Here is a 57,671-nt window from a genome sequence, read left to right as displayed (position 1 = left end):
GTTTCGTGCCTGAAACCTGAATGATTGGTCAGCTCAAGCATTAGACCAATGGGGGAGAAAGCAGCACAAAGACGTCAGTTGGTAACAAATGGCAACAAAATGATCTCGCTTGCGCGACTAAATGATTATCTTTCTACCTTATGTAAAAAAGGCAGTCATTTATAATCCCAGCCACCCCGCTGACCACAATATCCATGGTGGCAATGAATCCATGGTGACTATGACGGCAGGCCTCACCGGTAGCCAGCACTGCGGTGGCACGCAACAACCGACCTTTCAGACACAATCCAAGGTAGTCGTAACGTGAAACAGTCTTTATGGAAAAACATCGGCGTCCAGGTAGTCATCGCCATGATCCTGGGTGCAGGTGTCGGGGCGTACATGGGCGAAGACGCCTCGATGTTCGCGCCACTGGGTGAGCTGTTCATTCACCTGATCAAGATGCTGGTCGTGCCGCTGATCGCGGTCTCCATCGTGTCGGGAGCCGCCAATCTGGGCGACAGCCCTTCTGCCGGCAAGATCGGTATCTCCACCTTCGCCTTCTTCATGCTGACCTCTGCCGTGGCCGTGATGCTGGCGCTGGTGATGGGGCATGTCTTCCAGCCGGGCAGCGGAGTGGACCTGGAAAGCGCCAAGGGCATGTTCTCCAATGCCTACGCTGACAAGGGCAGCGTGCCGGGCGTGATGGACACCATTCTGGGCATGGTGCCGACCAATATCTTCGGTGCACTTACCGATGCCAATATCCTGCAGATTCTGGTGTTCTGCCTGTTCCTCGGCATTGGCCTGTCCAAGACCGGTGAGCGTGGCAAGCCGCTGATCGAAGGCCTGAACACTGTCATCGAAGCCTTCGTGTGGATGATCAACGTGGTGATGCTGATCGCGCCGATCGGCGTCTTCGGCCTGATGGCGGACGCCGTCGGCACCTTCGGCTTCGATGTACTGACGCTGGTGATGAAGCTGTTCCTCGTCTACATGGGCGCCATCCTCATCTACGGCTTCGTGTTCTACCCGCTGGTGGTCAAGTTCGGCTCTGACGTGCCGCTGGGTCGCTTCATGTCCGCGATGAAGAAGCCGCAGGCCGTCGCGCTGTCCACGGCGTCCTCCATGGCGACCCTGCCGGTCAACATGGAAGTCTGCGAGAAGGAGCTGGGCCTCAAGAACGCCACCTCTGCCTTCGTGCTGCCGCTGGGCGCGACCATCAACATGAGCGGCAATGCCATCTATTACGGGCTGGTGGCGATGTTCTTCGCCCAGGTCTTCAATGTCGACCTCGGCTTCTCCGCCTACGCCGCCATCGTGTTCACCGCGACTCTGGGTGCCATCGGTCAGGCCGGTGTGCCGGGGCCGTCGTTCCTGGTGGTCGCTGTGCTGCTGGCTGCCGGTATTCCCATCGAAGGCCTGCCGTTGCTGTTCGCGCTGGATCGTATCTTCGACATGACGCGCACCGCGCTCAACATCACCGGTGACGCTGCCTGCGCCGCCGTGGTGGACTGCTTCGCACGTGCCGACGATGCGGCTGCGGCCTCTCAGGCCAGTGCTCAGGCCGGCTCACAGACCGCTGAGCCTGCCAGCACTCGCTGAGTCCGCGACTTTGAACGCGAAACGCCCCCGCAACCTGCCTGGTTGCGGGGGCGTTTTCATTGCGGCGTGCACCGCGGCGCGAGACGGCGACTCAGGGAGTCGGCTGGGTACGGATCAACGCTTCCTTGGCGGTGATGACGCCATTGTTGTCGGCGTAGAGATAGTCGCCCGGCACGATGGTGACGCCGGCGAAGGTGACCGGGATATCGCGCTGGCCTTCGCCGCGCTTGATGCTGGGGCGTGGGTAGCAGCCCAATGCCTGCACGCCGAGATTGGTGGCGTGGATCTCATCCACATCGCGGATGCAGCCATACATGATCACGCCGGCCCAGCCGCTCTTGGCGGCCTGCTCGGCGAGCATGTCGCCCAGCATGGCGCAGCGCATCGAGCCGCCGGCATCGACGACCAGGACGCGGCCTGCGCCGGGTTCCGCGACGGCTTCCTTGACCAGCGAGTTGTCCTCGAAGCACTTGATGGTCACGACTTCGCCGCCGAAGGACTCGACGCCGCCGTAGTTGATGAACAGTGGCTCGAGCACCTGCACGTCGGGGAACTCATCGCAGAGGTCGGGGGTGGAGATGGGATGCGTCATGTCGGATTCCTTGTGCTGGGCGGCCGGGGCAGGCCGCTTGAGGGACGGAGCGCTTTGATTGCTGCAATGCCACAACTCCGAGAATGCCCGATACGCCAAGGCTTTGCATCTCTGCGAAGGGCTAAGCGGGCCTCGGGCACTCGCAAGCGGGGGGAGCGGGAAGGTCACGAGGACATGTTGCCGGCTTGCGACGTCACAAGTAGTCAAAACGCCACTCTTGAAACACTGTTCTATATCTACCACGATGCTCCTGCAACCCATGACAGGCGCGGTCTTGCCGTCAGTACCTGGCCGGCAGCTGCCTGTGCCGCCCATTGGATCAAGGAGCAATACATGAGCAAGTCACGTCTTCTGGCCGCCCCGTTGGCTACCGTTTCCTTCGCCGCTCTCGCTCTGGCGCTCAGTGGTCATGCTCAGGCGGCTGGCAATGCCAGCGAAGGGCTCTACATCGGTGCCGGTACCGGCTTCTCCAGCCTTGAGAACGATGATTCCGATGAGGCCGGTGACTTCATCGAATCCGGCAGCGATGACTTCGATGTGGATGATGACGACAACGTCTACAAGGCCTTCGTGGGCTATCAGTACAATCCGTACTTCGCCACTGAGGCCTTCTACACCGACCTGGGGACTGTCCAGCTCAAGGGCAATGACTTCAGCAATACCGATCTCGAGTCCAAGGCCTACGGTGTCAACGTGGTGGGTATCCTGCCCCTCGGGCAGTACTTCTCGCTGTTCGCCAAGGCGGGGATGGCCAAGTGGGAAACCGATGTCGATGGCAATCTGGGCAATTCCAGCGTCGATCTGAAGGACAACGACGGCTTTGATCCGGTCTATGGTGCCGGTGCACAGGTCAATCTGGACCCGTTCCTGATTCGTGCCGAGTACGAGCGCTATGACTTCGACAGCGATTATCAGGTGGATGCCTTCACCGCCTCGGTCGGCTACAAGTTCTGAGGCAGGGCGTTTGCACCCACCGAGCTTGTCGCAGGCATGAAAAAACGGGCCGTCCCTTGAGGGGCGGCCCGTTTCGTTGTCTGGCATGACGCCAGTTGGCATGACGCCAGTGCTGCTGTCAGAGGGGAGTCATGCAGTGGCGCATGACTCCCCGCCTGTTCAGGCTTCCTGGGTGACCGGAATCACGTTGGAAGCGGCGTTCTGGAACTCTTCGATCTCATGGAAGTTCAGGTAGCGATAGATCTCGCCCGCCATGGCATCGAATTCGCCCATGTAGCCCTGATATTCCTCGACGGTCGGCAGACGACCGACCACGGCCGCGATGGCTGCAAGCTCGGCAGACGCCAGGAAGACGTTGGCGCCGTCGCCCAGACGGTTCGGGAAGTTACGCGTGGAGGTGGACACCACGGTGGACTTGGCGGCCACACGTGCCTGGTTACCCATGCACAGTGAGCAGCCCGGCATTTCCATGCGCGCGCCGGCACGGCCGTAGATGCCGTAGTAGCCTTCCTCGGTCAGCTGGTGCTGGTCCATCTTGGTCGGCGGTGCCAGCCACAGCTTGGTCTTCAGGCTACCGGCCGGCTGCTTCTCGAGCAGCTTGCCTGCGGCGCGGAAGTGACCGATGTTGGTCATGCACGAGCCGATGAAGACTTCGTCGATCTTCTGACCGGCGACGTCGGACAGCAGACGGGCATCGTCGGGGTCGTTCGGCGCGCACAGCACCGGCTGATCGATCTCGCCGAGGTCGATCTCGATGATCTCGGCGTATTCGGCGTCCTTGTCGGCACGCATCTGGCTCGGGTTGGCCAGCCACTCTTCCATGCCGGCGATACGACGCTCGATGGTACGGGCATCGCCGTAACCGTTGGCGATCATCCACTTGAGCAGGGTGATGTTGGACTTCAGGTACTCGGTCACGCTCTCGTCGGACAGCGTGATGGTACAACCGGCGGCGGAACGCTCGGCAGAGGCGTCGGACAGCTCGAATGCCTGTTCGGCCGTCAGATCTTCCAGACCTTCGATTTCCAGAATGCGGCCAGAGAAGGCGTTCTTCTTGTTGGCCTTGTCGACGGTCAGCAGGCCCTGCTTGATGGCGTACAGCGGGATGGCGTGGACCAGGTCACGCAGGGTGATGCCCGGATGACGTTCGCCCTTGAAGCGCACCAGGATGGATTCCGGCATGTCCAACGGCATCACGCCAGTGGCGGCGGCGAAGGCCACCAGGCCAGAACCCGCCGGGAAGGAGATGCCCATCGGGAAGCGGGTGTGGGAATCACCACCGGTGCCGACGGTGTCCGGCAGCAGCATGCGGTTCAGCCACGAGTGGATGATGCCGTCGCCCGGACGCAGGGAAACGCCGCCGCGGTTCATGATGAAGTCGGGCAGGGTGTGGTGGGTCTCGACGTCGACCGGCTTCGGGTAGGCAGCGGTGTGGCAGAAGGACTGCATCACCAGGTCGGCCTGGAAACCGAGACATGCCAGATCCTTCAGCTCGTCGCGGGTCATCGGGCCAGTGGTGTCCTGGGAGCCGACGGTGGTCATCTTCGGCTCGCAGTACATGCCCGGACGCACGCCTTCCAGGTTGCAGGCCTTGCCGACCATCTTCTGTGCGAGGGTGAAGCCCTTGCCGGTGTCCTTCGGCTGCTCCGGCAGGCGGAAGACGTCAGACGCCTCCAGACCCAGCTCGGTACGCGCCTTGTCGGTCAGACCGCGACCGATGATCAGCGGGATACGGCCGCCAGCACGCACTTCGTCCAGCAGGACCTGAGTCTTGAGGGAGAAGGTGGAGATGACTTCGTCGGTGTCGTGACGGCAGACCTTGCCTTCGTACGGGTAGATGTCGATGACATCGCCCATGGCCATCTTCTCGACGTCCATCTCGATGGGCAGGGCGCCGGCATCTTCCATGGTGTTGAAGAAGATCGGGGCGATCTTGTTGCCGATGCAGAAACCGCCGGCGCGCTTGTTGGGCACGAACGGGATGTCGTCGCCGAAGAACCACAGCACGGAGTTGGTGGCGGACTTGCGTGAGGAACCGGTGCCGACCACGTCACCGACGTAGGCGACCGGGAAGCCCTTGGCCTTCACTTCCTCGATCTGGGCCAGCGGGCCGACGACGCCATCTTCCTGCGGGTTGATGCCTTCACGCGGGTTCTTGAGCATCGCGTTGGCGTGCAGCGGGATGTCCGGACGTGACCAGGCGTCAGGCGCCGGAGACAGGTCATCGGTGTTGGTCTCGCCCGGCACCTTGAAGACGGCCAGCGAGATCTTCTCGGCCAGCGCCGGCTTGGACAGGAACCATTCGGCGTCGGCCCAGGACTGCAGCACGGCCTGGGCGACGGCGTTGCCGGCCTTGGCGCGGTCAGCGACATCGTGGAAGGCGTCGAACATCAGCAGGGTGTGCTTGAGCTGTTCGCCGGCTTCCTTGGCCAGGCTTTCGTCGTCCAGCAGCTCGACCAGCGTGGCGATGTTGTAGCCGCCCTGCATGGTGCCGAGCAGCTTGACGGCATGTGTCTTGTCGATCAGCGGAGAAGCGGCTTCGCCACGTACGATGGCGGTCAGGAAGCCAGCCTTGACGTAAGCGGCTTCATCAACGCCCGGGGGAATGCGATTGGTGAACAGATCGAGGATGAACTCTTCTTCACCGGCCTGCGGATTCTTGAGCAGTTCGACCAGCTCTGCGGTCTGCTCGGCAGTCAGCGGCTTTGCCGGGATGCCCTGCTGGGCGCGTTCTTCAACCTGTTGACGGTAGGCTTCAAGCACGTGGGAGACCCTCATCTGTAATCGTGTCGAAATGCGCGGGCCAGTCGTCTTGAAGACGCAGGGCGGGGCACCTCGAGGCTTCTTGCGGGTAATTCAAGCGTCTTATTGCGAGCGAATCAGGCGCTACGGGGCGAATGCGAGTCTACTCAACTTTGTCGACAATGTTAAGGAGCGCCCAGTGGCGGGGGCTGAGACTTTGGTCGCCTATTGCGGCATAACATTCTGATATTTCATCTGATTGTCAGGAAATCACGCTGAGCAAACACTATGCGGCAACCCTGATGACGCGCTGATGACGCCCAGCGCGGTGCTGACGCGAGGTCCTTTGGGCACCGACGGCGCGATGCTGTCGGCTCTCAGGTACGCACGGTATGATGGGGGTTACCCCGAATCACATTTTCCGCCTCCCCCGAGGGCAACATGAGCCGTATTCTTTCTCCTTGCGTAGGTGTCTGCTCCACTACGGTCGGCGATAGCGTCTGTCGCGGCTGCCAGCGTCATGATCATGAGATCCTGGCCTGGTTCGGCTATGACAGTGACCAGCGCGCCGAGCGCATGCTGGCACTGGACGAGCTGCGCAGTCAGGTCGCCGCCCGCTGGCTGCGCGTCGCCGATGACGCCATGCTGGCCGAGCAGCTGACCCGCCATCGCATCCGTTTCCGTGCCGATCAGTCGGCGCTGTCACGCGCCGTTGAGCTGCTGCGCGTCGGGCGCACCCGCATCAAGGACCTGTCGGCATATGGCATTGCACCACTGGCCCATGCGCGAGAACTTGAGCCCGAACAGCTTTTTGCCCATATAAACGATGAAATCATGGTGGAAGCGGCAAAGCGTGCCGATAATGATATGAACTCCGTCGTTGAGGTGTCTCCTGTCAGTCAGCAGCAGACGCAAGCGAGCGAGACAAAAGACTGACGTGACAATGAATTCAATGACCGACGTGACCGAGCGCAATGTGATTGCGCCTGAGCAGAGCAAGCAGCATGATGATGTTCATGCTGGCCAGTATGGCGAGAGTGAGGCTGGGGCGCGCGTGATCGCAGCGTCCCAGGGGCCAAGCGATGAAGATACCGATGCCTTGCTGCCGGCGTCGCTGCTGGCCTTCCTGCCCTGCAGGACGCCCCTGAGCTGGGTCGAGGCGGCGCTCGAGAATCCGGAGCTGTTGCTGATCGACCATGCGCAGTGCGAGAAGAAAGCCGCCTCCACCGCCATGAGCCTGATGTACCGCTACGTGAACCGGCCACTGCTGTTGACCAAGATGTCACAGCTGGCGCGCGAAGAGCTGCTGCACTTCGAGCAGGTGGTCGGGCTGATGGAGAAGCGGGGCATCGTCTATCGGCATATCAAGGCCTCGCGCTATGCCGAAGCCCTGCGCCAGCAGGTCAGGGACGAAGACCCGCAACGCCTGGTGGACATCCTGCTGATCGGCGCCTTGATAGAGGCAAGGTCGTGTGAGCGCTTCGCGCGCCTCATCCCGTATCTGGAACCAGAGCTTGCAAAGTTCTATCGCACTTTGGTTAAGTCAGAAGGACGTCACTATGAGGATTACCTCATGTTGGCAGAGCAATACACCAATGAACCACTGGAACCCCGTCTCGCGGTGCTACGTGAAGTGGAACGAGAGCTGATCGAAACCCCCGACGCTGTCTTCCGCTTCCACAGTGGTCAGCCGAGCGCACGACGGGCAGCGCGCGCCTCGGCCAGGGTGGGTCGGGACGCGATGGATCAAGGCACGAGAGACTAAGGCAAGGATCAAGGACAGGGGATCACCGGCGCCGTGGCAGGGCTGGCGTTTCGTTCGCGACTTTGAAATGGATGACACATGACGCAGGAAACATCTGGTCAAGCTCAACTGGCACTGCTGGGACATTTCCAGCTGACGTTGGGTGATGACACGCTGACTCAGTTCAGCTACGACAAGGTCAAGGCGCTACTTCTGCATCTGCTGCTGCATGATCAGGCCGTCTCCCGTGCCGGGTTGGCGGAGTTGCTATGGCCGGATCAGGGGCTGTCCTCCGGACGGACCAACCTTCGCCACGCCTTGCACTGTCTGCGTCAGAGTCTCGGCGAAGAGGCCGACAACCTGTTGACGGTGTCGCGCCAGACCATCGCGCTCTCGCTGCCGGAGCACTGGGAGCTTGATCTCGACGAGCTCAATGGCCTGCTGCTGGCACCGCCCTCCGTCGCCACCCTGGGGGAGATTCTCACCCTGTATCGTGGCGACCTGGTCGAGGAGCTCTCCTTGACCCAGTGCCCGGACTTCCAGCGCTGGATGATCAAGGTGCGTGGCGAGTGGCGTCAGCGCGTCATCCAGTTCGCCGAGCGGGTGTTGGCCACGGATGAGCCGCTGCCCGATGACGTGCTGCGCACGCTGGTCAGCCGCTTCTCCGGTTACGGCCCCTTCCATGAGCGCCTCGTGCGTCAGCTGGCCGAAGGCGGCCAGTCGGCCGCGGCTCATGAGCAGTTCAATGCCTTCCTGCAGCAGCTGGCGCTCTCCGGCCAGCAGCCGGACCCCGGCTTCCTGCAACTGGCGCGCTACTGGTCCGACGGCAAGAGCGAGACCATGAGTGCCATGACGCCGCAGGGCGCCATCTCACGGACCCTGTCGCTGGACAGCGCGCCGCTGCGTGAAGAGGAAATCGATCACCGTCAGCTGTCGGTCATGGCCATTCGCCTGAGCGTCAAGGACAGTCATCGTGACCGCGTCTGGGCGCGTGCCTGCCTGACGCTGCAGATCGAGCTGTTGCGCTGGCTGGAGCAGCAGTGTCATCACCTGGGCGGCTTCTGGCTGCCGGGTGCCACGGGTGGCGTGGGCCTGGCATGCTTCGGCACCCACGGCCCGGCGCATCAGCTCGCCGAGCTGGTCGCGCTCTATGAGCACTGCAGCAAGGCGATCCCCGATGAGATCGCCAAGCTGTGGGACGGTGAAGGCAAACCGCCGGCCTTCTCGCTGTCGGCGGGCCTGCACTCCGGTCAGGTCATCTATCTGCCGGAGCGTCAGCTGGCCGACCCGCTGGGTCAGGTCACGCAATATTCCCTCGAGTTGATGACCGCCGCCGAAGGCAGCGAGCTGGTGATCTCCCAGGAAGCCAGTCAGCACATGCCGCCGGCACTGGACCTGCAGCCTCGCTTGACCTCGCGCCTGTTGGCCGCTGACGGTCGCGTGCGTCTGCGTGCGCTGGTGCTGGGCAGCAGTGTCGCCACCCGCGAATCCTCATTGCCGACCTTGATCGGTCGCGAGGGCGAGCTGCGTCGTCTGCGCGATGCGCTGGCCCGCGCCAGCATCGGCCTGCGCCAGAGCGTGCTGGTCAGTGGCAACTCCGGCATGGGCAAGTCGGCCCTGATGGTCAATTTCCGTCAGCTGGAGCAGAGCCAGGATGTCGGGCTGTGCTGGATGCCGACCACGCGTCTCTCGCAGCTGGAGCCCTACAGTGTCGTGACGGCGCTGATTCGCTGGCGTCTGGACGGCAATATAGATCGCGAAAGCGTCGAGCAGCTGTTCGAGTCTTCCGAGGCGTTGCAGGGTATCAGCGAGGAAGTGCGTCGCTCCTTCCATGCGGTGCTCGGCACGGCGGAAGATACTGCCGAAGACGAAGTGCTGATCCAGTCCAGCGAGACGGTCGAACGTGTCGTGCGCGTGCTGCATCTGGTGATCGAGAAGTCAGCCAGCCTGCGTCCGCTGGTGATGATGATCGATGACCTGCAGTGGCTCGACGAGCCGTCGCTCAAGGTGCTGGCTGGCCTGCAGGCGCGTCTGCCGATCAATATCGGCTTCATGCTGGCCGCGAGCCACAACGGCCGCGACAGCTTGGCGGTCAAGCTCAACTGGGACCAGCACATCGCGTTGGGTCGCCTCGACCCGATGCAGGTCTCGCGCCTGCTGTCGCATCTCTCGCGTCGCTATCGCCTGCACCTGAGTCCGCGCATGCGCAGTCAGCTCATCGAGCGCTGCGATGGCGTGCCGCTCTACCTGCAGGAAATCTGCCGTCGTCTCGACATGGACCGCCGCGAAGGGCGTCCGGTGCAGCTCGACGAGTTGCCCAAGGGCCTGATCGGTCTGCTCTCCAGTCGTATCGATCAGCTGGAAGAGGGGCGTGATGTCGCCCACGCCGCCGCGGTATTGGGGCGTGTCTTCAAGCTGAGCTTCGTGCGCCAGAGCTGTGAGTTCGAGGAGGGTCGCCTCAAGCGCGCCATCGAGAACATGCAGCGCCTGGAGATCATCGAGGCCTGCAGCAGCGACAGTGAATTCGACTACCAGTTTACCCATCAGCTGATCCAGGAAGCGGCCTACCTGTCGTGTCCGCGGGATGTGCGGCGCCGGATTCACCATCAGGTGGTCGCGCTGATCGAGGACAAGTATCCCGCCTGGATCAGTCGTCACCCCGGCTACTTCGCCGTTCACCTGCGCAAGTCGCAGAACTTCAGCCGTGCCGCGCGTTACTTCGAGCTCTCGGCGCGCGAAGCGCTCAAGATCAGCGCCAACCGCACCGCGCTCAAGATGGCGGACAACGGCCTGGCCTGTCTCAAGCATGTCGATGGACAGGAAGAGCGCGAAGTCAGCCTGCTGACGGTACGTGGCCAGTCCGGCTTCGCGCTGGAAGGCCATGGCTCACGCATCGCCCACGAGAGCTTCGTGCAGGCACGCAACCTGCTCAGCAGCCCTGCGCTGGTCGAGGACGACGAGCCGGACCTTGAGCAGGCCTTCATCGTCAAATGGGGCCTGTGGGTCGGCTGCAGCGAGCGTCATGCCCACGCCGATGCCTTCGCGTTGGCCTCGGGCCTCAGCGAGCTGGCGGAAGAGCTTTCCGATGATCGCTATCGTCGCCTGGCCGATTATGCGCGTGCCCACTGCGAGTTCTGGGCCGGCCGCGTGCGTGTGGCGGGCGAGCACCTGGATGAGATCGATCCGGTCAACCATCCGATGGTGCTCGAATGGCTGCCGTTCAGCGACCACCCGCAGGTGGCGGCCTCCTGTCTGCAGAGCTGGACATCGTGCCTGCGCTGCGACTACGTGAAGGCCGAGCAGCAGGCCGAGGCGGCGATTCGCATGGCCGAGCAGATCGGTCAGCCCGGTTCGCTGGCGATGGCGCTGATGTTCTCCACCTCCCTGTATCGTCAGCTGGGCCACACCCATCTGGCGACCCAGCGCGCCGAGCGGGCCTTGGAAGTGACGCGTTCAGCGGACCTTCACCTGTGGCACATGGCCGCGCATGGCGTGCTGGGCTGGGCGCGGGCGATGAACGGCGACCGTGATGGCCTGTCCATGCTGCAGTCGAGCATGAACGAGTTCGCGGAGCTGACCGGACGCGAGCGTCATCAGCGTCCCAATCTGTGGTACATGGACGCCGTGATGGCGCTGGGCGAGCACGCTGCCGCTGAGGAATACATGGAGAAGGTGCTGCTGGTCGCCCAGGAGCGCAATTCCTTCTACCTGTCAGAAGTCAGCTATCTGGTCGCGAGCCTGCGCAGTGCTCAGGGGCTGCCGCTGGAGAAGGTGCGCTCCCTGATCGAGCAGGGGCTGTCCTACTCCATCGAGCAGGAAAACACTCACCATGAGGCCATGGGGCTTGCCACCTGGCTGCGTCTGGTCGATGCCCATGATGCCGAGCGGTGTCAGCGTCTGAAGATGTTGCTGGAAGAGCTGCCGAGCGCCGATGCCCCCGCGGTGCTGGGCTGGCATCAGCTGGTGGAGATCGCCGAGGGGCGTGCGCGCCGCAAGGCATCGTCACCGGCCTGAGCGAAGCGTCTGGCGCAGCGAAGCGCCTGATACTGTGAGAGCGTAAGAAAAAAGCCCCGCTGCCGTGATCGGCAGCGGGGCTTTTTGGTGTGTGCAAGCGATCAGCCGTGGGTGATCGCATCGACCAGCGGCAGCGCAAATTCACGCAGCTCCGGCCCCTGGCCACGGGCGATGATGTCGAAGGCCTGAGTCGGACGCCAGTCGCCGAGCACGATGCGGCGCGCCGGCTCGCCATCGATCTCGAGTTCATGCACCGCCGGGCGATGCGTATGGCCATGGATCAGCGTGCGCACGTCATGCTCACGCATCTCGCGCACCACTTCCTCGGGCGTGACGTCCATGATCGCCTCATCCTTCTCGCTGTTGGTCTCGCCGGACTGCATGCGCAGTGACTGGGCCAGCGCCAGACGCTGCTCCAGCGGCATGGCCAGAATCTGTGCCTGCCACTGAGGGTCGCGGGTCATGGCGCGGAACTTCATGTACGCCTCGTCGCGGGTGCACATGCTGTCGCCGTGCATCAGCAGCACGCGCTCGCCATCCAGCTCGATCACGCTCGGGTCGGGCAGCAGCGTCACGCCGGCCTCGGCCGCGAAGGTCTCGCCGACCAGGAAGTCGCGATTGCCGTGCATGAAGAAGATCGCGGTGCCGCGCTCGGCGATGCGCTTGAGCGCAGCGCTCATGCTGTCGGTGAAGTCGTTGCGATAGTCATCGCCGACCCAGACCTCGAAGATGTCACCCAGCAGGAACAGACGCTCGACGGCAGGCTGGCAGGTAGCCAGGCGTGCCAGATAGTCGAGGAAGCCCTGGGCGATCTCGGGCGTGTCGGGTTGCAGGTGCAGGTCGGAGATGAAGAGGGTGGTGGCAGTCGTGTTCATGGTCGGGGTCCGCGAAGGTGGGCGGTCAGCAGGGCATCGCAAGGGCGCACTGCCGTGGGAGTTCATAACGCAAACCGCCCAGCCTGGCACTCGCGATCACGAGGCAAGGCCGGGCGGCAGGCACGCCTTGCGGCGTGATCAGGCGAAATCGCTTATTCGGTGATTTCAGCGCTGGTGATGATCACGTCTTCTGCCGGCACGTCGGCGTGGCCGTCGCGACGGGTGGTCTTGACCGCTTCGATCTTCTCGACCACGTCCATGCCTTCGACGACCTTGCCGAACACGCAGTAACCCCAGCCCTGGCTGGTCTTGCTGGTGAAGTTCAGGAAGTCGTTGTCATTGACGTTGATGAAGAACTGGGCGCTGGCGGAGTGCGGGTCCATGGTGCGAGCCATGGCCACGGTGCCGCGGTCGTTCTTGAGGCCGTTGTCGGCTTCGTTCTCGATCACGCCATTGGTCGGCTTCTGGTTGAAGTCGGTGTCAAAGCCACCGCCCTGAACCATGAACCCCGGAATGACGCGGTGGAAAAGGACATTGCTGTAGTGGCCTTCACGCACGTACTGCTCGAAGTTGGCCGCGGTCTTCGGGGCCTTCTCGTGGTTGAGTTCGAGGGTGATATCGCCGTAGTTGGTGTGAAGAACGATCATTCGGGCTTCCCGGTCATCTGTCTTGCTCAAGTGTCAGGCAGGCGCGGCTTCATGGCATCGCCTGCGGGCGTCGCGCTATAATAGCGGCTTTGCATCCAGACACGAAAGCCTGAGCGGGCGGCAGGCGCGTGGATGCAGCCCCGATCATCCGTCTTGTTGTCCTTGCGCACGTTCGTTCAACCACATGACGATCCGCAATACGACGCCCAGGAACCACACAGAGGTGCAGCGAAACTTCATGAGTACCGAGACCCAGAGCGCCCCGAACTTCGTGCTTAACCAGATCCGCGAAGAACTCGAGGCCGGCCGTGCCGATAAGGTTGTCACGCGTTTCCCGCCGGAGCCCAACGGCTTCCTGCATATCGGGCACGCCAAGTCGATCTGTCTGAACTTCGGTCTGGCGCAGCAGCTCGGTGGCGATTGTCACCTGCGCTTCGATGACACCAACCCGGCCAAGGAAGAGCAGGCCTATATCGACGCCATCAAGGAAGACGTCGAATGGTTGGGCTTCGAGTGGGCCGGCAAGGTGCGCTTCGCTTCCGATTATTTCGACCAGCTCTATGCCTGGGCCCAGCACCTGGTGCGTGAAGGCAAGGCCTATGTCGATGACCTGTCGCCGGACGAGATTCGTGAATATCGTGGCACGCTGAAGGAGCCGGGTCGCCCGAGCCCGTACCGTGAGCGTAGCCCCGAGGAAAACCTCGATCTGCTCGAGCGCATGAAGAAGGGCGAATTCGGCGAGAGCGAGAAGGTGCTGCGTGCCCGCATCGACATGGCGGCGCCCAACATCAATCTGCGTGATCCGATTCTCTATCGTATCCGCCATGCCAGCCATCACCAGACCGGCGACAAGTGGAAGATCTACCCGTCCTACGATTTCACGCATGGTCAGTCCGATGCGCTGGAAGGCGTGACGCATTCCATCTGTACGCTGGAATTCGAGGACCATCGTCCGCTGTATGAGTGGTTCCTGGCCAACCTGCCGGTACCGGTCACGCCGCGTCAGATCGAGTTCGCGCGTCTGAACCTGGATTACACCGTCACTTCCAAGCGCAAGCTGAAGCTGCTGGTGGACGAAGGCGTCGTCGATGGCTGGGATGACCCGCGCATGCCGACCATCTCGGGCATGCGTCGTCGTGGCTACACGGCCGCTTCCATTCGCAAGTTCTGCGACATGATCGGCGTGAGCCGCGCGGATGGCGGCATGGTCGAGATCGGCATGCTGCACCACGCCATCCGTTCCGACCTGGAAGACAACGCGCTGCGGGCCATGTGCGTGCTCAATCCGCTCAAGGTGGTGCTGACCAACCTGCCGGAAGGTCACGAGGAAGTCTTCGAGGTGCCCGGCCATCCGGCACGTGACGACATGGGCACGCGCCAGATTCCGCTGACCCGTGAGCTGTGGATCGACGCCGATGACTTCATGGAAGATGCGCCGAAGAAATTCTTCCGTCTCGCGCCCGAGAAGGAAGTGCGTCTGCGCAACGGTTACGTCATCCGCTGTGATGAAGTGATCAAGGATGAGGCCGGCGAGATCGTCGAGCTGCGTTGCAGTGTCGATCTCGATACCCTCGGCAAGAACCCGGAAGGCCGCAAGGTCAAGGGTGTCATCCACTGGGTCAGCGCCGAGCACGCGGTGCCGGTCGAGGTGCGTCAGTACGAGAACCTGTTCCTGGAAGCCGAGCCGGACCGTGACAAGGATGTCGACTTCCTTGAGCACCTCAATCCGAACTCGCTGAGCATCGTCAAGGGCTTCGGTGAGCCGAGCCTGCGCAATGCCGCGCCGGAAACGCGTTACCAGTTCGAGCGTATCGGCTACTTCGTCGCCGACCGCCATGACTGCGTCGATGGCGCGCTGGTCTTCAACCGTACCGTCAGCCTGAAGGACGGTTGGGCCAAGGCCCAGAAGAAGGGTTGATGGCAGCCAGGCCTCCTGCGGGAGGTCTGCTGGCATGACTTTTGACCCGCTTCACGGCCCGCAGGCTGATCCTGTACCTTCGATGACGAAGCTGCATGACCGGCCTGCGGGCCGCTCCATTTCGCAAGGCTGGCAGAGTGCTGTCAGCAAAGTAGCCAAGGGCGATGACTGAATGATTTCACTCGAAGATGCCGCGAGCACACTGTCCATCTACAGTACCCTGAGCCGGACCAAGGCACCCTTCGTGCCATTGGAAGGCAACAAGGTGCGCATGTACGTCTGTGGCGTGACGGTCTATGACCTCTGTCACATCGGCCATGCGCGTGTGATGGTGGCCTTCGACATCATCACGCGTTACCTGCGTGCGCGTGGCTATGACGTCACCTATGTGCGCAACATCACCGATATCGACGACAAGATCCTCAAGCGAGCCGATGAGAATGGCGAAGCCTTCGAAGCGCTGACCGAGCGCATGATCCAGGCGATGCACGAAGACGAGGGGCGTCTGGGGATCCTGCGTCCTGATCGCGAGCCACGGGCGACCGCGCACATCGGCGATATCATCGCGATGACCGAGACGCTGATCGACAAGGGCTTTGCCTACGCGGCCAGCAACGGTGATGTCTACTACCGTGTGCGTCGTTTCGAGGGCTACGGCAAGCTCAACAACCGTCAGCTCGATGACATGCAGTCCGGCGCGCGCGTGGAAGTGGAAGAGGCCAAGGAAGACCCGCTCGACTTCGTGCTGTGGAAGGCCGCCAAGCCGGGCGAGGCCAGCTGGCCATCCCCCTGGGGCGCGGGTCGTCCGGGCTGGCATATCGAGTGCTCCGCGATGTCGACCTGCTGCCTGGGCAACACCTTCGATATCCACGGCGGCGGGCCGGACCTGACCTTCCCGCACCACGAGAACGAGATCGCCCAGTCCGAAGCCGCCACTGGCCAGCAGTATGCCAATGTGTGGATGCACGCCGGCGCGGTGCGTGTCGGGCAGGACAAGATGTCCAAGTCGCTGGGCAACTTCTTCACGATTCGTGATGTGCTGGAGCAGCACAACCCGGAAGTGGTGCGTTACCTGCTGGTGGCCAGCCACTACCGCAGCGCGATCAGTTACGAGGCCAACTCGCTGGATGAGGCGCGTCGTTCGCTGGAGCGCTTCTACAATGCGCTGGAGAACGTCACGCCCGAACAGGGCGAGGTGTCAGGCGACTGGCGGGCACGTTTCGTGGCTGCCATGGATGACGACTTCAATACGGCCGGTGCGCTGTCGGTGTTGTTCGAGCTGGCCCGTGAGCTGAACCGTGCCAAGAAGGAGGCACCGCAGCAGGCGCCGGCGCTGGCCTTCGAGCTGACCGCGCTGGGCGGCCTGCTGGGGCTGTTCGGCCAGGACCCGGCGGTCTTCCTCAAGGGCGATACTGCCGCATTGGCGTTGTCGGAAGACGAGATCCAGGCGCAGATCGAGGCGCGTGCTGCCGCCAAGAAGGCCAAGGATTTCGCGGGTGCTGACCGTATTCGTGACGAGCTGGCCGCTCAGGGCATCATCCTCAAGGATTCCCGCGAGGGGACGACCTGGGTGCTGGAAGGCTGATGCCGTTGGCGTGACGCATTGTCACCGCGAAAAAAACCGCCGTCCCGAGAGGGGTGGCGGTTTTTTTGGCCAGTCGAGCGGGGTCGCTCTCAGGCAGCGGCTGATCAGCTGGCGAGGCGCTTGACCATGGCCTCGACCATGCGCGAGGACTGACGTGCGGCGACGTGCAGGAATTCCTCGAAGGACTGGCTGTTGTTGTCCTTGCCGGCGATGTCAGACAGCGCACGGATGACCACGAACGGCATCTCATAGACGAAGCAGGTCTGGGCGATGGCGGCGGCTTCCATCTCGGCGGCCAGCATGTCCGGGAAGCGTGAACGAGTCAGCGCGACCAGTTCTGGGTCTGCCATGAAGATATCGCCGGTGCAGATCAGGCCTTCACGCGCCTTGATCTCGCCCTGGGCTTCGACGCACTCACGCGCGATCTTCACCAGTGCCGGGTCTGACGGGTAGGCGGCCGGCATCTGCGGCACCTGGCCGTATTCGTAGCCGAACACCACGGCATCGACGTCGTGGTGACGCACTTCGCTGGAGATGACCACGTCGCCGATCTCCAGATCAGAGGCGAAGCCCCCGGCGGAACCGGTGTTGATGATGGCGTCCGGCTGGTAGCGCTCGATCAGCTGGCAGGCGCCCACGGCGGCGTTGACCTTGCCGATGCCGGACTGCAGCAGCACGATCTTGAGGCCGTGCAGCTGGCCGACGTGGAAGGTGGAGCCGGCATGTTGAGTCGTGGTGCTGTCTTCCAGCAGCTCGGCGAGGATGGCGACTTCCTCGGCCATGGCGCCGATGATGCCAAGTGTCTTGAGGGGCATGGTGAAATCCTGAAGCAGGGCCTGCGGGGCATCCTGTCATGCGATGCCCCGCGGCCAGGGGAGGTGTCAGCGAGAGGGTGCGTGCTTATTTGCCGGCCAGCTGGGCATCGTGCAGCTCGGCGGCGAACAGGGTGTTCTCCAGCAGCGAGGCAACGGTCATCGGGCCGACGCCGCCCGGTACCGGCGTGATCCAGCCTGCGCGCTCCGCCGCCGGGGCGAACTCCACGTCACCGACCAGCGAGCCGTTGTCGAGGCGGTTGATGCCCACATCGATGACGATGGCGCCTTCCTTGATCCACTCACCCTTGACCAAGCCTGGCTTGCCGACGCCGACCACGACGAGGTCTGCCTGGCGCACCTTGCTCTCCAGGTCCTTGGTGAAGCGGTGACAGACGGTGGTGGTGCAGCCTGCCAGCATCAGCTCCAGTGACATCGGGCGACCGACGATGTTGGAGGCGCCCACGATGGTGGCGTCCATGCCGCGCACTTGCAGGCCGCTCTCGGACAGCAGCGTCATGATGCCCTTGGGGGTGCAGGGACGCATTACCGGCAGGCGCTGCGCCAGACGACCGAGGTTGTAGGGGTGGAAGCCGTCCACGTCCTTGTCGGTACGAATGCGCTCGAGAATCGGGCGTGAATCGAGATGCGCCGGCAGCGGCAGCTGCACCAGGATGCCGTCGATGCTGGTGTCGTCATTCAGCTGGTCGACCAGGGCTTCCAGTTCCTGCTGAGTGGTGTCAGCGGACAGGCGGTGCTGGGTGGAGAGAATGCCAGCCTTCTCGCAGGCGAGGTGCTTGTTGCGGACATAGACCTCGGACGCCGCGTCTTCACCGACCAGCACGACGGCAAGCCCCGGAATACGTTCACCGGCATCACGACGCGCATCGACCTGACGACCTACCTGTTGGCGTACGCGTTCGGCAATGGCCTTGCCATCTATCAGTTGTGCTGACATCAGCGATCATTCCTTCTCGTGGGCGATAAATGCAGGAGGGACAACGATGGCCAATTTTCGCATGCCTTGCCCTCCAGTCAACGCCGAATGACGACCTTGGTCGAAAGCTGTCATGAGCGTCAGGTCTTTCGCAGGCGCCCGGCAGTGCAGAAGACGGCTCCAGGAGGCAGGCGAGAGTGGGGTCATGCCATGCGGTTGTCGCCCTGATGCTCCCTCTGTAGAGGCGCAAGCAGAGGTAGAAGCAAAGGGAGAGACAAAGGGTGAAGCAGAGAGCGGGGTAAGGAGAAGGGTGGGGCAGATGGGAGAGGGCGGATGGGAGAGGGTGGATCGCAGAGAGGCAGAAGGCGTGAAGACGATAGTCAGTCCACCGGCGGCGCTCAGCCGTCGCAAGTCATCACTGCGTCAGTGGCAGAAGCGATAACAGGTAAAGCGTCTTGTATCAGCAAGGAGAGATGTTGGAGGCTGCAGGGATGAAAGCCCGCGGCATGACATTGGCATGACATTGGCATGACAGCGCGAGGGGCAAACGATTCTTTTGGAAAGAATTCACGTAAGGGCTTGACCGCAGACGAAAGTTCGGTAGAATACGCCTCGCATCGACGGGGTTCGACGGTCGGTTGAAGACGGTTTCGGGATATAGCGCAGTCTGGTAGCGCGCCTGCTTTGGGAGCAGGATGTCGGGGGTTCGAATCCCTCTATCCCGACCACTTGAATACAACGTATCGCAAGGCTTCGGTCTTCTGAAACAGTATTCAGGGCTTTGTCCGGAGGTTGACTCGCAGCATTAGTTTCTGCGCCTATAGCTCAACCGGATAGAGCAACGGCCTTCTAAGCCGTAGGTTGCAGGTTCGAGTCCTGCTGGGCGTGCCATCGAGATAGCGATTCGTTATCGAAGTGGATGTCGGAATGCTCTTCATTGAGCCTGATGACTGCGACCAGACGATGTGAAGATGTTCATGCAGTGGTGGGTGTAGCTCAGTGGTAGAGCCCCGGATTGTGACTCCGGTGGTCGTGGGTTCGAACCCCATCATCCACCCCATTGCATGTCAGCTTGAGCAGTATCAACGAGATGGAGACGGCAGGCTTTCTGTCCAACCTCCAGAAGTGGTGGGTGTAGCTCAGTGGTAGAGCCCCGGATTGTGACTCCGGTGGTCGTGGGTTCGAACCCCATCATCCACCCCACGTCTCGATGAATATCAGGATGCTGCCTGGCCCACTTGGGCGGGCGGCATGCCGCAAAAGGGGGAGAAGGCCAATGGCTTTCTCCTCCTTTTTTTTGGTTTTTTCGCACTGCTCCATGCATGACGATTCCGGGTTGCCGGGCGCTCCAGGTGCCTGTCTGGCGGGTAGGTGGAGCAGAAAATGGCCGGGGTCCTTGAATAACTTGGACCAAGGCACCATATGAAAGGGTCATATCCGCGCTTGCCAGCGCGTGGCGGGGTTTCTACAATCTTCGCCTTTATGATTCGAACGCCACCAGTGGGTAGAGGAACTTTCATGCAAGCTTCTGTCGCAACGACTTCTCCGATCGAGCGCACGGTCACCATCACGGTGCCGGCTTCTGAAGTCGACCAGGCCGTCAACGCCCGTCTTCTGGAAACCGCCAAGACCGTTCGTCTGAACGGCTTCCGCAAGGGCCACGTGCCGATGGCAGTGGTGCAACAGCGTTACGGCAAGGACGTGCGCAACGAAATCGTTGGCGAGATCATGCGCCAGCATTACGTGACCGCCGTCACCGAAAACGAACTGAACCCGGCTGGCTGGCCGAAGATCGACGCGACCGTCGATGAAGCCGGCAAGGATCTGGAGTTCGTCGCGACTCTGGAAATCTACCCGGAAATCGAACTGAAGCCGATCGAAGGCGCGGAAATCGAGCGTCCGCAGGCTGAAGTGACCGACGCCGACGTCGAAGAGATGATCGAGACCCTGCGCAAGCAGAACGCCTCCTGGACCGACGTCGAGCGCGCTGCCGCTGACGGCGACCAGGTCAAGATCGACTTTGAAGGCTTCCTCGGTGAAGAGGCCTTCGAAGGCGGCAAGGCAGAAGGTCACGAGCTGGTGCTGGGCTCCAACAGCTTCATCCCGGGCTTCGAAGAACAGCTGGTCGGCGCTGCTGCCGGCGACGACAAGGAAATCAAGGTTTCCTTCCCGGCTGACTACCAGGCCGAGCACCTCGCCGGTCAGGAAGCGACCTTCAAGGTCAAGGTCCACGCCGTCAAGGCTCAGGAACTGCCGGAAGTGAACGAAGAGTTCATCGCCCAGTTCGGCCTGGAAGCTGCCGATGTCGAAAGCTTCAAGGTGGAAGTGAAGAAGAACATGCAGCGTGAGCTGAAGAACGCGATCGAGAATCGCGTCAAGCAGCAGGTGCTGGCCGAACTGACCAAGGCCAACGACATCCTCGTGCCGCAGGCTCTGGCCGACCAGGAAATCGACGGTCTGAAGCGTCAGGCTGCACAGCAGTTCGGTCTGGGCGAAGACTTCGACGTCTCCCAGCTGCCGGGCGAGCTGTTCCAGGACCAGGCGGTCCAGCGCGTCAAGACTGGCCTGCTGCTCAGCGAAGTCGTCAGCAGCAACGAGATGGACGTCAGCGACGAAGAGCTGAATGCTCGCGTTGAAGAAATGGCTCAGCAGTACCAGGACCCGGCTCAGGTCACCGAGTACTATGGTTCCAACGAACAGGCTCGCAACCAGCTCAAGTCCGTGCTGCTTGAAGAGAAGGCCGTTGACAAGCTGCTGGCACAGGCTCAGGTTAAGGACGTTGCCATGTCCTACCAGGAAGCCCTCCAGGCTGCACAGCAGCAGGAAGAAGCAGAAGAAGAGGCTGCTGAAGCCGAAGGCGAGCAAGCCTGAAGCTTGGTTGACCCCTAGTGCTTGCTAGACCAGGACCCGGCTACGGCCGGGTCTCTGGTCAGTGGGCGGGGTAAAGTGGCATGCTCAATGGATATCAATGTCATCGGATGAAGGAAGCCCCCATGAACGACTTCGACATCAAGAATGCTGGCGGTCTGGTTCCGATGGTTGTCGAGCAGAATGCTCGCGGCGAACGGGCCTATGACATCTATTCCCGCCTGCTGAAGGAACGGGTGATCTTCCTTGTGGGTCCGGTTGAGGATTACATGGCCAATCTGGTCGTGGCTCAGCTGTTGTTCCTCGAGTCTGAAAACCCGGACAAGGACATCCATCTGTACATCAACTCGCCGGGTGGCTCCGTGACTGCAGGGATGGCGATCTACGACACCATGCAGTTCATCAAGCCCGACGTGTCCACCGTGTGCATCGGCCAGGCAGCCAGCATGGGTGCCTTGCTGCTGGCAGGCGGTGCCGCCGGCAAGCGCTACGCGCTGCCGAATTCCCGCGTCATGATCCACCAGCCGCTGGGCGGCTATCAGGGTCAGGCCACGGATATCGAGATTCACACCAAGGAAATCCTGACCATCCGTGAGAAGCTCAATCGCATTCTCGCGCACCACACTGGCCAGGACTTCGACACCATTGCCAATGATACCGACCGTGACAACTTCATGGCGGCCAATCAGGCAGTGGAGTACGGCCTGATCGATGCCGTGCTGGAACGCCGTCCCGACGTGGAGTGATCCGCGTAAACGGCTGACCTGACGTCGGCAAACATGCATTTCCGGCGGCTCCCCGGGGAGTCGCCGCCATTGAGAGGTACGCGAATGGCTGACGGCAAAGGCAAGGACGAGAACGGCAAACTGCTGTACTGCTCCTTCTGTGGCAAGAACCAGAATGAAGTGCGCAAGCTGATCGCGGGACCTTCCGTCTACATCTGCGACGAATGTGTCGATCTGTGCAATGACATCATTCGCGAAGAGGTCCTCGAAGCCGACGCCGAAGGTGATGATGATCGCCTGCCGGCGCCGCGTGAGATTCGTTCCACTCTCGACGATTACGTGATCGGCCAGGACCGCGCCAAGCGTGTGCTGTCCGTGGCGGTGTACAACCACTACAAGCGTCTGCGTGCCGGTCAGAAGGCCGCGGATGAAGTGGAACTGGGCAAGTCCAACATCCTGCTCATCGGCCCGACCGGTAGCGGCAAGACGCTGCTGGCCGAGACGCTGGCGCGCCTGTTGAACGTCCCGTTCACCATCGCGGATGCGACCACCCTGACCGAAGCGGGCTATGTCGGTGAGGACGTCGAGAACATCATCCAGAAGCTGCTGCAGAAATGCGATTACGATGTCGAGAAGGCCGAGCGTGGCATTGTCTACATCGATGAGATCGACAAGATCTCACGCAAGTCCGACAACCCCTCCATCACGCGTGATGTCTCGGGTGAAGGCGTGCAGCAGGCACTGCTCAAGCTGATCGAGGGCACCACTGCCTCGGTGCCGCCGCAGGGCGGTCGCAAGCACCCTCAGCAGGAATTCCTGCAGGTGAATACCGGCAACATCCTGTTCATCGTCGGCGGTGCTTTCGCCGGGCTGGACAAGGTGATCCGCGAACGCGCCGAGAAGGGCGGCATCGGCTTCAATGCCGAGGTCAAGAGCAAGCAGGACGAGAAGACCGTGGGCCGCGTGCTGGCAGACGTCGAGCCGGGTGATCTAGTCAAGTTCGGTCTCATTCCCGAGTTCGTTGGCCGCCTGCCGGTCATCGCGACACTGACCGAGCTGGACGAAGATGCCCTGGTGCAGATTCTGACCGAGCCGAAGAACTCGCTGGTCAAGCAGTACTCGCGCCTGTTCGAGATGGAAGATGTCGAGCTGGACCTGCGTGAAGATGCGCTGCGTGCCGTGGCTCGCAAGGCCATCGAGCGTCGTACCGGCGCACGTGGTCTGCGCTCGATCCTCGAGTCCGTGCTGCTCGACACCATGTATGACATCCCGTCCGAGGAGAGTGTCAGCAAGGTGGTGGTGGATGAGTCGGTGATTGCCGGCGACAGCAAGCCGCTGCTGATCTACTCCAAGAACGAAGAGAGTCAGGGCAAGGTGGCCGGCAAGGACGGCTGAAACGTCCGGGCCTGAGTCGCACCAACGGGGGGCCGCAAGGCCCCCCGTTGCGTTTGCGCTCGCAAGCCATCCTTACTGTGATGCATTCGCGGGTCACGCACGGCTTCATTCAGCGTTGAGTTACCGCCAGGCGTGTCGGGATCATTGCAAAATCATGACCTTGCCCCCATGGTCTCAGTATCAAAGTGCCGTGTGAGGCGGCCCACCCACAGAATACCGAGGAACGTCTGCCATGGAGCAGAACGAAGATCAGACCCTGACACTTCCGCTGCTGCCGCTGCGGGATGTGGTGGTCTATCCCCAGATGGTGATTCCGCTGTTCGTCGGCCGGGAAAAGTCGATCCAGGCCCTCGAAGTGGCCATGGAAGGCGACAAGAAGATCCTGCTTGCGGCGCAGCGTGAAGCCAGCCAGGACGACCCGACGGCGGAAGACCTGTTCGCCATCGGCACCGTTGCCGACATCATGCAGCTGCTCAAACTCCCCGATGGCACCGTCAAGGTGCTGATCGAGGGCAGTTCGCGCGCCGATATCCAGGCGATTCGTCTGCACGACGACGGCCACAGCATCGCCGACGTCGCGCTGCGTGACAGCCAGCCGCTGTCCGAGCGAGAGCAGGAAACCCTGGTGCGCGTGCTGCTCAATCAGTTCGAGCAGTATGTGAAGCTCTCCAAGAAGGTGCCCAACGAAGTGCTGGGCAGCCTGCAGGGCATTGAAGACCCGAGCCGTCTGGTGGACACCATCAGTGCGCATCTGTCGCTGGGTATCAATGACAAGCAGGCGCTGCTCGAGATGGACAAGGTGCGTGACCGCATCGAGCACCTGATGACGCTGATCGAAGCGGAGATCGACCTGTTGCAGGTCGAGAAACGCATTCGTACCCGCGTCAAGGAGCAGATGGAGAAGTCGCAGCGCGAGTACTACCTCAATGAGCAGATGAAGGCCATCCAGAAGGAAATGGGTGAGCTGGATGACGTGCCCAACGAGGTCGAGCAGTACGAGCGTCGCATCAAGGACGCCGGCATGCCGAAGGAGGCAGAGGAGAAGGCCACTCAGGAGCTCAACAAGCTCAAGATGATGGGGCCGACTTCCGCCGAGGCGACCGTGGTGCGCACCTATCTGGACTGGCTGTGCGACGTGCCGTGGAAGAAGCGCACGCGTGTGCGTCACGACATCGACCACGCCGCCAAGGTGCTGGACGAGGACCACTACGGTCTGGATGAGGTCAAGGAACGCATCCTCGAGTATCTCGCCGTGCAGAAGCGCGTCAAGAAGCTCAAGGGGCCGGTGCTGTGTCTGGTCGGCCCGCCGGGTGTCGGCAAGACCTCGCTGGGCAAGTCCATCGCACGTGCCACCAACCGCCAGTACACCCGTATGGCGCTGGGCGGCGTGCGCGATGAGTCCGAGATCCGAGGTCACCGCCGCACCTATATCGGGGCACTGCCGGGCAAGATCATCCAGCGCATGGCCAAGACGGGCGTGAAGAATCCGCTGGTGCTGCTCGACGAGATCGACAAGCTGGGCATGGACCACCGCGGTGATCCGGCCTCGGCGCTGCTTGAGGTGCTGGACCCGGAGCAGAACGACAAGTTCGCCGATCACTACCTCGAGCTTGATTACGACCTGTCCGAGACCCTGTTCATCTGTACGTCCAACTCGATGAACATTCCGGGCCCGCTGCGCGATCGCATGGAAATCATCCGTCTGCCGGGTTACACCGAAGACGAGAAGCTGGCCATCGCGATGCGCTACCTGGCGCCCAAACAGCTCAAGGCCAATGGTCTGAAGCCGGGCGAGCTGACCTTCAGCGAAGCCTCCGTGCTCGAGCTGATCCGTTACTACTCGCGTGAAGCCGGTGTGCGTGAACTTGAGCGCCAGCTCGCCAAGGTCTGCCGCAAGATAGTGCGTGAGCGTGTGGTCGCCGAGGCAAAGGAGGGTGCACTGTCCTCCATGCACCTTGAGGCCGAGCAGGTCGAGCGCTACGCGGGTGTGCGCAAGTACAGCTTCGGCCTTGCCGATGCCGAGGACCAGATCGGGCGTGTCACTGGCCTGGCCTGGACCTCCGTCGGCGGTGAGCTGCTGACCATCGAGTCTGTCGTCACGCCGGGCAAGGGCCGTGTCAGCAAGACCGGGTCACTGGGCGACGTCATGAAGGAATCGGTGAGTGCGGCCCACACCGTGGTGCGTGCGCGTGCCGAGGCCTTCGGTATCGAGGCTGAGCGCTTCGAGAAGGAAGACCTGCACATTCACGTGCCGGAAGGCGCCACGCCGAAGGACGGCCCCAGTGCGGGCGCTGCCATGGTCACCGCGATGGTATCCGCTTACTGTGGACGCCCCGTGCGCTGTGACGTGGCAATGACCGGTGAGGTCAACCTGCGCGGCGAAGTCATGCCGATCGGTGGCCTCAAGGAGAAATTGCTGGCGGCGCGACGCGGTGGTATAAAGCTTGTGCTGATTCCCGAGGAAAATCGCCGTGACCTCAAGGAGGTGCCGGACACCATCAAGGATGCACTCGATATTCGGCCGGTGCGCTGGATCGACGAAGTGCTTGAGGTGGCTCTAGCAGAAAAGTCTACTGCTGAGAAGGACGATTCTCGTTCAGACGATGCCAGTGGTCGTCAGACAATGATCAGTACACATTGACGGGATTTTTTTGGCCATGCCGCTGTCGAAACGGCGGCGTGGTGCGGTTTTGCGCGTGAGGTTGCTTGACAGTCGTTTGAGGGCGTTGCTATAAACTCCGCTTCGTCGCGATCGCGTTTAGCACCCGTAATTTTCGCGCTGATTTCTGGTAATTTTTGCAAATTCAAGGGGTGAAGAGTGAATAAATCCGAGCTGATCGAAGCCATTGCTGCATCTGCCGATATTCCGAAAGCAGCAGCTAGCCGTGCACTCGATGCGATGGTCGACACCGTCACTGATAGCCTGAAGAAGGGTGAGACCGTGGCACTGGTCGGGTTCGGCACCTTTATTGTCAAGGAGCGTGCTGCACGTACTGGCCGTAACCCGCAGACTGGCGCTCCGATCGAGATCAGTGCTGCCAAGGTGCCGAGCTTCAAGGCTGGCAAGGCACTGAAAGACGCCGTCAACTGAGGTCTGCCTGCTTCGCAGGCACCCGGTGGCGCGGTACCGGTTCGGGAGTGGTCTGATGACTGCCGAACCGGCACCAGAACATCGAAGCGCATCGCCTGGCGATGCGCTTTTTTTGTGGCTGAACCGGCCATGTCGGCAGGGCGCAAGCGTTTGATGACCCTGGCGAGTCAGTCAGTCGTGCAAAGTCACCTGCATCTGTCTGCGGCATGCGTATAATCATCAGTCACTGAGTCGCGGCCCTTGTGGCCATTCCAATCCCTGTAGTTCGAGGCCTGCATGCTGCAACGAATTCGAGACCGGTCGCATGGCTGGGTGGCCAAGACGATCGTTGGTTTCATTGTCGTCACCTTTGCCTTCTTTGGTGTTGAGTCGATCATTGGCGCCTTCACTGCCAGCAGTGACGACGTGGCCACGGTCAATGGCGATACCATCAGCCGTCAGGCGGTGGAAACCGAAGTCCAGCGTGCCATCCGTTCTGGCCAGGTAGCGCCGGAACAGGAGCGCGAAGCACGCAATCAGATCATCAACCAGATGATCGATTCCCGCCTGCTGGATCAATACGCCGAGGAAGGCGGCCTGCACATGTCCGATGCGCAGCTCGATCAACTGATCGTGAGCATTCCGGACTTCCAGGACGACAAGGGACGCTTCGATGCCGACCTGTTCCGCAATCGTCTGGCCAGCGCCGGCTATTCGCCCACCTCCTTCCGCCAGCAGCTGAGCAGCGACACCCTGCGCCAGCAGTTGACCGACGGCTTTGCCGCCAGTGCCTTCGTGCTGCCGGGCGAAGAAGAGAAGCTCAGCCAGCTGCAGCGTCAGACGCGCACCTTCCGCTATGCCACGCTGAGCAGTGCGGACCTCGATGCGCCGGTGACGGTCAGCGAAGACGAGCTCAAGGCCTGGTATGACAGCCACCAGGACAACTACCGTCGCCCGGCACAGGTCAAGCTGGCCTACGTGCTGCTGGACCAGAATGAGCTGGCCAGCGGTGGCGATATCAGCGAAGACACGCTGAAGGCCGAATATGCGGCCAAGCGTGCCGATGCGCCGCGGGAAATCGCGCACATCATGGTCGAGAAGGGTGACGATGATGCGGCGGCACGAACCAAGCTCGAGGGCGCACGTGACGCACTCGCCAACGGCGAAGACTTCGCCAAGGTGGCGGCCGAGGTCTCCGAAGACAGCTCCACGGCCGAGGACGGCGGTGAGCTTGGCGTGATCACCCGCGGTATCTTCGGTGAAGACTTTGATGATGCGGCCTTCGCGCTGGATGAAGGTCAGGTCTCGGATATCGTCGATACCGGCGACAGCCTGCACCTGATCAAGGTGACCGGTCTGGACATCGCGCCCTTCGAGGACATGCGCGACGAGCTGCTGACGCAAGCCCGTCAGACCGCTTCCCGCGATACCTTCAACGAGAAGGCGCAGCAGCTGAAAGATGAGAGCTTCGCGGCGGATGATCTGGCCAGCGTCGCCGAGGATCTGGACCTGCCGCTGAAGAAGACCGACTGGGTCGCGCAGGAAAACGATGACGAACTGCTGTCCGAGCCGGGTGTGATGGCGGCAGCCTTCGGTGACGAAGTGCTGGAAGAGGGCTACAACAGTGACGTCATCGAACTGGATGACAGCCGTCGTCTGGTGCTGCGTGTCCTCGAGCAGCGCCCGGCCACCACGCTGGCGCTGGATGAGGTCAAGCAGCAGGTTCAGCGCGAAGCCAAGGCCGACAAGACTGCCAAGGCACTCGAGGCACTGGCCGAGAAGCGTCTGGAGACGCTGCGCCAGGGCGGATCACTCGAGGGGATCGACTGGCAGCAGGCTGATGACGTCAGCCGTCAGGCCAGCACCCAGCTGCCGCAGAGTCTGGTCAAGCAGGCCTTCACGCTGGCGCACCCGCAGGCTGGCCAACCGGTCTACGGCAAGGCGTCGCTCAGTGGTGGCATCGCGCTGATCGCCCTGACCGAGATCGGCGAGGCCGAGCCGGGCGAGATGGACCAGTTCCTCTCGCGTCTGGCCACGCGTCTGCGTGCTCAGGCCGCTGTCACGGGCCTGCAGGAATCTCTGCGTGAGCGTGCCGAGATCGAGCGCAACTGATCGAGCGCAAATGAGCCAGGCAACTGGCGTGGGCAGCTTTCCCTGCCAATGAGACCGTCACCCCTTGGGGTGGCGGTCTTTTTTTTGGTTCAAGCCTTTGGGTTCAGGTCATTGGGTTCAAGCCAATGGGCTCAAGCCTCGCAGGCTCAGGTATCGAAGCTCAGGCCGCGAGGCTGCGTGCGGGTGCGGCGTCAGGTCACGAGCTTGGTGTCAGGTCACGAGTCATGTATCAAGTCACGAGCCCAGCCGCTGACGCAGGCGCTGGGAGAGTTCGCGGTGACGGGCCTGAATGCCCGTGGAGAGTGTCTGGCGCAGCCAGCGGTGGCCGGCGTCATGATGCAGGCGTTCGTGCCACACCAGCCAGTAGGAGAAGCGATTGAGGGTGATGGGCAGCGGACGCAGGGCCAGCGGCAGCTGATCGAGCATGCTGATGGCCAGACAGCCCGGCACGCACAGCAGCAGATCGCTGTGGCAGCTGACACTGAAGGCGGCCAGAAAATGGGGCTGGCGCATGACGACCTGACGACTCAGTCCCAGTTCCGCCAGCTTGAGGTCCACCGCGCCTCGCTCATCGCCACCCATGCTGATCAATTGGTGGCTGGCGGCGAGGAAGTCCTCCAGGCTCAAGGTCTCCTTCGCTGCCAGAGGATGGTCCTTGCGCATCACACAGACGAACTGGTCATCCCCGATCTCGCGACCATGCACGCCGGCCGGCACTCTGGCGGTGGGCACGCACATCGCAAGCTCCGGCCCGCCTTCTTCCAGCTGCTGTTCGACATTGCCGCCATAGGCCTGGATATCCAGACGGATGCCGGGCGCCTGCTCGTGCAGCGGGGCGATCTGGGGCGCCACGAAGGCGTGCATGCCGTAATCGGTGGTGGCCAGCTGAAAGCGACGTTGGCTATCTTCCGGCGAGAACTCGGGCGGCGCCAACAGGGCGCCCAGCTCCTGCAGCAGGCGGGCGAGGGGCTGCCTGAGGGCCTCTGCGCGTGCGGTGGGGCGCAGACCGCGTTGCGCGCGCACGAACAGGGGGTCATCAAAGGCCTCGCGCAGCCGGCCCAGGGTGCGGGACACCGCAGGCTGGCTCAGGTTGAGGCGCTCAGCGGCCCGCGACACGCTGCGGGTTTCCAGCAGCGCATGCAGCGCGACCAGCGTATTGAGATCATGGCGGGCAAGTTCAGCCAGATGCATGGCAAGCGGTTCCCGGTAGCGAGGCGGCCCAGTCACTGGGATGAAAGCGTGCAGTTTCAACCGCACATGATATCAGTCTCATGCATACCGGGATTCAGTTTCTGTCATTGGTGTGATATCGGGAGCGCGCGTAATCTGGGAGCACTTCGTCGCCGAGCAACGCTTGCGGCGGCCAGTCGTAACAGGGTTGAGGCCACGGGCCAGCGGCCTGATGACGATTCTGATCACATGTCGTTTGACCAGATCATTCGCAAGGAGCATTGCATGCAGACACGCTATTACACGATCACCGACTATCCGAAAGGCACCCCGGAACGCGACCTGTTCCAGTTGCGCGAAGAGGAACTGAGCGAGCTCGGCGAAGGCGAGGTGCGCATTCGCAACAGCTGGCTGTCCGTCGATCCCTACATGCGTGGCCGCATGAGCGGTGTGAAGACCTATATCGACCCCTTCGAGCTCAATGAGCCGCTGCAGGGCGCAGCCGTCGGTGAAGTGATCGAGTCACGTGACTCTCGCTTCAAGAGCGGCGACAAGGTGCGTCACATGGGTGGCTGGCGTGACATCGCGCAGCTGTCGGGTGACCAGGTCGAGCCGCTGCCGAGCATCGAGGTGCCGGAGCAGGCCTACCTGGGCGTGCTGGGCATGCCGGGCATGACTGCCTGGACCGGCCTCAACATCATCGCCGAGATGAAAGAGGGTGATAACGTGCTGGTCAGCGCGGCCTCCGGTGCGGTCGGCTCGCTTGCCGTGCAGCTGGCCAAGGCCAAGGGCGGCACTGTCGTCGGCATCGCCGGCAGCCAGGAAAAGCTCGATTGGCTGGAAGCGCGGGGCGTCAAGGCGGTCAGCTACAAGGGCAAGGACGCCGAGCAGCTGACGAAGGCGCTCAAGGAAGCCTGCCCGGACGGCTTCGATGTCTACTACGAGAATGTCGGCGGTGATTGCCTGGTGGCAGCGCTGAACAATCTGAATGTCGGTGCACGCATCGCCGTCTGCGGCATGATCTCCAGCTACAACGATACCGAGGCGGCGCCTGGCCCCTCGAACATCTCGATGATCCTGATCCGCCGTGCGCGCATGCAAGGCTTCATCGTCTTCGATCACTGGCAGAACTACAGCCGCTTCCTCGAAGAGGTAGGGCCGCAGGTCGCCAAGGGCGATATCGACTACGAAGAGACGGTGGAAGAAGGGCTCGAGCAGACGCCGGACGCCTTCCTCAAGCTGTTCTCGGGTGGCAACAAGGGCAAGATGCTGGTGCGTCTCTGATCTTAGAACTGAGTGCTGAGATCTGCGACAGTATTGCTGAAAAACCGGGCTGAAGACCCGAACACCTGACGCCGTGCGAATGCGCGGCGCTCAGGCAGTCACGAAAGGCTCGCTGCGGCGGGCCTTTTGCGTGGGTGGCCTGGCGTTGTTCATCACGCATTACTGGTCATCAAATATCACTGGTCATCAGGATTGGTGACTCTCACGAACCAAAGACGTGCGACCTGCGCTCTACTTTGGTCTTGGTCACTGCTCTAGAATGCAGACCATCGTTCGTGGGCAGGTGGCGTCATCGTCGCTCTTTTCTGTCATTTTCCCACATATCACTCTGTGTCGGGTGGCGCCTGACAACGGCTCTGTCATCTCATGTTGCCGTGTCGCCCCTGACTCCGCGAGGAGAGCATCATGCAGGACTTTACCTATCAGAACCCGACCCGCGTGCACTTCGGTGCCGGCCAGATCGCCAAGGTGCGTGACGAGATTCCGGCGGATGCCCGCGTGCTGGTCACCTACGGTGGCGGGTCGATCAAGCGCAACGGCGTGATGGATCAGATCGAAGTCGCACTGGAAGGCCGTCAATGGTGGAGCTTCGGCGGCATCGAGCCGAACCCGAGCTATCACACCCTGCTCGAAGCCCTGGAAGTCATCAAGCGCGAGAAGATCGATTATCTACTGGCGGTCGGAGGTGGCAGCGTCGCCGATGGCAGCAAGTTCCTCGCGCTCGCCGCCTGTCACGCCGGTGATCCGTGGGAAATTCTCGCTGAGGGCAAGCACCCCGAGACGGCGCTGCCGCTGGGCGTGGTGCTGACACTGCCGGCCACCGGCTCCGAGTCCAATGGCAATGCCGTGGTCACCAACTACGAGACGCACGACAAGCTGCCGATGTTCAGCGAGCTGGCCTATCCGCGCTTCGCGGTGCTGGACCCGGCCACCACCCTGACCCTGCCGGAGCGTCAGAGCGTGAATGGCGTCGTCGATGCCTTCATCCACGTCAGCGAGCAGTACCTGACCTATCCGGTCAATGCGCCGGTGCAGGACCGCTTCTCCGAAGGGCTGCTGATGACGCTGATCGAGGAAGGCCCCAAGGTGCTGAGCCAGCCGGATGATCTGGCCGTGCGCGCCAACATCATGTGGGCCGCCAATCTGGGCCTCAACGGCCTGATCGGGCGTGGCGTGCCGCAGGACTGGGCCACCCACATGATCGGTCACGAGATCACCGCACTGCACGGTGTCGATCATGGTCGCACCCTGACCATCGTGATGCCGGCGCTGTGGGAAGAATTGTTCGAGGCCAAGCGTGCCAAGCTGGCGCAATACGGTCGTCGTGTCTGGGCGCTTGAAGGCGATGAAGAGAGCGTCGCGCGCGCCGCCATCGACAAGACCCGTGAGTTCTTCATTCGTCTGGGCGCGCCGGTGTCGTTGAGCGAAGCCGGTATCAGTGCCGACAGCATCGATCAGCTGGTCGACAACCTGACCCGTCACGGCTTCACCGCCATCGGTGAGCACGGCGATATCACGCCGGACGTGGCGCGCCGTATCCTGACCCGCGCTGCCTGATCGCACGCGTCAGTCAGGGCCGAGTGTCAGCCTCAAACCCCTCGTCACTCCTGGTGGCGAGGGGTTTTGCGTATCTCCCTCCTTGTCTCCCCCCTTGTTGCAGCTTGCCGTCCGCCAGATCGCGTCACGCCAAAAGGCCGGATTCAATTGACGAGACTTCGTCGCCGGCCGGTTTTTGTTACTCTATAACCTTTTTCACGCCCTTCATCTTGCGGAGATTTCAGCATGTCTGTGGCTTCACGCGGCGCCAGGAGCGGCGACGCCCCGACGAGTCCGGGTCCGGTTCCGGTTCCGGTTCCGGTTCCGGTTCCGGTTCCGGTGCATCTGATCACCGGCTTTCTGGGAACGGGCAAGAGCAGTTTCATCCAGGCATTGGTCGCGGCCAAGCCGGCGGATGAACACTGGGCGATCCTGGTCAATGAGTTCGGTCAGGTGGGGATCGATCAGGCACTGTTTGCCGGGCGCGAGGATGTCAGCGTCAAGGGACTGCCCGGCGGGTGTCTGTGCTGTCAGCTGGCCTTCGTGCTGCAGGCGGGGCTGGTCAGCCTGATCCATCAGACGCGTCCTGATCGTCTGATCATCGAACCTTCGGGGCTAGGGCACCCGGCGGGGCTGATCGATGTGCTGCGCAGCGAAGGGCTGGCCTCGGCGCTTGCGCTTGAGGAAGTCATCACCCTGCTGGACCCGCGTGCACTGGACGATACCCGCACGCGTGAGCACGGCACCTTCCAGGATCAGCTGACGCTGGCGGGCGGCGTGGTGCTCAGCAAGCGTGATCTGGCGAGTGATCAGCAGCTGGCGGCCGCGCATGAGTTTCTGGCGGGGATGTGGCCGCGCAAGCGCTGGATCGGTGAGCTGGGCAGAGCCGACGGCGAAAGCCAGCCGCCGCAGGCCCGCATGGCCGGTCAGGAGGTCGCGCTGATCGATTGGCTGCTGTCAGCAGAACGCGCGCCTCAGCGCCAGGGCGGCGGGCAGGTAAGCGCAGCGCATGAAGACCAGCCCGAGATCAGCATGCCGGCCGCCCATCGCGCTGCGCGGGATAGGGCGCGTCTGGCGCAGGCCAGTGATGAGACGTCCGCCTCAGGCGCGATGCCGCTGCCCGGCGCACCGGTGATCGAACAGGCCGAGGGGCTTGAGCATGCCAGCCTGGGCTGGCGAATCGCCGCAAGCGAGGTCTTCGATCTCGATCAGCTGACCCAGTGGCTGGATGGCCTGCCGCGCGAGTGGCGCATCAAGGGCGTCTTTCACACCCAGGATGGTTGGCGCAGCTATAACCGCGCCAATGGGCGTGCCGAGCTTGCGCCGTCCAGTTGGCGCGAGGATTCGCGGCTTGAGCTGATTGCACCGCTGGACGGGCAGGGCCAGGAGCAGGAACGGATGGTGGCTGCGTTGCCGCTTGAGGATTCCCGTCAGTTGAATGCGGCCTTGCTGGCCTGTCGCAGCGACGGCGCCGCCAGGCTCTTCAACTTTTTCGGCGAGTGAGCTGAGGCGCCTCCCTCAGGGAGTACCTCTCACGTCAGGCGCTCCCACTCGCCGATCAGGCGCAGGGCCTCTTCACGGGAATCGCCACACAGCTCGTGATCGAAATCGAAGTCGCCGCACACCGCCGGGCGCTGCGGCGTGCCGAACAGCTTGCACAGGTTGTCGTCATCCAGCTGCACGCAACGCACCCCCGCCGGCTTGCCATTGGGCATGCCGGGAATCGGGCTCGAGATCGAGGGGGCGATGCAGCAGCCGCCGCAACCGGCACGACAGCCGGGAGTGGCAGCATCTGCAGAAAGGGCGGCGGTCTGCGTCATGAGGTGGCGGACGTGTCTTCGTGCTCGGGGAGGACGAGAGGCTCGCGTGCCGTCTGCGGGGTATGCCGCGCGATGGCGCCCTTGTTGATGCCCTCGTAGGCTTCGACGCGAATGCTGTCACCGCTGTCGAGGGCGATCTGGCGCGCTAGCCAGTCGGCGATCCACTCGATGGTGGTCGGTGTCGGCAGCAGCCAGACCTGCTTGCGCGGCAGACGAATGCGGAACCTGCCCTGCGGCGCTTCATAGCTGAATACCAGCTCGCGCCCCGGGCGGTCGATCAGATCGCCTTCCTCGGCCAGGTAGCGGTCGTTGAGCTTCTCGGCCCACTCGGCTTCCAGCACCGTGTCCCGCACACCATTGCGCTCGATGATCAGCGGCGAGCGATGCCCATGCGCGATACGCTGGCAGTTGCCAGTGTGATGACGCAGGCCATGACTGTAGGTGTAGGCGGCGCCGTCGATGGTCTCGTCTCGCAGACGTACGCGCAGCGCCTCGACGCGCGGCGGCAGGCGGCGAGTCAGCAGCTTCTCGAAGTGGTTGGCCAGCACCTCGGTGGTGACCTCGGTCACCGGCAGCAGGCAGAAGGCCTGACGCGGGCCGCGCACTTCCATGGCATAGGGCTGGGTGAAGCGCAGGCACAGTCCTTCCGGGCAGTCCGTGACGTTCACGCCTTCGGCCTGGCTGGGCACGATCAGGGTGTGATCGGCGTCCTGATCGATCATGCGCTTGGCCCACGGCTTGACGTCGCCGAAGTCGAACAGCATGCCGTCATGGCCGACGGCGCCGTCCAGCTCCAGGTCCAGATGCTGGCTGATGCCGTACAGGCCGCGGGTATTGCTCCACACCGAGGCATCCACCGCGGTGAGGGCCCTGACGAACAGGGTCTTGGGAGTCATTGCGGTCATCAATCGATACCACTGATCTTGTGAGTCTGCAGCGAGAGCTGCCACTGGGGATTGCGCATGCAGTAGCTGACGCACTGGTTCATCGGCGTGTCGGACGCCAGCACCTCGCGGTAATGCTCGCGGGCCGCGGCAGGCGCGGGCAGGGCGTCGAGGGCGGCGGTATCCAGTGGCTGCAGATAGAAGTGCGCGAAGTCCAGGCTGACGAAGCGCTCCGGCAGGGCCTCCGGCTGCGGGTAGACGAGCTTGAGTTCATCGCCGCCGGTGAGGACCAGCTCGCTTGCGCCCTTGGGGCTGACGCACAGCCAGTCGATGCCGACAGGCGGCTCGACGGTGCCGTTGGTCTCCACCGCGATCTCGAAGCCGCGGGCGTGCATCGCGTCCACCAGCTCGCTGTCGAGCTGCAACAGCGGCTCACCGCCGGTGAAGACCACATAGGGCGTGGCGATGCCGGTGTGTTCCGGCCACAGGCTGGCCAAAAAGTCCGCCAGCGCGTTTGCGGTGCGGAACTTGCCGCCATTCTGGCCGTTGGTGCCGACGAAATCGGTGTCGCAGAAGCGGCAGACCGAGGTGTCGCGGTCCTGCTCGCGGCCACTCCACAGATTGCAGCCGGCAAAGCGGCAGAACACGCTGGCGCGCCCTGCGCGAGCACCTTCGCCCTGCAGGGTGTAGAACGCTTCCTTTACCGTATACATCAGAGTGTGCCTGCGCCCTTGGCCGAGTCGGTCGTTTCGTAACCGAGCGGATCGCTCAGCCCATGGGCGGCAAAGGCCTCGAGACGCTCACGGCAGCTGCCGCATTCTCCGCAGGCCAGTTCGCGGCCTTCGTAGCAGGTCCAGGTCTGGGCGTAATCGAGCTGCATGGCGATGCCGGCGGCCAGAATCTCGTCCTTGCTCGCGTGCAGGAAGGGCGCGCGAATCTCGACTGGGGAGAAGTTGGCGATCGCGGCGACGGCGTTCATCTTGTCGACGAACTCCGGACGGCAATCCGGGTAGAGCACGTGATCGCCACCGTGGGCACCATAGAAGCAGACCTCGGCCTCGATGTTGACGGCCTTGGCGATGGCCAGTGACAGCAGGATCATGTTGCGGTTGGGCACCACGGTCGAGGTCATGGAGGCCTCGTCGTAGTCGGCCTTGGGCATCGCCTGGTCACTGTTGGTCAGCGCGGAGTTGTCGATCAGGCCATGGATGGCGCGAATGTCGACGACTTCGTGGGCTACGCCCAGCGACTCGCAGACCTGGCGTGCGACGTCGAGCTCACGCGAGTGACGTTGGCCATAATGGAAGGAGAGGGCGTGTACCTCGAAGCCTTCCTTCAGCGCCTGGTGCAGGACAGTGTAGGAGTCCATGCCACCGGAGTAGATGACGACGGCGCGGGGGCGCTCTGCAGAGGAGGCAGAAGCGGGTACAGCGGAATTCTGGACGTTGAGAGTCATGACGGAGAATTTCTTTGACCGATGGATTCGGCGCCCGGGATCCGGTCCGGGCGAAACGGGCGCCTATCCTACTCTTCCGCACGCCTTGATGCCACTCGTGCACTGGTGCAGGCCGTGGATACGCCGCCTGTCGCCAGGTTCTGCAGCGGCCATGGCAGCCAAGCGTTGAGTCGGCGAGAAAATAGCCTTGGTACCCGCACCACAGGCTGGCATAGACTCGGAGTATTAGCGAAGCGTAGAGAGAGTCGTCTGCGTGCTGCACGCTTGTCCACCTAGTGCTTCGCCTTATGGCACGCACTTCGGGATGACGGGTTGAGGAGCAGGTTGAGGAGCCGGCTGAGTGGCTTGCCGAATGGCTCCGGGAGTGGCTCTCGCAATAGCGCCTGGAGCAGCGTCAAGTGACAGGCGAAGCGGGAGGCGTCTGGCGCTCAAAAGGGCGATCAGAAGAGACAAAGTGCAGCAGTCTGGCGCCTGGTGATGTCCATAGGAGGAGTAGCATGGGCGCCCGGGCCTTGCTGCAGCCAGCGGCGACAATGAAAGCAGGTGTAAGCAGATAAGCGCGAGAACAGCCGGAAGCGTGAATGACGTGTCATGTCCCGGCGGTGTTATCCGCGTTGCGCCAGCCAATGGCCAGCATCACTGGCGACAAGGCGGCCCTTGCGGGGCATCAAGCCATTTTCCTTATGACTGCAGGTGGAGTGAGCGTGCCTCTCGATATCTTGATCAAATTGCTGTCGTCCATCGAAGAGCCGTTATGGGTTCATGACCGCTTCGGCCAGCTCGCCTGGACGTCGCCGCGCGCTCGCAAGGAAGACAGGGTGCCGGAGCTGCCATCCCCGCTGCCCAAGCAGCCGGAGCCTTGTGGTATCAGCGGCCAACCCGGCTTCTGGTTGATGGGCATCACCGGCGAGCTGGGGGAGTGGCTGCTAGTGCAGAAGGCCAATCTGCCGTGGCGCATGGCGATCTTCGATGCCGAGTGTCTGGTGGCCAACACCTGCGGTTGGCAGGAGCTGTTCGGCACCCAGCGGCCGCGTCTCGAGCCGGTCAGCGAGCGGCGAGTTCGCCTCAAGGCGCCGTTCTCGGGGCTGGCGGAGGCTCGGGCGGCCGGGGTGGATGACAAGGTCTTGATCGCCCTGCGCCGCCTGCAGCCCATCAACCTGCTGTCGCGCGATCGCTTCAATGCCCAGATCGATGAACTGCTGCTGGAAGAAAGCGTCGACGGCAGCATCGATGGCGGCATCATCTATCTGTCGCTGACCCACCTGGAAATCATCAACTCGGCGCACGGTGCCGAGCGTATCGATCCGCTGCTGGAGCGGGTGGCAGAAGCCATGTCCCTCCAGTATCGCGACGCCCTGGTCTGCCGCCCCCTGGGCAATGCCTTCGCGCTGTTCTTCGTCGGGGATGAGGCCAGCCTGATCGCGCGTGCCAACGAGCTGTGCGAACGGCTGGTGATGCTGATGCGACTGGATGGCAAGGCCCTGCCGGTCACGGCGCGGGTCGGCATCAGCCTGGCGCCGCAGCACGCGCGGCGTGCCCATCGCCTGATGCACCTGGCCGAACTCGCCATGTTGCACGGGGAATACGATGACATCGATGTCTGCGGCCCCCTGCACGTGTTCTCGCCCGGCGCGCACATGCAGCACCTCAACGACTATCGCCTGACCAGTGACCTGCGCGAGCATCTCGAAGAGCTGGATCTCGCCTTCCAGCCCCAGTTCGACCTCGCCAGTGGCGAGGCAGTCGGCGTCGAGGTGCTGGTGCGCTGGGACCACCCCGAGCTTGGCACCATCGGGCCGGGTCGCTTCATCCCGCTGGCGGAGCAGTACGGCTTGATCGGTACCGTCGGCGCGCGGGTGATGGACACGGCCCTCTCGGCGACGCGTGACCTGGTGACGCCCAACGGCAAGCCATTGTCGGTGGCGATCAATGTCTCGGCTCAGGAGTTTCGTGACCCCGGCTTCCCCGAGCGTGTCTCGGAGGCTCTGGCGCGTCATGACTTCGCGCCGGAACGCCTGGAGCTCGAGATCACCGAATCCTCACGCGTGCCGGATCTCGATCGCGTCGTGGAGCGACTCACCGGCCTGATCGAACGCGGCGTGCGGCTGGCGATCGATGATTTCGGCACCGGCTTCGCGTCACTGCTCTACGTGCGCGACCTGCGTGCTTGCCGCCTCAAGGTCGATCAGCGCTTCGTCGGTAGCCTTGACCATGATGCCCGCGACCGCGCCATCGTTTCCCACGCGATCTCGCTGGCCGACAGTCTGGGCATGGAGGTGCTGGCGGAGGGCGTCGAGACCGCAGAGCAGGAGCGCCTGCTGGTCGAGATGGGTTGTCATCTGGTGCAGGGCTTCCGCTATGCACGGCCCAAGCGCCTACCGGAGCTGGTCGAGTGGCTCAAGCGCAAGCCGTCGATCCATCCTTGTCCCTGAGTGTTTCTCTTGGTGGGAGCTAGTTGAAGGGCGCTGAAGTGAAAGGCGCTGAAGTGAAAGGCGCTTGAAATGAAGGGGCCTGAAATGAAAGGGTCCTGAAATGAAAACGCCCGCCACGCAGTGACTCTGCATGGCGGGCATTTTCATGGCGAGCATTCGGGTCTGGCAGTGGCCGCGGGAGGTGACGGCGTGCGTTCAGACTCGAGAGCCGTGGCGCCGTCTCATTCGCTGCAACCGCTACCGTAGCCGTACATGTTCTCGAAGCCCGGAATGCGCTGCTCCCAGACGGGCGGCGTGCCGACGACCTCCTGCAGGCAATCGCTGAAGCGACGCGTCTTCTGCGGCAGGTACTGGCGGTGCGGGTAGACCAGGTGGATCGAAGGCAGTGGCTTCATCGGCACGTTGGTCAACAGCGGCACCAGCTCGCCGTTGAGGATCTCGTCCTTGATGTTGATCGCGGACACCATGCCATAGCAGGCACCCGACTTGATGGCACCGATCAGCACGTCGGCATCATTGACCTTGAGGCGCGAATCCAGCGCCACCTTTTCCTCGACACCGCTCTCGGTGCAGACGCGCAGGCGATCGAGAATGAAGCCATCGCGGGAATACACCGCTGCCGGCAGGCCAGACAGATCGGCGGGGGTCTGGGGCATGCCATGACGCTCGATGAAGGCCGGCGAGGCACAGATCAGGTGACGGTGAGCAGCCAGCGGACGCGCGATCAGGTTGGAGTCTTCCAGCTCCGACATGCGAATGGCCAGGTCATAACCGCCGCCGATCAGGTCGGTCAGGTGGTCTTCCAGGCGCACTTCCACCTGGGTATCCGGGTAACGCTCCATGTACAGGCGCACGGCCTGGGCGACATAGGTGCGCCCGAAGTGACTCGGGCTGGTGATCTTCAGGATGCCACGCGGGCCATCCTGATAGGCGCCGGCCACATCATCGGTATCTTCCAGCACTTCACGCAGACGCAGTGCGTGCTGATGGATTTCGCGCCCCGCATCCGTCAGGGCCAGCGAGCGAGTCGAGCGATTGAACAGGCGAATCTGCAGTTCTTCTTCCAGACGGCTGATCTGCTTGGAGACCACCGAGCGGTTGACCTGACGATGGTCAGCCGCCTTGGAAAAACTCTGTGCTTCTACCACATCGAGAAACAGCAACAAACGGGATGCTTTATCCACGGTCTGACCTCTCGTGATGCCATGGGGAGGGGAACACTCTGCCAGCCATCCGTGAGGCAGTCAGTGCATATAAAGCGACGGTCCAACTTCGGTAGCAGTCGATAATCGGTGACATTGCATGGGTCATCATCACGAATCCAGGTGACGGAAATCCCTGACAAGGTGAGTTTATCACGGTCACTGTTTCCTCTAATACCACGCATCAACGCGTTTCTCGCTCTTCCTGTTGCCGACAATGCATCAAAGACATGTCCCTCTGAGCCTATCTGGGGTCCGGCGAAATCCCTAGAATCATCCCTCCAGCGTCACGGAAGTGTTCCGACGCCTTATACCTTCATCCAACCAGCCATGCTCGACATGCTGGGAGTGAGTTCATGTCTTCTTCTATGTCCACCGACGCCTCTGCAACATCGACCCCGCCAACGTCGGAAACGCCGACGACGCGTGAGCTGATGTCACGCCTGTGGCGCAGCACCTTGCCGATGACACTCGGCATCATGGGATTGCTGGGCTTCAACCTGGTCGATGCCGCCTTCGTCTCGCATCTGGGCACCGCGCCGCTGGCCGCGCAATCCTTCACCTTCCCGCTGACCTTTCTGATCATCGGGGTGCAGGTCGGCATGGGCATCGCAATCGCCGCGATCGTCTCGCGCACCCTGGGCGCCGAGGATGAGGCGCGTGCCCGGCGTCTGGGCGGTGTGGTGCTGCTGGGGTCCGGTGTGTTGATGGCACTGCTGATGCTGCTGTTGTGGGTCATCAGGGTGCCGGCCTTCGAGTTGCTGGGTGCCAATGCCACTGAAATGACGCTGATCGAGGTCTATTGGGGCCCATCGCTGATCGCCAGCTGGCTGGGGGCCATGGCCTATGTGCTCTACAGCCTGTTCCGCGCCCACGGCGATACGCGTCTGCCGGGCGAGATGATGCTGCTGACCAGTGTCTTCAACCTGGTGCTGGACCCGCTGCTGATCTTCGGCGCGGGGCCGCTGCCCGGCTTCGGTCTGGCGGGGGCTGCCTGGGCGACCGTACTCTCCTTCGGGGCCGGGCTTGCCATCACGGCATTCAAGCTCTCGCGCCGCGACTGGATGGAATACCGCGGCCTGTGGGCCGAATGGCAGGCCTCGCGCCGTCAGCTGGCGGGAATCGCGATACCCGCGATTCTGTGCCAGATGATGCCGGCACTCTCCGCGATGCTGGTCACCGCCATCGTCGCGGGACTGGGCCAGACGGAGGTGGCCGCCTGGGGGATCGCCTCACGCCTGGAAACCTTCTCGCTGATCGTGGTGCTGGCCCTGACCATGTCGCTGCCGCCGTGGCTCGGGCGCTGTTATGGCGCCGGCCGTTGGCAGGAAATTCGCCGCCTGATGAACCTGGCAGCCCGCGTGGTGGTGATCTGGCAGTTGGTGCTGGGCATCATCGCCGCAGTGCTGGCGACACCGCTGGCCTATGTGCTGGTGGGCAGTGACGAGGTCTCGGCAGCGCTGGCGGTCCTGCTGCCGTGGATGTTGCCCAGTTACTCCTTCCTCGGCATCTGCATGCTGGTCGTGTCGGCTGCCAACGCGCTGGGGTGGCCGCTGCGTGCCACGGCGTTGTCCTTCGTGCGTCTCTTCATCTGCTTCATGCCGGCGGTATGGCTGGGGGCACATCTGGATGGGCTGCGTGGTGTCGCCATCGGCTCGGCGATCGGCAACCTGCTGGCGGGTGTGGTGGCATGGCGCGTCTATCGTCAGGCCCTGGGCGACCGCGGCAAGTCAGTGCGTCGCCATGCCTATGTCGCGACGACCTGATCGCCCGGACCCTCATGGCGTCCAGCACGAGCGCTCCCTTGAGATGTCAGGCGCCATTCAGAAGATTCTGTCCGGAAGTTCCTGCTGGAGTCCCTGCCAGTAGGCCTTGCCAGAAGCCCCGTCAGCAGTCCCGCTGAGAAGCACCGAAAGCGGCCATTCCAAAAATGGCCGCTTTTTTGATTTTTATCACTGCCATGATGCGAAATTTACCTGCTTATTTTCTGATATAGGGTCTCATAACAGAATATTAACCGTGGTTTGCGCCTCTATACTGGATGCATTCAGGCCAAGCCACTGTGAGTCGCCTTGTCGACCGGTGTTGGCCTTCATCGTCTTTATTCGCTGCCGAGTGCGCGAATACGCCTGTCATTTGCCGTGGGGCGCGGCTTGCAGTCATGGGGTAGGCCAACATGAAGATTCTTGTACTCGGTAGCGGCGTCGTCGGTGTCACCAGTGCCTATTATCTGGCGCGTCAGGGGCATGAGGTCACGGTCGTCGACCGTCAGGCCAGCCCCGCGATGGAAACCAGCTACGGCAACGCCGGTCAGGTCTCTTTCGGCTTCTCCTCGCCGTGGGCAGCGCCGGGCATTCCGCAGAAAGCCGTCAAGTGGATGTTCCAGGAGCATGCGCCGCTCAAGATCCAGCCGCGCATGGACCCGCAGATGGCCAAGTTCATGGTCAAGATGTTCGCCAACTGCAACGCCGACCGCTATGCCGTCAACAAGGAGCGCATGGTGCGTGTCTCCGAGTACAGCCGCGCCTGCATCAACGCCCTGCGCGAAGAGACCGGACTGCGTTACGAAGACCGCCAGAAGGGGCTGTTGCAGCTGTTTCGTACCCAGGCGCAGGTCGATGCCGTGCAGAGCGACATGAAGGTGCTGGCGGGCTGTGGCGTGCGCCACCAGCTGCTGGACGCCGACGCCTGTGCCACGGTGGAGCCCGCTCTGACCCGCGTACCGGGCAAGTTCATCGCCGGCCTGCACCTGCCGGATGACCAGACCGGCGATTGCCATCTGTTCACCAATCGGCTGGCGGATTACTGCCGCGACACCCTGGGCGTCAATTTCGTCTTCAATACCACCATTCAGCGCATCCAGCGCAGCGGTAGCCGCATCGAGAAGGTCATCACCGACCGTGGCGAGATGACGGCTGACAGCTACGTGATGTGTCTGGGCAGCTACTCGCCGTTCCTGGCGCGTGATCTGGATCTGGACCTGCCGATCTATCCGGTCAAGGGCTACAGCCTGACCGTGCCGATCATCAATGCCGATGCTGCACCGCAGTCCACCGTGATGGACGAGACCTTCAAGGTCGCGCTGACGCGCTTCGATGACCGTATCCGCGTCGGTGGCACCGCCGAGCTGGCCTCGTTCGATCTTTCCTTGATCGAGAAGCGCCGTGCGACCATCAACATGGTGGTGCGTGATGTATTCCCGGAAGCCGGTGACTATGCGCGGGCGGAATTCTGGGCCGGCCTGCGTCCGATGACGCCGGATTCCACGCCGATCATCGGTGGCACCAAGTACGACAATCTGTGGTTGAACACCGGACACGGCACCCTGGGCTGGACCATGAGCTGCGGCAGTGCGAGTCTGTTGGCGGACCTGGTGGATGGTCGCAAGCCCACCATCGACCCCAACGGTCTCAGTCTTGGTCGCTACGCTGCCTGATGCTCAGAGCAGTGTCTGTGTCTGTGACCTGATACTCAGAGCAGTGTCTGTGACAGTGAGAGTGTCAGTGGCTGCGCCAGGGTCTGCCAGGCAGTGCGTACTGCCGTGTAGTCGTCTTTTTTCGAGTGTCTCTCCGTCAACTGATTGAACAAGGAATTGCGCATGACCAAGCAGATTATCTCTACCAAGTCCGCACCGGCTGCCATCGGCCCGTATTCCCAGGCGGTGCGCACGGGTAATCTGGTGTTCCTGTCCGGCCAGATCCCGCTGGACCCGGCGACCATGGAAGTGGTGGAAGGCGGTTTTGAAGCCCAGGCAGACCAGGTGTTCCGCAATCTCAAGGCGGTGTGTGAAGCTTCCGGTGGCAGCCTGGATCAACTGGTCAAGGTCAATCTGTTCCTGACCGATCTCAGCAACTTCGCCGTGGTCAACACGCTGATGGAGCAGTACTTCAGCCAGCCGTATCCGGCGCGTGCGGCCGTCGGCGTCAAGGAGCTGCCCAAGGGCGTGCTGTTTGAAGCAGAAGGTGTACTGGCACTCTCCTGATCGCTCGTCGATTGTCGGTCTTAACGAGCGGCCGCTCTGAACCAGTGGCCGCTCTGAACGAACGACTGGCGCGATCGATGCCTTGTCTCTCACTCCCCTCGCTGATTCATCAGCGGGGGGAGTGTCGTTTCAGGGGGTCGTGACGCCCTCTAGGCAGCTTGAGCGTGACATTTGGCGCCAGCATGATTAGCGTAAGGCTAAATGAGCCAGCGCCCAGCGCTGACTCTCGGAGCATCGCGGACGAACCCTTCAAGGAGCAACACCATGGCGCAGTCAGACACAGGCACCCGTGAACCCGGCATACGGCTGCGTCAGCTGGAAATGCTGTGGGCGGTGATCGAGTGTGGCTCGATGAAAGGCGGTGCCGCACAACTGGGGATCAGCGTGCCGGTGGTCTCGCGGGGCTTGGCACAACTCGAGCAGACGCTGGGCTATTCGTTGTTTCTGCGCGAGGGTGGCAAGCTGGTGCCGACCCCGGAAGCCGAGCGCCTGACGCCATCACTCGCCCGGATGTTCAGTGCTCAATCCGAGCTCAGGCGACTGGCCTTCGGGCCGGGCAGCGGCAAGCGTCCGCGTCTCGTGCTGGCGGTGACGCCTGGTCTGGAGGCCTTCAGTGCCGGTTGGCTGACACGCATCGCGGCCAGTGAAGCCTTGAGTGAGTGGCTGCCAAGCCTGGAAGTGCTCGAGGTGTCGCAGCATGATCTCGCCATCCGCGAGGGGCGGGTCGCGATGGCGGTGAGCCTGGAAGCGCCGCCGGAGCCCCAGGGCGGCAAGCGTGCCAAGACGGCGGCGGCACGCGCCCGCGAGCTCAAGGCCAGCCTGCGTCAGCGTGCGCGCGAGGAGACGACACTCATCGAAGGCGATGACGACGAGGCAAAGCCTACCGCCAAGGCTGCCATGCCCGAGCTGGGGGATACGCCGGAGTTGCCGTTTGACGTCGAGGATGATGCGCACAATGCCGAAGGGGCCGCTTCCCGCAGCGGGACAGGTGAAGAGGCCAGTGACGAGGCGCAAGCCGAGGCACCGCCCGCGCTGAAGCTGCCCTTGATGCTGCTGTGGCCCTCACGCTGGCCGCTGCTGGACAAGCCGCTGACCCTTGCACGCCTCAATGAACGCCCCTTCGTGGATCTGCCGGAAACCAGCAGTCAGGGGCGCTTGATTCGTGGGCTGCTCAAGCGAGAGCGCGTGACGCCGGCGAGTCTGCTGGAAGTCGCTACGCCGGCCAGCGCCGGGCGTCTGGCGCGCGCGGGCAGTGCCGCCACCATCATTGATGCGCTGTCGGCGCAGCAGGTGCTCGAGGATGCCAGAGGCGACCTGATCGGCCTGCCGCTCTCGATGCGCAGCGAGCGCTATCTGGAGCTCAAGTGGCAGTTGCCGACGGCCGAGGAAGGGGAGTCGCTGCACGCGGTGCAGGCCTTGCTGGTCAGCCTGCTCGAAGAGGAGGTGGCGGCGAGTCTTGCCCGCTTGCCGCTGGCAGACGAGGAAGGCTGATGGCGCAGGCGCCTGGCTGAAGCCTTGCCTCAGAGTAGAGAGCAGACCAGACAGTAAGTCAGACAACCGACCATTAAAAAACCCCGCCGATTGGCGGGGTTTTTCTTGTCTTTCACGACAGCGCTCGTTCGGGCTCAGCTCTTGACGACGGTCGCGATGGCCTTGGCCACGTAGGGCAGGTTCTCGGTGGAGAAGCCGGCCACGTTGGCACGCCCGGAGCGCACCATGTAGATGCCGAACTCGTCACGCAGGCGATCGACCTGTTCCGGCGAAAGGCCGGTGTAGGAGAACATGCCACGCTGTTCGGCGATGAAGGCGAACTGCTCGTCCAGACCATACGGCTTGAGCGCCTCGACGAAGTCACGACGCAGGCCGTTGATGCGCTCACGCATCTCGGTCAGCTCGCTTTTCCACTCGCCACGCAGGGTGTCGTCCTCGAGGATATCGATGACCACCGCACCGCCATGCGCCGGCGGGTTGGAGTAGTTCTCGCGCGCGGTGATCGCGGCCTGGGAGCGCACGTCGAGCATTCTCTCCTCGTCCTTGGCGATCAGGATCAGGCAGCCGGTGCGCTCGCAGTAGATGCCGAAGTTCTTGGAGCAGGAGCTGGTGATGATGGCTTCATCGACATTCTCGGCCAGCAGGCGCACGCCGTAGGCGTCTTCTTCCAGACCGTCACCGAAGCCCTGGTAGGCGAAGTCGATCAGCGGCAGCAGCTTGCGCGCCTGGACGACTTCCAGCACCTGGTCCCACTGCTCGCGGCTCAGATCGAAACCGGTCGGGTTGTGGCAGCAGGCGTGCAGCAGCACCACGTCACCTTCCGGGATGGTCTTGAGCGTCGCCAGCATGCCATCGAAGTCGAGGCGGTTGTTCTCGTCGACGTAGGGGTAGCTGTGGCGCGTCACGCCAGCGGCGTCGAAGATGCCCAGGTGGTTCGGCCAGGTCGGGGTAGACAGCCAGATATCACGGCCCTTGAGGTTGCTGGCGATGAAGTCCGCGGCCAGACGCAGGGCACCGGTACCGCCGGGCGCCTGGGTGGCGCTGGCGCGATTGGCGGCCAGCACCGGCGACTCGGCGCCCAGCACCATCGGTAGCACGACCTTGCCGAAGCGCGGGTCGCCGTGAGAACCGATGTAGGTCTTGGTGGCCTCGTTCTCGACCAGGCGGCTCTCGGCCTGCTTGACCGCACGCATGACCGGCGTATTGCCGTTGGCATCGCGATAGACGCCCACGCCGAGGTCGACCTTCTGCGGGTTGGTGTCCTTGTTGAAGGCTTCGATCAGGCCGAGGATGGCATCCCCGGGTACACGCGCAATCTGCTCGAACATCTTATTTCGCTACCTCGTCGGTTCTGGCGGCCATGATGAAATCGTTCTTGTGCAGACCCTTCATCTGGTGGGACCACCAGGTCACGGTGACCTTGCCCCACTCGGTGAGAAGTGCCGGGTGGTGCCCGACTTCCTCGGCAATCTCGCCTACGCGATTGGTGAATGCCAGTGCCTGCTTGAAATTGCGGAACGTGAAGCACCGTTCCAGTTGCATGATGCCATCGCGATTGAGCAACTGCCACTCGGGAATGGCGGTCTTGAGCGTCTCGATGTCGCTATCGCTGACCTTGGGCGCATCGAAGCTGCAGGCTTCACAGGACTGTCTGGCGAGTTCGGTCATGTCACTATCTCCGGCTTGAGGAAAGAGGGGGCTGGTGAAAAGGCGTACCCCTTGGGGCAAGGGCGTCGGTGCGATCAGCGCCGGTGCGATCAATGTCTGTGCGATCAACGTGGTGCGAAGCGCGGCGTCTTGAGGCCGAGAGCCATCGCCTCGTGGACCAGCGCCATGATGTCGCGACTGGCGAGTTCATGCAGATCGTCCAGTGACTCCAGAACGTAGTAGAGCGGCTGCAGGATGTCGATGCGGTACGGGGTGCGCAGTGCCTCGACGGCATCGAAGGGCAGATGCGCGGGGCGCTCGAGACTCTCCGCAAGCTCACCCAGGGCGTAGCGGGTCTCGCGCGGCGAGGAGATGATGCCACCGCCGTAGAGGCGCAGCGCATGACTGCCATCGGGTTGAGTCTCGCGCAGCATGCCGAATTCCACCGTCATCCAGTAGAGGCGGGCCAGATAGACGCGCTCTTCCTTGCTGGCGGCGAGGCCGAGGCGTCCGTAGGTGGCGGTGAATTCGGCGAAGGCGGGGTGGGTGAGCATCGGGCAGTGGCCGAAGATCTCGTGGAAGATGTCCGGCTCCTGCAGATAGTCGAGTTCTTCCGGGGAGCGGATGAAGGTGGCGACCGGGAAGCGCCGCTCGGCGAGCAGCTCGAAGAAGCGCGTGAAGGGGATCAAGGCCGGCACGCGAGCGGTTCGCCAGCCGGTGGCGGCCTCGAGGACACGATCGATCTCGCCAAGCTGGGGGATGCGGTCCTCCGGCAGGGCAAGGCGCTCGAGCCCTTGCCGATACTCGCGACAGACACGCCCCTCGACCAGCGCCATCTGGCGCGCCATCAGTGTCTGCCAGGTAGAGTTCTCCTGATCGCTGTAATGGATCCTGCCCCGGGCATCCGGCTCATGGGCCACGTAGCGGGTGCCCTTGGCCTTGGTTTGCGAGCCGGGCTGAGCTTTTTGGGATGTCTGTGGCCAATGACGACCCTGCGGTGCGTTCATGCAACCTCCCCAACCAGATGGCGGCGCTGCCGAGCATGCTGCCGTGTTGTCATTATGGCGTACATGCCAGTCCTTGCATGTCGATGACAACGCTAGGCCTTGTCGGGTGGCGTTGACCAGTGGTCAGGCGTGGCTCTGCGCCGCAGATAACGCTGCGTTGGCGCGTGTCTTGTCACATATTTGTGACGCTGGAGCGGTAATCGGGCGCATCCTGTGCCATTCGGGCGTTCGTGCACTGCTGTGTCGCCGTCTTTTGTAAGGAATGCTTTACGACGTTTTTGATAACGCTTACGTTAACGTCACTCAGCTGTCCGTTACTCAGCTGTCCGTCGCTAAGCCGCCCGTCACTCGAGCGACACCGCCAGGCCGGCGACACCATTTCGATGACTATGCCAACAAGAATTCCAACGACAATGCCGAGAACGCCATGCGCCTCAAACTGACCTGTCAGAATCGAATCGGGATTCTGCGCGACATCCTGGCCCCCTTTGCCGATTACGGCCTCAACGTGCTGCGCGGTGAGGTCGGCGGGGAGGCCAACAACTCCATCTATCTGCATGTGCCCAACATGCTGCGCATGCAGCTCTCGACCCTGAAGCCGACCCTCGAGGAGATTCCCGGGGTCTTCAAGGTCAGTCGCGTCAGTCTGATGCCCACCGAGCGACGCCATCTGGAGCTCAATGCACTGCTGTCATCGCTGTCAGACCCGGTGATGTCCATCGACATGGATGGGCGCGTGGTGGCGGCCAATCGCGCGGCGGGCAAGTTGCTCGGGGTGCGCATCGATGAGGTGCCGGGGCTGGCGCTGACGCGTCATGTCCAGGATGTCGACCTGCCGGAACTGATCCGGCGCAACAATGCTCGCGTCAATGGCCTGCGCCTGCGGGTGGGGGAGGAGACCTTCCTCGCCGATATCGCGCCACTGCACACCGAGAATGAGGATGTCGCCTCGCTGGCGGGCGCCGTGGTCACCCTGCATCGTGCAGACCGCCTGGGCTCGCGTATCTATCAGATCCAGCGCACCGAGGTGCGCGGCTTCGAAGCGATATTCCAGGCGAGCCGTCAGCTGTCGGCAGTGGTCAAGGAGGCTCGCCGCATGGCACCGCTGGATGCGCCGCTCTTGATCGAGGGCGAGACCGGCACCGGCAAGGAGCTGCTGGCGCGGGCCTGCCACCTGGCTAGCCCCCGCGGCCAGGCACCCTTCATGGCGCTCAATTGCGCGGGGCTGCCGGAATCGATGGCCGAGACGGAGCTGTTCGGTTATGCCCCTGGCGCCTTCGAGGGCGCGCGCCCGGAGGGCAAGCTGGGCCTGCTGGAGCTGACCAGCGGCGGCACCATCTTCCTGGATGAGGTCGGCGAGATGAGTCCGCGCATGCAGGTCAAGCTGCTGCGCTTTTTGCAGGACGGCGGTTTCCGGCGTGTCGGCAGCGATGAGGAGACCTTCCTCGATGTGCGCGTGATCTGCGCCACCCAACAGGACCTGCCGGCACTGTGCAGCGAAGGGCGCTTCCGCCACGACCTCTTCCATCGCCTCAATGTACTGTGTGTGCAGATCCCGCCGCTCAGGGAATGTCTGGATGGACTCGAGGAGCTGGCGCGGCATTTTCTCGAGCGGGCGGTGCGTCAGATCGGCGCTCGCGTGCGGGATATCTCGCCCGAGGCCATGGCGCGCCTGCAGGGCTATCACTGGCCGGGCAACGTGCGTCAGCTGGAGAACGTGCTGTTCCAGGCCGTCTCGCTGTGCGATGGCGAGGTGATCGAGGCGCAGCATCTGCGCCTGACCGGTGAGGCGCGTGATGAGGGGCTCGACAACATCGACCTGACCGGCAGTCTGGGCGATATCCATGACGAGGTCGAACGGCGCATCCTGGCGCATCTCTACCCCGAGTACCCGTCCAGCCGATTGCTGGCCAAGCGTCTGGGGGTCTCGCATACCACCATCGCCAACAAGCTCAAGCGTCACGGCATCGCGCAGGAATGACCCGCGGCGCAGGTGATGACGGGAGAGAAAAGACAACAGGGCGAGAGCAAAGCAGACGAGCCGCAAAAGAAGAAAGAGGAGAAGGGGAAGAAGACAAGTCAGAAGACAGGCAAGAAGACAGGCAAGAAGACAGAGACGCAGAGGCGCTTAAATGCGTGTTTGAATATCGGAATTGGTGAATTGTTTTGCTCGCTAATAAAGGGTATGATTCTCATATTGTTAGCAAGCTAATATAGGTGGCGTCTGATATCGCCGGCAACAGCCGCCCTGACGCCGCACCAATCAAGGCTCTCGTGGGTCTTCCGCTCAGTACCGATGAGGGGAAGTGTCATGGGAGCCTTCATGTCGAGAGATGATACATGAACGCACATTCTCCGGGGACGGATTCGACACAGGAAATCCCGTTTCACGAGCAGATCAAGCCCTCGCTGGGTGGCCAGGTCGGTCGGGTCCACCGTCTCTGGCGCACCGCCATCACCAGCGCGGTGCGTAGCCTGGACATGACAGAATCGCGCTGGACGGTCATGGTCCATCTGGAAAAGCTCGGCGAGGGCTGTACCCAACAGATGCTGGCCAGCGAGCTGGGCATCGAGATGCCGTCGCTGACACGCACCCTCAACCAGCTCGAGGCTCAGCAGCTGATTGCGCGCGTGCCGCACGAGACCGACAAGCGGGCGCGATGCCTGTGGTTCACCGAGCAAGGCCGCCAGTGCCTGACACAGTTGACGGAGCGCATCGAGCGAGTGCGTGCCGAGCTGTACGTCGGCTTCGATGACGAAGCGCTCAATGCCTTCGCCCGCACTCTGCTCCAGTTCGAAGACAATGCCAGTGCCAGCATCGCGCGCTCCCAGGCTGAATATCAGCGGAGTCGTCAGGGGTGACATCCGATCAGCGCTTTCGGCGCTGGGTGCGGGGAGCCTTGCTGATCGCCGCATTCAGTTTCGTGTATTTCCTGATCGCGGACCTGTGGATGCCGATGACGTCCCAGGCGCGCGTGATGCACCCGGTGGTCAGTGTGGCATCGCGGGTCAGTGGTCGTATCGATGAGGTGCTGGTCCACGACAACCAGCATGTCGAGGCGGGCGATGTGCTGTTTCGTATTGATGCAAAGCCATATCAGCTGGCCGTGCAGCAGGCGGAGTTGGCGCTGGAAGCCGCTATTCAGGCCAATCAACAGCTGGATGCCTCGATTCTGGCGGCCAAGGCGCAGCTCGAGCAGAGCCGTGTCAGCGAGGAAGAGCAGCGGCTGGAGATGGCGCGCGTCACGCGGTTGATCAAGTCGCACAGCATCTCGCGCCAGCAGTACGATCAGACACGTGCCAGCTATCAGGGCGCGCAGGCGACGGTCAGGGCCGATAAGGCCGATCTGGCAGCGCTCAAGGTGCAGCGGGGCCTGACGGGTGACGATAACCTGAGCCTGCGTCAGGCGCGCAATGCGCTGGAGCAGGCGCGTCTCGATCTGGCCTATACCGAGGTGCGCGCCCGCGAGGCCGGGACGGTGTCCAACATGCAGCTGGTGGCCGGTGCCTACGCCAGCACCGGCCAGGCGCGGCTGGCCATCGTGGCCGATCGTGCCGATGTCATTGCCGACTTTCGCGAGAAGTCTCTGTCACGCGTCGCGATCGGCGATCAGGCAAGCATCATCTTCGATGCGCAGCCGGGGCGGGTCTTCGCGGCAACGCTTTCATCGCGGGATTCAGGCGTACAGGCGGGACAGCTCAACGCCGATGGCTATCTGGCCGCCCCCGAGGACAGCGACCGTTGGGTGCGTGATGCCCAGCGCATGCGCGTCCATCTCGTGATGCCGAGGGCTCATGGCCTCTCGCTCAGCCAGCTGCCGACCGGCTCGCGCGCCACCGTACAGCTGTTCCCCGTGGCCGGACCAGCCAGCTGGCTGGCGCATGCCCAGGCGCGTGCGGTCAGCCTGCTGCATTACATCTATTGAGGCGGCGGCATGTTGGCGAATGCATTGCGTGACCGGCTGTCCCGTCTGTGGACACGTGGCGAGACCTTACCGCGCGTCGAGGGTGGTGAGCCACTCCTGAGCGAGAACGATGTCCAGCAGTGCCTGCGGATCGCCTTCGGCGGCACCCTGGGCTTCGTGCTGCTCAAGTGGATGGATTGGACCTACGGCACCTTCTTCGTGGTCAACCCGATTCTGCTGCTGGCCCTGGTGCCGGTACTGAACGCCTCCATCGCGCGGCAGTTTCTGGCCAGCGTCTTTCTCAACAACGCCTTCACCCTCGTCGTGCAGGGGCTGTTCGGTGACAACCCGGCAATCATGTTGCTGCTGGTGCTTGGCATGCAGCTGGTGCTGTTCAACTGCATGAGCCGCGGGCCATTGTTCCTGTTCGGTGCCCTGAGTGTGGTCGGCATGCATGTGCAGCTGAATTTCGCCAGCTACCCGAGCACGGATATCAGTGATCTGGTGTGGTGCAACTTCGTCGGTGGCGGCACCACGCTTTCGATCGTGGCCCTGATGCATTACTGCTTCCCGGACAAGGCGCCGCGCCAGCCGCCGTCACGAAGTGCTGTTGACCACCGCGGTGGCGATGGTGGTCTATGTGATGTTCCAGGTGCTCGATCTGAGCGATTCGCTGTCGGCGCAGATCGCCTCGATCCTGATTCTCTTTCCGATGAACTGGTTCGGTGCCATTCAGGCCAGCATTCGGCGCGCCGCGGGTACGTTGGTGGGCTGCAACGTGGCGGTGGCGATCCAGCTGGTGTTGATGACGCACTATTCGTTGCTGTGGCTGGTAGCGCTGGGGCTCTGGCTGAGCTTGATGCTGTTCGCGCGCCACCATGTTATGGAGCGGGTGGGCTCCGGTGCGGGTCTGGGCGCCATGACCACCATGGCGATCCTGTTTGGCCAGTACATGTCGCCCGACAAGGACCTGATCTACAGCGCGCTCTACCGGACCAGCTCCGTGCTGGTCGCGGTCTGCAGCGCGATGCTGCTGATCTACCTGATGCACGCCCTGCTCAATCGTTTCGCGGCGACGCGTCTGATTCGCCCCGCCTCTTGAGGCAGTCGCCGGTCGAGACTGTCGCCGCACCGAGAGCGGCGGGTCAGCGTGGCGCGTCGTAGCGCCCTGCGGTGCCATGGGTGAACACCACCTGCCACAGCTGCAGCTGGCGGGCGCGGAAGGCGCCTGCGCAGGCGCCGAGATAGTACTCGAACATGCGCTTGTCGCGCGGTGAATAGGTATCGGCCAGCTCATGCCAGTGCTGGTCGAGATTGGCGCGCCACGCCATCAATGTCGGGTCGTAGTCGGCGCCGAAGTTGTGCCAGTCCTCCATCACCAGATGCGCTTCGCTGGCGCGTACCAGCTGGCTGGCGCTGGGCAGCACGCCATTGGGGAAGATATAGCGGTTGACCCAGGGGTCGGCCGAGATATCACTCTGGTTGGAGCCGATGGTATGCAGCACGAAGCGTCCGCCGGAAGTCAGGGTCGCGATAGTCCTTGAGCAGGATCTCCACCGGTAGTCCTGCGCAATGCTCGCGCGCCAGCGCGGCCTGCTCGGCGGAGATGGTGATGCCGACGACCTCCACGCCGTAATGGCGCGCGGCGTAGGCGGCAAGGCTCCCCCAGCCACAGCCGATATCCAGCAGCCGCATGCCGGGCGCCAGCCCCAGCTTGCGACACACCAGATCCAGCTTGGCCTGTTGCGCCTTGCCCAGGTTCTCCGCGCTCACCGGCAGGTCTTTCCAGTAGCCGCAGCTGTAGCACAGGGTGTCATCCAGCATGCGCGTGAAGAGGTCATTGCCGAAGTCATAATGCACCTTGCCGACCACGCCGGCGCGGCGGCGACTCTGCAGATTGATCACTCCGGCCTGCAGTCGATAGGCGATGCGCTCGCTGGTGGTGTGGGCACGACTTCCCAGGCCATGCCGCAGCAGGCGACAGATCATCTCGTCGATCTGCTCGCAGTCCCACCAGCCTTCCATGTAAGCCTCGCCCAGTCCCAGGCTGCCTTGCTTCAGCACCCGCCGGAAGAGGTCCGGATGGCGAACGCGAATGTCCCAGGGATCAGGCCCGTTGAGCCTGACGCCGGAACCTGCCAGCAGATGTTCGACGGTGCGTCGATGACGGGTGTCGGGGAGTGCAACGGGGGCCAGGCGTTGTTCGATACTCATGGAAAAGCCTCCTTGACGGCGCGCGGGCGCAGAGAGTCCTGATGGGTTCGTCATGGCGTATGGCAGTGATCGACAGTCCCCGGGCGATAGGGCTGTCGAACGTCTCGCATGGCTGTGCGCGAGCTTCATGCAGCGATGTTCATGCAGCGAGGTTGCAGGTACAGCGTCCGAGTCGCCACTGGCGTGCCAGCCGGGTGGCTGGTAACAACTTTCTTCACCAGGTGTACGCGGCGATCAGGGGCAGCGCTGGGACAGCTTTCGTCTCAGCATAGTCAAGAGTCGTCTAATGGGGCGGTGCAATTGACTGATTTGTGGGGCAACCGATGGTTGCGGCCTTGGAACTCAAGTGCCGCAGTGTCGGTTTCCCTGGGTCCTCGCCTGGTGTCGGAACGCAAGAAAGCCGCCCCTAGGGGCGGCTTTCTGACGGATGCTGCGCTTTCGCTTTCGCCGTCGTTGCGACTTTCGCTTTCGCGTTCGATCGCGCTGTCAGGTCACGCTACCTGACGGGGAACGCCTCAGCGGCAGCGCACGGTCCAGACGACCTTGTAGCCTTCGCCTTCATGGGTGGCGGCAGCCATTTCGGTATCTTCATTGACGGTGCCGCCTTCCAGCTGGTCATTGCCATCGGCGGCCTTGGCGGTGGCGTCGTGCGGGCCGAAGACGCGCGAATCGAGCACATCGTACTTGTCGCGGTCCTGCTCTTCACATACCTCGAGCGCGCGCTCCTTGACCTGCGCGATGGCATCATCGCGGTCTTCATCGACGGCGCTGACTTCGTAGCGTGTGTCCTGCTTCTCGATCACGCTGGTGTTGCCGCAACCGGCGATGAAGGCGGAGCCGACGAGGGCCAGGGTCATGCAGGAATTGCGCAGGGCGTTGGATGTCAGGGTCATGATCTCTCCTTGAAGTGTCTTTCAAAGCTGTCTTTCAGAACTGTCTTCCAGAGCCGTCGTAAACGGGCTCGGGTCGCAATATCTGTCGTCAAGATGACGCTGACATCAGTACTGGGGGGTATGGGCGCGTGCTTCAAGTGTCGAGATGCATCGACGCTGGCTGTCGCCTGCCGCCAACAGCAGAGGCGCGGGGGCACTGGCGAACGGGCTTGCGGGCAGCCGAAGTGACACTTTGGTCGTGAACTGTCTCATTTAGGCATGTCGATGCCTCATCTGGACAGCCAGCCTGTGACAACTGACCTAGTCTGCATAAGCCCTACCGGTTGGACGCCACCGACCGGGGGCTGGTGGCCGAGGCAGGAAAAGTGACGGGCGGCGCAAGCCAGCTTGTCTGCCTGTCGCCGGCCACGTGCCAAACCCCATGCCAGCCAGGAGCACGTCATGTCAGCCAATGCCAATCGCGGAGTCGTATACCAGGGAGCGGGGAAGGTGAGCGTCGAATCACTGGACTATCCGACCCTGGCGCTGGGAAATCGCAAGTGTGAACACGGGGTCATTCTCAAGGTCGTCTCGACCAATATCTGCGGCAGCGATCAGCACATGGTGCGTGGCCGCACCACGGCGCCGCAGGGCCTGGTACTGGGCCACGAGATCACCGGCCTGGTCGTCGAGGCCGGGCGCGATGTGGAATTCATCAAGGTCGGTGACATCGTCTCGGTCCCCTTCAACATTGCCTGCGGCCGCTGCCGCAACTGCAAGGAAGGCAAGACGGGGATCTGTCTGAACGTCAATCCGGCGCGTCCCGGCGCGGCCTACGGCTATGTCGACATGGGCGGCTGGACTGGCGGTCAGACAGATTACGTCATGGTGCCCTATGCCGACTTCAACCTGCTCAAGTTCCCGGACGCCGACCAGGCGATGGAGAAGATCCGTGACCTGACGCTGCTGTCCGATATCTTCCCCACTGGCTTCCACGGTTGTGTGACCGCGGGTGTCGGGCCGGGCTCCACGGTATATATCGCGGGTGCCGGGCCGGTCGGGCTGGCGGCGGCCGTGTCCGCCCAGCTGCTGGGGGCGGCCTGCGTCATCGTCGGCGACATGATTCCCGAGCGTTTGCAGCAGGCCGAGAGCTTCGGCTGCGAGACCATCGATCTGCGTCAGGAAGGCTCGATGGAAGACAAGGTCGAGGTGATTCTCGGCGAGCGCGAAGTGGATTGCTTCGTCGATTGCGTCGGCTTCGAGGCGCATGGCTGTGGTTGTGACCACGGCCGTGAGCAGCCGGCCACGGTGCTCAACTCGGCGATGGCGCTGACGCGTGCCGGCGGCCAGATCGGTATCCCCGGCCTCTATGTCACCGAAGACCCGGGCGCCGAGGATGAGGCCGCCAAGGTCGGGGCGCTGTCGATGCGCTTCGGGCTGGGCTGGGCCAAGTCCCACTCGCTGCACACGGGCCAGTGCCCGGTGATGAAGTATCACCGCCCGCTGATGCAGGCGATCCTGTTCGGGCGCGTCAATATCGCCGATGCGGTCAATGTGCAGGTCATCAGTCTGGAAGAAGCGCCGCAGGGCTATGCGGACTTCGATGGCGGCGCTGCCAAGAAATTCGTCATCGACCCCCACGCCATGGTGCGCAACGGCCGTGCCGCCTGATGCCATCACGGCCTGAATCCCGCCCGTAGCGGAGTTCTGTCGCCACAGACGACGCTGCCACGCCCTTTGCCGGGGCGTGGCAGCGTCGTCTTTTTTGAAGCGTGCCTGCCAGGCGGATGTTGCAGCCAGGCCCTTGTTGTCGAAGAGGCGCTGCGCTATACCGGTGGGCATATGAGGCCAGCGCGCTGCGCGTGGTGCTCTCCGCTCTGATGTATCTGCACAGGAATGCCCATGTCCGCTTCAGCGTCCACCATCGCCAATACCGCCAGCCTGATGCCGCAGCATGCCGATTTTTCCGACTGGCCCAATAGCCGCGACTGGCTGGCGCATCTGGTCAGCTTCAATACCGTGTCGCGCGAGTCGAATCTGGCGTTGATCCATTGCCTGCGCGACGCCCTGGAAGTGGTCGGTGTCAGTGCCGAGGTCATCCACAATGATGGCGGCGACAAGGCCAATCTGCTGGCGGTGATCGGGCCGGAAGTCGAGGGCGGCGTGGTGCTCTCCGGGCACACCGATGTGGTGCC

At 62.7% G+C, this 57,671-nt stretch carries 43 protein-coding genes, 4 tRNA genes and 2 pseudogenes (1 of these 49 cut by a window edge); 32 read left to right on the top strand and 17 right to left on the bottom strand.

Features of this window, described 5'->3' with window-relative positions:
- Window positions 1-303: 303 nt before the first annotated feature.
- Window positions 304-1,584, top strand: a complete 1,281-nt coding sequence (locus H2O77_RS12800; RefSeq protein WP_215823241.1) for a dicarboxylate/amino acid:cation symporter — start codon at window positions 304-306, stop codon at window positions 1,582-1,584.
- 91 nt (window positions 1,585-1,675) lie between these two features.
- On the opposite strand, the gene rraA is transcribed toward H2O77_RS12800, so the two are convergent.
- Complete coding sequence (rraA, locus tag H2O77_RS12795) at window positions 1,676-2,176, bottom strand: ribonuclease E activity regulator RraA (RefSeq protein ID WP_043331314.1); 501 nt, start codon at window positions 2,174-2,176, stop codon at window positions 1,676-1,678.
- 333 nt (window positions 2,177-2,509) lie between these two features.
- On the opposite strand from rraA, the gene H2O77_RS12790 reads away from it, so the two are divergent.
- Window positions 2,510-3,130: a porin family protein gene (locus H2O77_RS12790; protein ID WP_215823240.1), complete on the top strand. Its 621-nt coding sequence runs from the start codon at window positions 2,510-2,512 to the stop codon at window positions 3,128-3,130.
- A 159-nt stretch (window positions 3,131-3,289) separates the two neighbouring features.
- Here H2O77_RS12790 and acnB read toward each other — a convergent pair whose 3' ends face one another.
- On the bottom strand, window positions 3,290-5,893 hold the full coding sequence (gene acnB / locus H2O77_RS12785; RefSeq protein ID WP_215824601.1) for a bifunctional aconitate hydratase 2/2-methylisocitrate dehydratase: 2,604 nt from the start codon (window positions 5,891-5,893) through the stop codon (window positions 3,290-3,292).
- Window positions 5,894-6,313: 420 nt separating this feature from the next.
- On the opposite strand from acnB, the gene H2O77_RS12780 reads away from it, so the two are divergent.
- From H2O77_RS12780 to H2O77_RS12770, 3 genes are all read left to right on the top strand, one after another.
- Entirely contained in the window at window positions 6,314-6,808 is a 495-nt protein-coding gene (locus H2O77_RS12780; protein WP_082388266.1) for a DUF1289 domain-containing protein, read from the top strand.
- A 16-nt stretch (window positions 6,809-6,824) separates the two neighbouring features.
- On the top strand, window positions 6,825-7,637 hold the full coding sequence (locus H2O77_RS12775; protein WP_215823239.1) for a tRNA-(ms[2]io[6]A)-hydroxylase: 813 nt from the start codon (window positions 6,825-6,827) through the stop codon (window positions 7,635-7,637).
- Between the two features lie 78 nt (window positions 7,638-7,715).
- Window positions 7,716-11,630: an AAA family ATPase gene (locus H2O77_RS12770; protein WP_215823238.1), complete on the top strand. Its 3,915-nt coding sequence runs from the start codon at window positions 7,716-7,718 to the stop codon at window positions 11,628-11,630.
- Between the two features lie 101 nt (window positions 11,631-11,731).
- Here H2O77_RS12770 and H2O77_RS12765 read toward each other — a convergent pair whose 3' ends face one another.
- Together H2O77_RS12765 and H2O77_RS12760 are read right to left on the bottom strand one after the other, a co-directional pair.
- Window positions 11,732-12,505, bottom strand: a complete 774-nt coding sequence (locus H2O77_RS12765) for a UDP-2,3-diacylglucosamine diphosphatase (RefSeq protein ID WP_054555497.1) — start codon at window positions 12,503-12,505, stop codon at window positions 11,732-11,734.
- 152 nt (window positions 12,506-12,657) lie between these two features.
- Window positions 12,658-13,152, bottom strand: coding sequence for a peptidylprolyl isomerase (locus H2O77_RS12760; RefSeq protein ID WP_043331309.1), 495 nt, complete (start codon window positions 13,150-13,152; stop codon window positions 12,658-12,660).
- A gap of 238 nt (window positions 13,153-13,390) precedes the next feature.
- On the opposite strand from H2O77_RS12760, the gene H2O77_RS12755 reads away from it, so the two are divergent.
- Complete coding sequence (locus H2O77_RS12755; RefSeq protein WP_043331306.1) at window positions 13,391-15,070, top strand: glutamine--tRNA ligase/YqeY domain fusion protein; 1,680 nt, start codon at window positions 13,391-13,393, stop codon at window positions 15,068-15,070.
- Between the two features lie 202 nt (window positions 15,071-15,272).
- Window positions 15,273-16,655, top strand: a complete 1,383-nt coding sequence (cysS, locus tag H2O77_RS12750) for a cysteine--tRNA ligase (RefSeq protein ID WP_153636939.1) — start codon at window positions 15,273-15,275, stop codon at window positions 16,653-16,655.
- Between the two features lie 104 nt (window positions 16,656-16,759).
- Here cysS and mtnN read toward each other — a convergent pair whose 3' ends face one another.
- On the bottom strand, window positions 16,760-17,470 hold the full coding sequence (mtnN, locus tag H2O77_RS12745; RefSeq protein WP_054555495.1) for a 5'-methylthioadenosine/S-adenosylhomocysteine nucleosidase: 711 nt from the start codon (window positions 17,468-17,470) through the stop codon (window positions 16,760-16,762).
- Window positions 17,471-17,555: 85 nt separating this feature from the next.
- The gene (gene folD, locus H2O77_RS12740; RefSeq protein WP_054555494.1) at window positions 17,556-18,425 is read right to left on the bottom strand and encodes a bifunctional methylenetetrahydrofolate dehydrogenase/methenyltetrahydrofolate cyclohydrolase FolD; all 870 of its coding nucleotides are present in this window, start codon (window positions 18,423-18,425) and stop codon (window positions 17,556-17,558) included.
- A 630-nt stretch (window positions 18,426-19,055) separates the two neighbouring features.
- Between folD and H2O77_RS12735 the strand changes: the two genes are divergently transcribed.
- The 10 genes from H2O77_RS12735 (at window position 19,056) to H2O77_RS12690 (ending at window position 28,574) form a co-directional block, all read left to right on the top strand.
- A tRNA-Pro gene (locus tag H2O77_RS12735) sits at window positions 19,056-19,132 on the top strand.
- An 86-nt stretch (window positions 19,133-19,218) separates the two neighbouring features.
- Window positions 19,219-19,295, top strand: a tRNA-Arg gene (locus H2O77_RS12730).
- Between the two features lie 94 nt (window positions 19,296-19,389).
- Window positions 19,390-19,464, top strand: a tRNA-His gene (locus tag H2O77_RS12725).
- A 68-nt stretch (window positions 19,465-19,532) separates the two neighbouring features.
- Window positions 19,533-19,607: transfer RNA gene (locus tag H2O77_RS12720), tRNA-His, on the top strand.
- Window positions 19,608-19,922: 315 nt separating this feature from the next.
- Entirely contained in the window at window positions 19,923-21,275 is a 1,353-nt protein-coding gene (tig, locus tag H2O77_RS12715; protein ID WP_043331301.1) for a trigger factor, read from the top strand.
- Between the two features lie 122 nt (window positions 21,276-21,397).
- Window positions 21,398-22,018, top strand: coding sequence for an ATP-dependent Clp endopeptidase proteolytic subunit ClpP (gene clpP, locus H2O77_RS12710; RefSeq protein WP_043331300.1), 621 nt, complete (start codon window positions 21,398-21,400; stop codon window positions 22,016-22,018).
- An 84-nt stretch (window positions 22,019-22,102) separates the two neighbouring features.
- A complete protein-coding gene (gene clpX, locus H2O77_RS12705) occupies window positions 22,103-23,392 on the top strand; it encodes an ATP-dependent Clp protease ATP-binding subunit ClpX (protein WP_043331299.1) in 1,290 nt (429 codons plus the stop codon).
- 232 nt (window positions 23,393-23,624) lie between these two features.
- Window positions 23,625-26,033: an endopeptidase La gene (gene lon, locus H2O77_RS12700; protein ID WP_043331298.1), complete on the top strand. Its 2,409-nt coding sequence runs from the start codon at window positions 23,625-23,627 to the stop codon at window positions 26,031-26,033.
- Window positions 26,034-26,210: 177 nt separating this feature from the next.
- On the top strand, window positions 26,211-26,483 hold the full coding sequence (locus H2O77_RS12695; RefSeq protein ID WP_043331296.1) for an HU family DNA-binding protein: 273 nt from the start codon (window positions 26,211-26,213) through the stop codon (window positions 26,481-26,483).
- 276 nt (window positions 26,484-26,759) lie between these two features.
- Window positions 26,760-28,574 carry a SurA N-terminal domain-containing protein gene (locus tag H2O77_RS12690; protein ID WP_215823237.1) on the top strand — a complete coding sequence of 605 codons (1,815 nt, stop codon included), beginning with the start codon at window positions 26,760-26,762 and terminating at the stop codon, window positions 28,572-28,574.
- Window positions 28,575-28,808: 234 nt separating this feature from the next.
- Here H2O77_RS12690 and H2O77_RS12685 read toward each other — a convergent pair whose 3' ends face one another.
- Window positions 28,809-29,765, bottom strand: coding sequence for a LysR family transcriptional regulator (locus H2O77_RS12685; protein WP_052384231.1), 957 nt, complete (start codon window positions 29,763-29,765; stop codon window positions 28,809-28,811).
- A 264-nt stretch (window positions 29,766-30,029) separates the two neighbouring features.
- On the opposite strand from H2O77_RS12685, the gene H2O77_RS12680 reads away from it, so the two are divergent.
- The 3 genes from H2O77_RS12680 (at window position 30,030) to H2O77_RS12670 (ending at window position 34,067) form a co-directional block, all read left to right on the top strand.
- Complete coding sequence (locus tag H2O77_RS12680) at window positions 30,030-31,028, top strand: NADP-dependent oxidoreductase (RefSeq protein WP_043331293.1); 999 nt, start codon at window positions 30,030-30,032, stop codon at window positions 31,026-31,028.
- A gap of 405 nt (window positions 31,029-31,433) precedes the next feature.
- Window positions 31,434-32,585, top strand: coding sequence for an iron-containing alcohol dehydrogenase (locus H2O77_RS12675; RefSeq protein ID WP_215823236.1), 1,152 nt, complete (start codon window positions 31,434-31,436; stop codon window positions 32,583-32,585).
- A 225-nt stretch (window positions 32,586-32,810) separates the two neighbouring features.
- A complete protein-coding gene (locus tag H2O77_RS12670) occupies window positions 32,811-34,067 on the top strand; it encodes a GTP-binding protein (RefSeq protein ID WP_215823235.1) in 1,257 nt (418 codons plus the stop codon).
- Window positions 34,068-34,096: 29 nt separating this feature from the next.
- Here H2O77_RS12670 and H2O77_RS12665 read toward each other — a convergent pair whose 3' ends face one another.
- From H2O77_RS12665 to queC, 4 genes are read right to left on the bottom strand one after another with little or no spacing between them, the layout of a single operon-like run.
- On the bottom strand, window positions 34,097-34,384 hold the full coding sequence (locus H2O77_RS12665; RefSeq protein WP_215823234.1) for a YkgJ family cysteine cluster protein: 288 nt from the start codon (window positions 34,382-34,384) through the stop codon (window positions 34,097-34,099).
- Window positions 34,381-35,280, bottom strand: a complete 900-nt coding sequence (locus H2O77_RS12660) for a 6-carboxytetrahydropterin synthase (RefSeq protein ID WP_215823233.1) — start codon at window positions 35,278-35,280, stop codon at window positions 34,381-34,383. The genes H2O77_RS12665 and H2O77_RS12660 overlap by 4 nt, the downstream gene beginning before the upstream one ends.
- 8 nt (window positions 35,281-35,288) lie before the next feature.
- Window positions 35,289-35,981 (bottom strand): 7-carboxy-7-deazaguanine synthase, encoded by a 693-nt coding sequence (queE, locus tag H2O77_RS12655; RefSeq protein WP_215823232.1) that lies wholly within the window; start codon window positions 35,979-35,981, stop codon window positions 35,289-35,291.
- The gene (gene queC, locus H2O77_RS12650; RefSeq protein WP_043331289.1) at window positions 35,981-36,724 is read right to left on the bottom strand and encodes a 7-cyano-7-deazaguanine synthase QueC; all 744 of its coding nucleotides are present in this window, start codon (window positions 36,722-36,724) and stop codon (window positions 35,981-35,983) included. Before queC ends, queE begins: the two co-directional genes overlap by 1 nt.
- Window positions 36,725-37,428: 704 nt before the next feature.
- Between queC and H2O77_RS12645 the strand changes: the two genes are divergently transcribed.
- Window positions 37,429-39,156, top strand: coding sequence for a GGDEF domain-containing phosphodiesterase (locus H2O77_RS12645; RefSeq protein WP_215823231.1), 1,728 nt, complete (start codon window positions 37,429-37,431; stop codon window positions 39,154-39,156).
- A gap of 221 nt (window positions 39,157-39,377) precedes the next feature.
- On the opposite strand, the gene H2O77_RS12640 is transcribed toward H2O77_RS12645, so the two are convergent.
- Window positions 39,378-40,340, bottom strand: a complete 963-nt coding sequence (locus H2O77_RS12640; RefSeq protein ID WP_043331288.1) for a LysR family transcriptional regulator — start codon at window positions 40,338-40,340, stop codon at window positions 39,378-39,380.
- 452 nt (window positions 40,341-40,792) lie between these two features.
- On the opposite strand from H2O77_RS12640, the gene H2O77_RS12635 reads away from it, so the two are divergent.
- From H2O77_RS12635 to H2O77_RS12620, 4 genes are all read left to right on the top strand, one after another.
- On the top strand, window positions 40,793-42,124 hold the full coding sequence (locus H2O77_RS12635) for an MATE family efflux transporter (RefSeq protein ID WP_215824600.1): 1,332 nt from the start codon (window positions 40,793-40,795) through the stop codon (window positions 42,122-42,124).
- Between the two features lie 410 nt (window positions 42,125-42,534).
- Entirely contained in the window at window positions 42,535-43,794 is a 1,260-nt protein-coding gene (locus H2O77_RS12630) for a D-amino acid dehydrogenase (protein ID WP_043331286.1), read from the top strand.
- A gap of 162 nt (window positions 43,795-43,956) precedes the next feature.
- Window positions 43,957-44,340 carry a RidA family protein gene (locus tag H2O77_RS12625; protein ID WP_215823230.1) on the top strand — a complete coding sequence of 128 codons (384 nt, stop codon included), beginning with the start codon at window positions 43,957-43,959 and terminating at the stop codon, window positions 44,338-44,340.
- 264 nt (window positions 44,341-44,604) lie between these two features.
- On the top strand, window positions 44,605-45,831 hold the full coding sequence (locus tag H2O77_RS12620; protein WP_215823229.1) for a LysR family transcriptional regulator: 1,227 nt from the start codon (window positions 44,605-44,607) through the stop codon (window positions 45,829-45,831).
- A 134-nt stretch (window positions 45,832-45,965) separates the two neighbouring features.
- On the opposite strand, the gene H2O77_RS12615 is transcribed toward H2O77_RS12620, so the two are convergent.
- From H2O77_RS12615 to phhA, 3 genes are all read right to left on the bottom strand, one after another.
- Window positions 45,966-47,159 (bottom strand): amino acid aminotransferase, encoded by a 1,194-nt coding sequence (locus H2O77_RS12615; protein ID WP_215823228.1) that lies wholly within the window; start codon window positions 47,157-47,159, stop codon window positions 45,966-45,968.
- Window position 47,160: 1 nt separating this feature from the next.
- Window positions 47,161-47,499 (bottom strand): 4a-hydroxytetrahydrobiopterin dehydratase, encoded by a 339-nt coding sequence (locus tag H2O77_RS12610; protein ID WP_215823227.1) that lies wholly within the window; start codon window positions 47,497-47,499, stop codon window positions 47,161-47,163.
- Between the two features lie 104 nt (window positions 47,500-47,603).
- Complete coding sequence (gene phhA / locus H2O77_RS12605) at window positions 47,604-48,485, bottom strand: phenylalanine 4-monooxygenase (RefSeq protein WP_215823226.1); 882 nt, start codon at window positions 48,483-48,485, stop codon at window positions 47,604-47,606.
- 427 nt (window positions 48,486-48,912) lie between these two features.
- Here phhA and H2O77_RS12600 point away from each other — a divergent pair, with 427 nt between their 5' ends.
- The 5 genes and pseudogenes from H2O77_RS12600 to H2O77_RS17940 all read left to right on the top strand — a co-directional run bounded on the left by H2O77_RS12600 (window position 48,913) and on the right by H2O77_RS17940 (window position 53,492).
- Window positions 48,913-50,466: a sigma-54-dependent transcriptional regulator gene (locus H2O77_RS12600; RefSeq protein WP_043331281.1), complete on the top strand. Its 1,554-nt coding sequence runs from the start codon at window positions 48,913-48,915 to the stop codon at window positions 50,464-50,466.
- 359 nt (window positions 50,467-50,825) lie between these two features.
- A complete protein-coding gene (locus H2O77_RS12595; protein WP_052384225.1) occupies window positions 50,826-51,347 on the top strand; it encodes a MarR family transcriptional regulator in 522 nt (173 codons plus the stop codon).
- On the top strand, window positions 51,344-52,411 hold the full coding sequence (locus tag H2O77_RS12590) for an HlyD family secretion protein (protein ID WP_215823225.1): 1,068 nt from the start codon (window positions 51,344-51,346) through the stop codon (window positions 52,409-52,411). The genes H2O77_RS12595 and H2O77_RS12590 overlap by 4 nt, the downstream gene beginning before the upstream one ends.
- Window positions 52,412-52,420: 9 nt before the next feature.
- Window positions 52,421-52,888, top strand: a pseudogene (locus H2O77_RS17945) (DUF2955 domain-containing protein); the annotation flags it as partial.
- A 112-nt stretch (window positions 52,889-53,000) separates the two neighbouring features.
- On the top strand, window positions 53,001-53,492 hold the full coding sequence (locus H2O77_RS17940; protein ID WP_240548602.1) for an FUSC family protein: 492 nt from the start codon (window positions 53,001-53,003) through the stop codon (window positions 53,490-53,492).
- 43 nt (window positions 53,493-53,535) lie between these two features.
- On the opposite strand, the pseudogene H2O77_RS18125 reads toward H2O77_RS17940, so the two are convergent.
- A pseudogene (locus H2O77_RS18125) lies at window positions 53,536-54,214 on the bottom strand (class I SAM-dependent methyltransferase).
- Between the two features lie 905 nt (window positions 54,215-55,119).
- On the bottom strand, window positions 55,120-55,497 hold the full coding sequence (locus H2O77_RS12575) for a hypothetical protein (RefSeq protein ID WP_043331278.1): 378 nt from the start codon (window positions 55,495-55,497) through the stop codon (window positions 55,120-55,122).
- 441 nt (window positions 55,498-55,938) lie between these two features.
- Between H2O77_RS12575 and fdhA the strand changes: the two genes are divergently transcribed.
- Window positions 55,939-57,147, top strand: coding sequence for a formaldehyde dehydrogenase, glutathione-independent (gene fdhA / locus H2O77_RS12570; protein ID WP_054555477.1), 1,209 nt, complete (start codon window positions 55,939-55,941; stop codon window positions 57,145-57,147).
- A gap of 231 nt (window positions 57,148-57,378) precedes the next feature.
- Window positions 57,379-57,671: the beginning of an acetylornithine deacetylase gene (gene argE / locus H2O77_RS12565; RefSeq protein ID WP_240548601.1), read on the top strand. 946 nt of this gene lie beyond the right edge of the window; 293 of the gene's 1,239 nt are visible here — the first part of the coding sequence; its start codon is at window positions 57,379-57,381; the stop codon falls past the right edge of the window.

The organism is Cobetia sp. 4B, assembly GCF_018831605.1.
GTDB lineage: Bacteria > Pseudomonadota > Gammaproteobacteria > Pseudomonadales > Halomonadaceae > Cobetia > Cobetia amphilecti.
The sequence above is the reverse complement of the archived record's forward strand: the minus strand, read 5'-3'. Positions and strand labels throughout refer to the sequence as shown.

What these genes read in the sequence shown, in the direction of transcription:
- H2O77_RS12665 (WP_215823234.1), bottom strand. Translation starts at nt 34,384, where the DNA reads ATGACGCAGACCGCCGCCCTTTCTGCAGATGCTGCCACTCCCGGCTGT.
- H2O77_RS12620 (WP_215823229.1), top strand. Translation starts at nt 44,605, where the DNA reads ATGGCGCAGTCAGACACAGGCACCCGTGAACCCGGCATACGGCTGCGT.
- tig (WP_043331301.1), top strand. Translation starts at nt 19,923, where the DNA reads ATGCAAGCTTCTGTCGCAACGACTTCTCCGATCGAGCGCACGGTCACC.
- H2O77_RS12755 (WP_043331306.1), top strand. Translation starts at nt 13,391, where the DNA reads ATGAGTACCGAGACCCAGAGCGCCCCGAACTTCGTGCTTAACCAGATC.
- H2O77_RS12630 (WP_043331286.1), top strand. Translation starts at nt 42,535, where the DNA reads ATGAAGATTCTTGTACTCGGTAGCGGCGTCGTCGGTGTCACCAGTGCC.
- folD (WP_054555494.1), bottom strand. Translation starts at nt 18,425, where the DNA reads ATGTCAGCACAACTGATAGATGGCAAGGCCATTGCCGAACGCGTACGC.
- fdhA (WP_054555477.1), top strand. Translation starts at nt 55,939, where the DNA reads ATGTCAGCCAATGCCAATCGCGGAGTCGTATACCAGGGAGCGGGGAAG.
- H2O77_RS12670 (WP_215823235.1), top strand. Translation starts at nt 32,811, where the DNA reads ATGTCTGTGGCTTCACGCGGCGCCAGGAGCGGCGACGCCCCGACGAGT.
- H2O77_RS12600 (WP_043331281.1), top strand. Translation starts at nt 48,913, where the DNA reads ATGCGCCTCAAACTGACCTGTCAGAATCGAATCGGGATTCTGCGCGAC.
- H2O77_RS12790 (WP_215823240.1), top strand. Translation starts at nt 2,510, where the DNA reads ATGAGCAAGTCACGTCTTCTGGCCGCCCCGTTGGCTACCGTTTCCTTC.
- H2O77_RS12625 (WP_215823230.1), top strand. Translation starts at nt 43,957, where the DNA reads ATGACCAAGCAGATTATCTCTACCAAGTCCGCACCGGCTGCCATCGGC.
- H2O77_RS12685 (WP_052384231.1), bottom strand. Translation starts at nt 29,765, where the DNA reads ATGCATCTGGCTGAACTTGCCCGCCATGATCTCAATACGCTGGTCGCG.
- H2O77_RS12675 (WP_215823236.1), top strand. Translation starts at nt 31,434, where the DNA reads ATGCAGGACTTTACCTATCAGAACCCGACCCGCGTGCACTTCGGTGCC.
- H2O77_RS12775 (WP_215823239.1), top strand. Translation starts at nt 6,825, where the DNA reads ATGACCGACGTGACCGAGCGCAATGTGATTGCGCCTGAGCAGAGCAAG.
- clpX (WP_043331299.1), top strand. Translation starts at nt 22,103, where the DNA reads ATGGCTGACGGCAAAGGCAAGGACGAGAACGGCAAACTGCTGTACTGC.
- queE (WP_215823232.1), bottom strand. Translation starts at nt 35,981, where the DNA reads ATGTATACGGTAAAGGAAGCGTTCTACACCCTGCAGGGCGAAGGTGCT.
- H2O77_RS12690 (WP_215823237.1), top strand. Translation starts at nt 26,760, where the DNA reads ATGCTGCAACGAATTCGAGACCGGTCGCATGGCTGGGTGGCCAAGACG.
- H2O77_RS12760 (WP_043331309.1), bottom strand. Translation starts at nt 13,152, where the DNA reads ATGATCGTTCTTCACACCAACTACGGCGATATCACCCTCGAACTCAAC.
- phhA (WP_215823226.1), bottom strand. Translation starts at nt 48,485, where the DNA reads ATGAACGCACCGCAGGGTCGTCATTGGCCACAGACATCCCAAAAAGCT.
- H2O77_RS12635 (WP_215824600.1), top strand. Translation starts at nt 40,793, where the DNA reads ATGTCACGCCTGTGGCGCAGCACCTTGCCGATGACACTCGGCATCATG.
- H2O77_RS12615 (WP_215823228.1), bottom strand. Translation starts at nt 47,159, where the DNA reads ATGTTCGAGCAGATTGCGCGTGTACCCGGGGATGCCATCCTCGGCCTG.
- H2O77_RS12770 (WP_215823238.1), top strand. Translation starts at nt 7,716, where the DNA reads ATGACGCAGGAAACATCTGGTCAAGCTCAACTGGCACTGCTGGGACAT.
- clpP (WP_043331300.1), top strand. Translation starts at nt 21,398, where the DNA reads ATGAACGACTTCGACATCAAGAATGCTGGCGGTCTGGTTCCGATGGTT.
- rraA (WP_043331314.1), bottom strand. Translation starts at nt 2,176, where the DNA reads ATGACGCATCCCATCTCCACCCCCGACCTCTGCGATGAGTTCCCCGAC.
- H2O77_RS12680 (WP_043331293.1), top strand. Translation starts at nt 30,030, where the DNA reads ATGCAGACACGCTATTACACGATCACCGACTATCCGAAAGGCACCCCG.
- H2O77_RS12765 (WP_054555497.1), bottom strand. Translation starts at nt 12,505, where the DNA reads ATGAACACGACTGCCACCACCCTCTTCATCTCCGACCTGCACCTGCAA.
- H2O77_RS12575 (WP_043331278.1), bottom strand. Translation starts at nt 55,497, where the DNA reads ATGACCCTGACATCCAACGCCCTGCGCAATTCCTGCATGACCCTGGCC.
- queC (WP_043331289.1), bottom strand. Translation starts at nt 36,724, where the DNA reads ATGACTCTCAACGTCCAGAATTCCGCTGTACCCGCTTCTGCCTCCTCT.
- H2O77_RS12660 (WP_215823233.1), bottom strand. Translation starts at nt 35,280, where the DNA reads ATGACTCCCAAGACCCTGTTCGTCAGGGCCCTCACCGCGGTGGATGCC.
- H2O77_RS12610 (WP_215823227.1), bottom strand. Translation starts at nt 47,499, where the DNA reads ATGACCGAACTCGCCAGACAGTCCTGTGAAGCCTGCAGCTTCGATGCG.
- H2O77_RS12780 (WP_082388266.1), top strand. Translation starts at nt 6,314, where the DNA reads ATGAGCCGTATTCTTTCTCCTTGCGTAGGTGTCTGCTCCACTACGGTC.
- lon (WP_043331298.1), top strand. Translation starts at nt 23,625, where the DNA reads ATGGAGCAGAACGAAGATCAGACCCTGACACTTCCGCTGCTGCCGCTG.
- H2O77_RS12595 (WP_052384225.1), top strand. Translation starts at nt 50,826, where the DNA reads ATGAACGCACATTCTCCGGGGACGGATTCGACACAGGAAATCCCGTTT.
- mtnN (WP_054555495.1), bottom strand. Translation starts at nt 17,470, where the DNA reads ATGCCCCTCAAGACACTTGGCATCATCGGCGCCATGGCCGAGGAAGTC.